General features: G+C 70.4%; 58 protein-coding genes and 1 tRNA gene (1 of these 59 cut by a window edge). 8 read left to right on the top strand and 51 right to left on the bottom strand.

The genetic code is table 11. The features are described from left to right. The 20 genes from OM98_RS00005 to rplN form a co-directional block, all read right to left on the bottom strand. Window positions 1–1742 (bottom strand): N-acetylmuramoyl-L-alanine amidase (locus OM98_RS00005; protein WP_010532501.1); only part of this gene is annotated, 1742 nt, incomplete at its 3' end. Window positions 1743–1919: 177 nt separating this feature from the next. After that, window positions 1920–2402, bottom strand: coding sequence for a 50S ribosomal protein L17 (gene rplQ / locus OM98_RS00010; protein ID WP_010532502.1), 483 nt, complete (start codon window positions 2400–2402; stop codon window positions 1920–1922). A gap of 26 nt (window positions 2403–2428) precedes the next feature. After that, a complete protein-coding gene (locus tag OM98_RS00015; RefSeq protein WP_010532503.1) occupies window positions 2429–3424 on the bottom strand; it encodes a DNA-directed RNA polymerase subunit alpha in 996 nt (331 codons plus the stop codon). A gap of 148 nt (window positions 3425–3572) precedes the next feature. After that, the gene (gene rpsK, locus OM98_RS00020) at window positions 3573–3977 is read right to left on the bottom strand and encodes a 30S ribosomal protein S11 (RefSeq protein ID WP_010532504.1); all 405 of its coding nucleotides are present in this window, start codon (window positions 3975–3977) and stop codon (window positions 3573–3575) included. A gap of 106 nt (window positions 3978–4083) precedes the next feature. Continuing rightward, window positions 4084–4458 carry a 30S ribosomal protein S13 gene (rpsM, locus tag OM98_RS00025; protein ID WP_010532505.1) on the bottom strand — a complete coding sequence of 125 codons (375 nt, stop codon included), beginning with the start codon at window positions 4456–4458 and terminating at the stop codon, window positions 4084–4086. A 229-nt stretch (window positions 4459–4687) separates the two neighbouring features. After that, a complete protein-coding gene (gene rpmJ / locus OM98_RS00030; RefSeq protein ID WP_010532506.1) occupies window positions 4688–4801 on the bottom strand; it encodes a 50S ribosomal protein L36 in 114 nt (37 codons plus the stop codon). 39 nt (window positions 4802–4840) lie between these two features. Next, complete coding sequence (gene infA, locus OM98_RS00035; protein ID WP_010532507.1) at window positions 4841–5062, bottom strand: translation initiation factor IF-1; 222 nt, start codon at window positions 5060–5062, stop codon at window positions 4841–4843. Between the two features lie 330 nt (window positions 5063–5392). Then, window positions 5393–6226 (bottom strand): type I methionyl aminopeptidase, encoded by an 834-nt coding sequence (gene map / locus OM98_RS00040; RefSeq protein ID WP_010532508.1) that lies wholly within the window; start codon window positions 6224–6226, stop codon window positions 5393–5395. Then, the gene (locus OM98_RS00045) at window positions 6223–6816 is read right to left on the bottom strand and encodes an adenylate kinase (protein ID WP_010532509.1); all 594 of its coding nucleotides are present in this window, start codon (window positions 6814–6816) and stop codon (window positions 6223–6225) included. The genes map and OM98_RS00045 overlap by 4 nt, the downstream gene beginning before the upstream one ends. Beyond that, window positions 6813–8117 carry a preprotein translocase subunit SecY gene (gene secY, locus OM98_RS00050; protein ID WP_010532510.1) on the bottom strand — a complete coding sequence of 435 codons (1305 nt, stop codon included), beginning with the start codon at window positions 8115–8117 and terminating at the stop codon, window positions 6813–6815. Before secY ends, OM98_RS00045 begins: the two co-directional genes overlap by 4 nt. A gap of 154 nt (window positions 8118–8271) precedes the next feature. Further along, the gene (rplO, locus tag OM98_RS00055; RefSeq protein ID WP_010532511.1) at window positions 8272–8730 is read right to left on the bottom strand and encodes a 50S ribosomal protein L15; all 459 of its coding nucleotides are present in this window, start codon (window positions 8728–8730) and stop codon (window positions 8272–8274) included. 6 nt (window positions 8731–8736) lie between these two features. Next, window positions 8737–8919, bottom strand: a complete 183-nt coding sequence (gene rpmD, locus OM98_RS00060) for a 50S ribosomal protein L30 (protein WP_029362593.1) — start codon at window positions 8917–8919, stop codon at window positions 8737–8739. Continuing rightward, window positions 8916–9599, bottom strand: a complete 684-nt coding sequence (gene rpsE / locus OM98_RS00065) for a 30S ribosomal protein S5 (protein ID WP_010532513.1) — start codon at window positions 9597–9599, stop codon at window positions 8916–8918. The genes rpmD and rpsE overlap by 4 nt, the downstream gene beginning before the upstream one ends. A gap of 37 nt (window positions 9600–9636) precedes the next feature. Continuing rightward, the gene (gene rplR / locus OM98_RS00070) at window positions 9637–10023 is read right to left on the bottom strand and encodes a 50S ribosomal protein L18 (protein ID WP_010532514.1); all 387 of its coding nucleotides are present in this window, start codon (window positions 10021–10023) and stop codon (window positions 9637–9639) included. Between the two features lie 2 nt (window positions 10024–10025). Next, on the bottom strand, window positions 10026–10568 hold the full coding sequence (gene rplF / locus OM98_RS00075) for a 50S ribosomal protein L6 (protein WP_010532515.1): 543 nt from the start codon (window positions 10566–10568) through the stop codon (window positions 10026–10028). A gap of 22 nt (window positions 10569–10590) precedes the next feature. Further along, window positions 10591–10989: a 30S ribosomal protein S8 gene (gene rpsH, locus OM98_RS00080; protein WP_010532516.1), complete on the bottom strand. Its 399-nt coding sequence runs from the start codon at window positions 10987–10989 to the stop codon at window positions 10591–10593. Between the two features lie 72 nt (window positions 10990–11061). Then, on the bottom strand, window positions 11062–11247 hold the full coding sequence (locus tag OM98_RS00085; RefSeq protein ID WP_010532517.1) for a type Z 30S ribosomal protein S14: 186 nt from the start codon (window positions 11245–11247) through the stop codon (window positions 11062–11064). 1 nt (window position 11248) lies between these two features. Further along, the gene (gene rplE / locus OM98_RS00090; protein WP_010532518.1) at window positions 11249–11821 is read right to left on the bottom strand and encodes a 50S ribosomal protein L5; all 573 of its coding nucleotides are present in this window, start codon (window positions 11819–11821) and stop codon (window positions 11249–11251) included. Between the two features lies 1 nt (window position 11822). Then, window positions 11823–12209: a 50S ribosomal protein L24 gene (gene rplX, locus OM98_RS00095; RefSeq protein ID WP_010532519.1), complete on the bottom strand. Its 387-nt coding sequence runs from the start codon at window positions 12207–12209 to the stop codon at window positions 11823–11825. 1 nt (window position 12210) lies between these two features. Further along, the gene (rplN, locus tag OM98_RS00100; protein ID WP_010532520.1) at window positions 12211–12579 is read right to left on the bottom strand and encodes a 50S ribosomal protein L14; all 369 of its coding nucleotides are present in this window, start codon (window positions 12577–12579) and stop codon (window positions 12211–12213) included. A 536-nt stretch (window positions 12580–13115) separates the two neighbouring features. Between rplN and OM98_RS00105 the strand changes: the two genes are divergently transcribed. After that, window positions 13116–14747: an inorganic phosphate transporter gene (locus tag OM98_RS00105; protein WP_010532521.1), complete on the top strand. Its 1632-nt coding sequence runs from the start codon at window positions 13116–13118 to the stop codon at window positions 14745–14747. Window positions 14748–14829: 82 nt separating this feature from the next. Beyond that, on the top strand, window positions 14830–15234 hold the full coding sequence (locus tag OM98_RS00110; RefSeq protein ID WP_010532522.1) for a hypothetical protein: 405 nt from the start codon (window positions 14830–14832) through the stop codon (window positions 15232–15234). 110 nt (window positions 15235–15344) lie between these two features. On the opposite strand, the gene rpsQ is transcribed toward OM98_RS00110, so the two are convergent. Genes rpsQ through rpsJ form a run of 11 tightly spaced genes read right to left on the bottom strand, consistent with a single transcriptional unit; the run spans window position 15345 to window position 20802 of the window. Next, complete coding sequence (gene rpsQ, locus OM98_RS00115; protein ID WP_010532523.1) at window positions 15345–15662, bottom strand: 30S ribosomal protein S17; 318 nt, start codon at window positions 15660–15662, stop codon at window positions 15345–15347. A gap of 20 nt (window positions 15663–15682) precedes the next feature. Continuing rightward, on the bottom strand, window positions 15683–15916 hold the full coding sequence (rpmC, locus tag OM98_RS00120; RefSeq protein WP_010532524.1) for a 50S ribosomal protein L29: 234 nt from the start codon (window positions 15914–15916) through the stop codon (window positions 15683–15685). Next, window positions 15916–16335: a 50S ribosomal protein L16 gene (gene rplP / locus OM98_RS00125; protein WP_010532525.1), complete on the bottom strand. Its 420-nt coding sequence runs from the start codon at window positions 16333–16335 to the stop codon at window positions 15916–15918. Before rplP ends, rpmC begins: the two co-directional genes overlap by 1 nt. Before the next feature lie 5 nt (window positions 16336–16340). Further along, on the bottom strand, window positions 16341–17189 hold the full coding sequence (gene rpsC, locus OM98_RS00130) for a 30S ribosomal protein S3 (protein WP_010532526.1): 849 nt from the start codon (window positions 17187–17189) through the stop codon (window positions 16341–16343). 10 nt (window positions 17190–17199) lie between these two features. Further along, window positions 17200–17553 (bottom strand): 50S ribosomal protein L22, encoded by a 354-nt coding sequence (gene rplV / locus OM98_RS00135; protein ID WP_010532527.1) that lies wholly within the window; start codon window positions 17551–17553, stop codon window positions 17200–17202. A 50-nt stretch (window positions 17554–17603) separates the two neighbouring features. Next, the gene (gene rpsS, locus OM98_RS00140) at window positions 17604–17885 is read right to left on the bottom strand and encodes a 30S ribosomal protein S19 (RefSeq protein WP_010532528.1); all 282 of its coding nucleotides are present in this window, start codon (window positions 17883–17885) and stop codon (window positions 17604–17606) included. Window positions 17886–17900: 15 nt separating this feature from the next. Continuing rightward, entirely contained in the window at window positions 17901–18737 is an 837-nt protein-coding gene (rplB, locus tag OM98_RS00145) for a 50S ribosomal protein L2 (protein WP_010532529.1), read from the bottom strand. 46 nt (window positions 18738–18783) lie between these two features. Beyond that, entirely contained in the window at window positions 18784–19086 is a 303-nt protein-coding gene (gene rplW / locus OM98_RS00150; RefSeq protein ID WP_010532530.1) for a 50S ribosomal protein L23, read from the bottom strand. Further along, on the bottom strand, window positions 19083–19796 hold the full coding sequence (gene rplD / locus OM98_RS00155) for a 50S ribosomal protein L4 (protein ID WP_010532531.1): 714 nt from the start codon (window positions 19794–19796) through the stop codon (window positions 19083–19085). Before rplD ends, rplW begins: the two co-directional genes overlap by 4 nt. A gap of 5 nt (window positions 19797–19801) precedes the next feature. After that, window positions 19802–20482: a 50S ribosomal protein L3 gene (gene rplC, locus OM98_RS00160; RefSeq protein ID WP_010532532.1), complete on the bottom strand. Its 681-nt coding sequence runs from the start codon at window positions 20480–20482 to the stop codon at window positions 19802–19804. Between the two features lie 11 nt (window positions 20483–20493). Then, a complete protein-coding gene (gene rpsJ, locus OM98_RS00165) occupies window positions 20494–20802 on the bottom strand; it encodes a 30S ribosomal protein S10 (protein ID WP_010532533.1) in 309 nt (102 codons plus the stop codon). A gap of 450 nt (window positions 20803–21252) precedes the next feature. On the opposite strand from rpsJ, the gene OM98_RS15725 reads away from it, so the two are divergent. After that, window positions 21253–22104 carry a YflT domain-containing protein gene (locus OM98_RS15725; RefSeq protein WP_010532534.1) on the top strand — a complete coding sequence of 284 codons (852 nt, stop codon included), beginning with the start codon at window positions 21253–21255 and terminating at the stop codon, window positions 22102–22104. Between the two features lie 309 nt (window positions 22105–22413). Here the strand turns inward: OM98_RS15725 and tuf are convergent, their stop codons facing one another. From tuf to rplJ, 9 genes are all read right to left on the bottom strand, one after another. Beyond that, window positions 22414–23601: an elongation factor Tu gene (gene tuf / locus OM98_RS00175; RefSeq protein ID WP_010532535.1), complete on the bottom strand. Its 1188-nt coding sequence runs from the start codon at window positions 23599–23601 to the stop codon at window positions 22414–22416. Window positions 23602–23730: 129 nt separating this feature from the next. Further along, entirely contained in the window at window positions 23731–25878 is a 2148-nt protein-coding gene (fusA, locus tag OM98_RS00180) for an elongation factor G (protein WP_010532536.1), read from the bottom strand. An 86-nt stretch (window positions 25879–25964) separates the two neighbouring features. Further along, window positions 25965–26435 carry a 30S ribosomal protein S7 gene (rpsG, locus tag OM98_RS00185; RefSeq protein ID WP_010532537.1) on the bottom strand — a complete coding sequence of 157 codons (471 nt, stop codon included), beginning with the start codon at window positions 26433–26435 and terminating at the stop codon, window positions 25965–25967. Further along, a complete protein-coding gene (rpsL, locus tag OM98_RS00190; protein ID WP_010532538.1) occupies window positions 26435–26809 on the bottom strand; it encodes a 30S ribosomal protein S12 in 375 nt (124 codons plus the stop codon). The genes rpsG and rpsL overlap by 1 nt, the downstream gene beginning before the upstream one ends. A 599-nt stretch (window positions 26810–27408) precedes the next feature. Continuing rightward, window positions 27409–28698 (bottom strand): resuscitation-promoting factor, encoded by a 1290-nt coding sequence (locus tag OM98_RS16310; protein WP_010532539.1) that lies wholly within the window; start codon window positions 28696–28698, stop codon window positions 27409–27411. Between the two features lie 413 nt (window positions 28699–29111). Then, window positions 29112–32996 (bottom strand): DNA-directed RNA polymerase subunit beta', encoded by a 3885-nt coding sequence (locus OM98_RS00200; protein ID WP_010532540.1) that lies wholly within the window; start codon window positions 32994–32996, stop codon window positions 29112–29114. A gap of 104 nt (window positions 32997–33100) precedes the next feature. Then, on the bottom strand, window positions 33101–36586 hold the full coding sequence (gene rpoB / locus OM98_RS00205) for a DNA-directed RNA polymerase subunit beta (RefSeq protein ID WP_010532541.1): 3486 nt from the start codon (window positions 36584–36586) through the stop codon (window positions 33101–33103). A 494-nt stretch (window positions 36587–37080) separates the two neighbouring features. Next, complete coding sequence (gene rplL / locus OM98_RS00210) at window positions 37081–37467, bottom strand: 50S ribosomal protein L7/L12 (RefSeq protein ID WP_010532542.1); 387 nt, start codon at window positions 37465–37467, stop codon at window positions 37081–37083. Between the two features lie 153 nt (window positions 37468–37620). Continuing rightward, window positions 37621–38136, bottom strand: a complete 516-nt coding sequence (gene rplJ, locus OM98_RS00215; RefSeq protein ID WP_010532543.1) for a 50S ribosomal protein L10 — start codon at window positions 38134–38136, stop codon at window positions 37621–37623. Window positions 38137–38856: 720 nt separating this feature from the next. Here rplJ and adhE point away from each other — a divergent pair. Further along, complete coding sequence (gene adhE / locus OM98_RS00220; RefSeq protein ID WP_010532544.1) at window positions 38857–41535, top strand: bifunctional acetaldehyde-CoA/alcohol dehydrogenase; 2679 nt, start codon at window positions 38857–38859, stop codon at window positions 41533–41535. An 80-nt stretch (window positions 41536–41615) separates the two neighbouring features. Here the strand turns inward: adhE and rplA are convergent, their stop codons facing one another. The 5 genes from rplA to OM98_RS00245 all read right to left on the bottom strand — a co-directional run bounded on the left by rplA (window position 41616) and on the right by OM98_RS00245 (window position 44423). Continuing rightward, window positions 41616–42332 carry a 50S ribosomal protein L1 gene (gene rplA, locus OM98_RS00225; RefSeq protein ID WP_010532545.1) on the bottom strand — a complete coding sequence of 239 codons (717 nt, stop codon included), beginning with the start codon at window positions 42330–42332 and terminating at the stop codon, window positions 41616–41618. 4 nt (window positions 42333–42336) lie between these two features. Then, a complete protein-coding gene (gene rplK / locus OM98_RS00230) occupies window positions 42337–42768 on the bottom strand; it encodes a 50S ribosomal protein L11 (RefSeq protein WP_010532546.1) in 432 nt (143 codons plus the stop codon). A 279-nt stretch (window positions 42769–43047) separates the two neighbouring features. Then, window positions 43048–43923, bottom strand: coding sequence for a transcription termination/antitermination protein NusG (gene nusG / locus OM98_RS00235; protein ID WP_010532547.1), 876 nt, complete (start codon window positions 43921–43923; stop codon window positions 43048–43050). 100 nt (window positions 43924–44023) lie between these two features. After that, window positions 44024–44287: a preprotein translocase subunit SecE gene (secE, locus tag OM98_RS00240; protein WP_010532548.1), complete on the bottom strand. Its 264-nt coding sequence runs from the start codon at window positions 44285–44287 to the stop codon at window positions 44024–44026. A gap of 63 nt (window positions 44288–44350) precedes the next feature. After that, a tRNA-Trp gene (locus tag OM98_RS00245) sits at window positions 44351–44423 on the bottom strand. 189 nt (window positions 44424–44612) lie between these two features. On the opposite strand from OM98_RS00245, the gene OM98_RS00250 reads away from it, so the two are divergent. After that, window positions 44613–45860 (top strand): pyridoxal phosphate-dependent aminotransferase, encoded by a 1248-nt coding sequence (locus OM98_RS00250; protein ID WP_010532549.1) that lies wholly within the window; start codon window positions 44613–44615, stop codon window positions 45858–45860. After that, window positions 45857–46891 carry an adenosine deaminase gene (locus tag OM98_RS00255; RefSeq protein WP_010532550.1) on the top strand — a complete coding sequence of 345 codons (1035 nt, stop codon included), beginning with the start codon at window positions 45857–45859 and terminating at the stop codon, window positions 46889–46891. Before OM98_RS00250 ends, OM98_RS00255 begins: the two co-directional genes overlap by 4 nt. 29 nt (window positions 46892–46920) lie before the next feature. On the opposite strand, the gene galK is transcribed toward OM98_RS00255, so the two are convergent. From galK to OM98_RS00275, 3 genes are all read right to left on the bottom strand, one after another. Further along, window positions 46921–48132, bottom strand: coding sequence for a galactokinase (galK, locus tag OM98_RS00260; RefSeq protein WP_010532551.1), 1212 nt, complete (start codon window positions 48130–48132; stop codon window positions 46921–46923). A gap of 91 nt (window positions 48133–48223) precedes the next feature. Further along, window positions 48224–49309 (bottom strand): lactonase family protein, encoded by a 1086-nt coding sequence (locus OM98_RS00270; RefSeq protein WP_010532552.1) that lies wholly within the window; start codon window positions 49307–49309, stop codon window positions 48224–48226. A gap of 9 nt (window positions 49310–49318) precedes the next feature. Continuing rightward, window positions 49319–50773 carry a threonine/serine exporter family protein gene (locus tag OM98_RS00275; protein WP_010532553.1) on the bottom strand — a complete coding sequence of 485 codons (1455 nt, stop codon included), beginning with the start codon at window positions 50771–50773 and terminating at the stop codon, window positions 49319–49321. Window positions 50774–50800: 27 nt separating this feature from the next. Here OM98_RS00275 and OM98_RS00280 point away from each other — a divergent pair, with 27 nt between their 5' ends. Beyond that, window positions 50801–51427 (top strand): carbonic anhydrase, encoded by a 627-nt coding sequence (locus OM98_RS00280; protein ID WP_010532554.1) that lies wholly within the window; start codon window positions 50801–50803, stop codon window positions 51425–51427. Between the two features lie 34 nt (window positions 51428–51461). Here the strand turns inward: OM98_RS00280 and OM98_RS00285 are convergent, their stop codons facing one another. Continuing rightward, entirely contained in the window at window positions 51462–51785 is a 324-nt protein-coding gene (locus tag OM98_RS00285; RefSeq protein WP_010532555.1) for a DUF3017 domain-containing protein, read from the bottom strand. Between the two features lie 73 nt (window positions 51786–51858). Here OM98_RS00285 and OM98_RS00290 point away from each other — a divergent pair, with 73 nt between their 5' ends. Further along, the gene (locus OM98_RS00290) at window positions 51859–53385 is read left to right on the top strand and encodes an aspartate ammonia-lyase (RefSeq protein ID WP_010532556.1); all 1527 of its coding nucleotides are present in this window, start codon (window positions 51859–51861) and stop codon (window positions 53383–53385) included. A gap of 60 nt (window positions 53386–53445) precedes the next feature. Here OM98_RS00290 and ppk2 read toward each other — a convergent pair whose 3' ends face one another. Then, a complete protein-coding gene (gene ppk2 / locus OM98_RS00295; protein ID WP_010532557.1) occupies window positions 53446–54351 on the bottom strand; it encodes a polyphosphate kinase 2 in 906 nt (301 codons plus the stop codon). Between the two features lie 139 nt (window positions 54352–54490). Beyond that, on the bottom strand, window positions 54491–55705 hold the 3' portion of the coding sequence (purH, locus tag OM98_RS00300; RefSeq protein ID WP_010532558.1) for a bifunctional phosphoribosylaminoimidazolecarboxamide formyltransferase/IMP cyclohydrolase. Its footprint extends 441 nt past the window's final position; 1215 of the gene's 1656 nt are visible here — the last part of the coding sequence; its start codon lies beyond the right edge, outside the window; it ends in the stop codon at window positions 54491–54493.

A 55705-nucleotide genomic window follows, 5' to 3' on the forward strand; every position in this document is an offset into this window, starting at 1 on the left:
CGCCGCTCATCACTGATCGGCATCCCATACACCGAATCGATGCCCCCGGCGTCCTCCCACGCCTCACCGATACGACCATGCGCACCGAACGTCCCCACCCCGTGCTTATGGAAGATCGACCCCGACACGTAATCCTGCCGAATCGCCGTCCCGTTCAGCACCCGCGACTCATCGGTGTCGGGGAACCCGTAGACGGAGTCGATCCCCCCGGCCCGGGTCCACTTGCGCCCGATGCTGCCGAGGGTGACGTGCGCGTCGGTGGCCTGAGACCAGGTGATCGTGCCCTGGGCGAAGTCCTGCTGCAGGCCGCCCTGCACCTCGCGCTGTTCGCTGGTCGGCTGCCCCAGCCCGGCGAAGCCGCCCTTCTCGAGCCACTTGTCCTCGATGACCCCCGAGACGTCGTAGTCGACGAAGGGGTCGCCGTTGCGGTCGAGAACGACGACGGAGTCCCCGTCCACCAGGATCGCGCAGCCCGTCGAGAAATCGGTGCGTTCGACCCCGTCCACGACGCGGGCGATCCGGGAGACGGTGCCGAGCGTGGACCGACCCCCGACCGCAAGGTACGCGTCGTAGGCGGAGGTGCGGTAGTCATCGTCCAACCGTTGCTGCACGAGGTCCCGGAGGCCGCTGATCTGGGAGTACGCCGCGCCACCGGGGCACGCGGTGGAGACGCTGGCTGCATCCCGGTGCCCGAAGACGCGACGTTGGCTCTTGGAGTCGATGGTGACGCGGTCGTCCACGTCGAAGACGTAGGCCCCGCCGAGCTTCCACGCCATGATGTAGGCGACCGCGTTGAGGGCCTTGGACGAGGCGGACGAGGAGGAGTGGTTGCCGATCATGCAGACCCCGACGGTGCCGGTGTTCGATCCCGTCGCGTGCGCACCGATGACGTGGCGCTCGAGGCCGCCCGCACGGCCCTCGTAGATCGTGCCGAAGCGGTCGACCAGCGCGTTGTAGCCCAGGTCCGCCCAGCCGTTGGTCTGAGTGTGGTACGCCAGGTAGCCGCGGAGCAGTCCGGGCACCTCCGCCGCGGTGTAGCTGTTGTACCCGCCGGAATGATGGAGCACGGCCGCCTTCAGTCCGGAGGCGTAGCGGGGGGAGCCGGAGGTGAGCGACTCGTTCGCTCCCCAGGTGTCCCGCATGACGACCAGTGGGGCCCCGACTCCCGGCCGCTCGCCGTCGCGGTAGGTCATGCGGGCACGCGGGTTGGTCTGCGCCGCCAGCTCCTCGTCGGCCGCGGTCTGGGTCGTCACGATCAGGTGCGCGGTGATCTCCTCGCCCAGCTCGCTGCCGCCGAGCTCGGCACGGATCTGCACCAGGGAGCAGGCGCCGCCCAGCCAGATGGCCTGGGCACTGGTCGCCTCCTGGGTCTCGGACTCCTCCTCCGCCTCGAGGCTCACGAGGTCCTCCATCGCGAACCACTCGGTGAAGGAGCCGTCCGCGGCGAGCCGGCCCCGGACCTCGAGCACGTCGGGGTGGTCGCCCTTCCAGGTGGCACCGACCATGGTGACGCCCTCCTCGGCGACCTCGCGCACGGTGGTGCCGTCGACGGTCGTCGTGGCCGCGTCGGCGAGGTCCACGTCGATGATGCGCGTCTCGTCCTCCGGGTCGGCCCAGGCGGGGGCGGTCCCGGCGACCACGGCGGTGGCGGGGACGGAGGCTGCGGTGGCGGCGAACAGGCCGCGACGGCTCAGTCCGCGGCGGGCGGGGGACTCGGGGGCGGAGGGGCGGATCTCGGACATGGGGAAGCTCCGGGGTCGGGGACGGTCGGGCGCCGGGACGGCACCCACCGGGCACGCTAACGCACCCGCCCCGCCCGGCCGTGGAGGCTGCGAGCTGCGGATATGCCAGAAGGGCGGGATATCGGGGCGAACCCGACATCCCGCCCTCCGGGGCGGTCGCGCACTGTGGCGCGGCGCTCAGTTCTCCGAGGCGGTGTCCTCCGCGGGGGTCTCCGCGGCAGCGGTCTCCGCGGGGGCATCGGCCTTGGCGGCGTTCTTGGCGGCGCCCTCGGCCTCCTTCACCACGGCCTGCTTGGGGGAGTACTCCTCCTGCACCAGCTCGATGACGGCCATCGGGGCGTTGTCGCCCTTGCGGGGGCCGATCTTGGTGATGCGGGTGTAGCCGCCCGGGCGCTCGGCGAAGATCGGGGCGATCTCCTCGAACAGCGAGTACACGACGCCCTTGTCACGGATGGTGCGCAACACGCGACGACGGGAGGCGAGATCGCCCTTCTTGGCCTGGGTGACGAGACGCTCGGCGTAGGGCCGCAGGCGCTTGGCCTTGGTCTCGGTGGTGGTGATCGCCCGGTGGCGGAACAGCTCGGTGGCGAGGTTGGCGAGGATCATCCGCTCGTGCGCGGGGGACCCTCCGAGGCGCGCGCCCTTGGTGGGAGCAGGCATGGTCGTTCTCCTTGGTCAGATGAAGGTCAGTACTGGTCGCCGAAGTCGTCGGAGTAGGAGTCCAGGGCCGAGGGATCGAACCCGGCCGGGGAGTCCTTCAGCGACAGGCCGAGCTCGGCCAGCTTCGCCTTGACCTCGTCGATGGACTTCTGCCCGAAGTTGCGGATGTCCAGCAGGTCCGCCTCGCTGCGCGCGGTGAGCTCGCCGACGGTATGGACGCCCTCGCGCATCAGGCAGTTGTACGAGCGCACGGTGAGGTTCAGGTCGTTGATCGGCAGCGCCAGATCAGCGGCCATCGCCTGGTCCGTCGGGGAGGGGCCGATGTCGATGCCCTCGGCCTCCTGGTTCAGCTCGTGGGCCAGGCCGAACAGCTCGACCAGGGTCTTGCCGGCGGAGGCCACCGCGTCGCGCGGGGAGATGGCCGGCTTGGTCTCGACGTCGACGATCAGCTTGTCGAAGTCGGTGCGCTGCTCGACACGGGTCGCCTCGACCTTGTAGGTGACCTTCAGGACGGGCGAGTAGATCGAGTCCACGGGGACGCGGCCGATCTCGCCGTCCAGGGCCTTGTTCTGGGCGGCGGAGACGTAGCCGCGGCCACGCTCGACGATCAGCTCGATCTCCAGGCGGCCCTTGTCGTTCAGGGTCGCGATGTGGAGCTCGGGGTTGTGGATCTCCACGCCGGCCGGCGGGGTGATGTCCCCGGCGGTGACCGCGCCCTCGTCGTCCTTGCGCAGGTACATGACGACGGGCTCGTCGTTCTCCGAGGAGACGACCAGGTTCTTGACGTTCAGGATGATCTCGGTGACGTCCTCCTTGATCCCGGGGACGGTGCTGAACTCGTGCAGCACGCCGTCGATGCGGATCGAGGTGACCGCGGCACCGGGGATGGAGGAGAGCAGGGTACGGCGCAGCGAGTTGCCGAGCGTGTAGCCGAAGCCCGGCTCGAGCGGCTCGATGACGAACCGGGAGCGATTGTCCGACACGACCTCTTCGGTCAGCGTGGGGCGCTGTGCAATGAGCACTGTGGGTCCTTTCCGCGAGCGTCCGCCATATGACGCTCAGAAGGGGGTGATGAGTCCGGGAGGGGTGGAGCGGTGGTCCCGGGGCACGCCGGGGCGCGCCGGGAACCGGGGTCGGCCCGCCGGTGAGGACACCGGGGACCGACGCGGATCAGACGTGGCGGCGCTTGGTGGGGCGGGTGCCGTTGTGCGCCTGCGGGGTGACGTCCTGGATGGAGCCGACCTCCAGCCCGGTCGCGGAGAGGGAGCGGATCGCGGTCTCGCGGCCCGAGCCCGGGCCCTTGACGAAGACGTCGACCTTCTTCATGCCGTGCTCCTGGGCGCGGCGCGCGGCGGCCTCGGCGGCCATCTGCGCGGCGAAGGGGGTGGACTTGCGCGAGCCCTTGAAGCCGACCTGGCCGGCGGAGGCCCAGGAGATCACGGCGCCGGTGGGGTCCGTGATCGACACGATCGTGTTGTTGAACGTGCTCTTGATGTGGGCGTGGCCGTTGACGACGTTCTTCTTGTCCTTGCGGCGCGGCTTGCGCGCGGCTCCCTGGCGGGTCTTGGTTGCCATGCGGCAGAACTCCTCTGGTGGGTATGGGGTGCGCCGGATCCCTCAGCGGCGCGAGTTCGGGGGTCCCGGGGCGCCAGCCCCGGACCGGTCCACGGAGAACCGTGGGTCAGCGAGCCTTCTTCTTGCCCGCGACGGTGCGCTTGGGGCCCTTGCGGGTGCGCGCGTTGGTCTTGGTGCGCTGACCGTGCACGGGGAGACCACGACGGTGCCGCAGGCCCTCGTAGCTGCCGATCTCCACCTTGCGGCGGATGTCGGCCGAGATCTCGCGGCGCAGATCGCCCTCGATCCGGTAGTTCTCCTCGATGTGGTCGCGCAGCTGGACGAGCTCGTCGTCGCTGAGCTCGCGGACCCGCTTCTCGCCCGGGACGCCGGTCGCGGCCAGGGTCTCCTGGGCGCGGGTGCGGCCGATGCCGAAGATGTACGTCAGGGCGACCTCGAGGCGCTTCTCGCGCGGAAGGTCGACTCCCACCAGACGTGCCATGTGCAGTTACTCCTCATTCGTGCGGAGGCCTGATCCGACACCTCGCCGCCGGGCTGCTCCCGGGACGCCGCAGCCTCCGATCTGCGGGTGACCGGTCGCCCGCGGGCTCCCGGTGGTGTCGTCTCTTCACTTGTGGTGCCCGCCTGGGGCGGGCGGGTGCCCCGGCTACTCCCGGGGCGGCCACCGCTTCGGTGGCGTGGTCACGGCGGACCGGGGATGAGCTCCTCGCTCAGCCCTGGCGCTGCTTGTGACGCGGGTTCGAGCAGATGACCATGACGCGCGAGTGGCGACGGATCACCTTGCAGTTGTCACAGATCGGCTTGACGCTCGGCTTGACCTTCATGACTTCCTTCGTTGGGGGCTTCCGGGGATGCCGGGACGATCACTTGTAGCGGTACACGATGCGACCCCGGTCGAGGTCGTAGGGGCTCAGCTCGACGACCACCCGGTCCTCGGGGAGGATGCGGATGTAGTGCTGGCGCATCTTCCCGGAGATGTGCGCGAGCACCTTGTGCCCGTTGTCGAGCTCGACGCGGAAGCGCGCATTCGCGAGCGCCTCCGTGACCGTGCCCTCGACCTCGATCACGCCGTCCTTCTTGGCCATGCCTCCCCAATCTCCCGACGCCGGCGTCCGGCGCACGGGTTCCGCATTCATCTCCGCGCTGACGGTTCGCACCGGGCCCCACGGGATGGCGGGGCCGGACGGTGCGAGAGCGGTCCGGTGCGCGGGCGACCGGGGCCACCGGGATCAGGGGATCTCGGGGCCGGAACGGCCGGTGGTGTCGGGCTCCGGAACGGGTCCGGGGCCGTGTCCGCGCGCGGAACACACCCGATCGACCAGCCTACACGCCCCCTGCGGGACCCGCGAGGGGCCGGGCGATGATGCCGGTCACGTCACTCCCCTGCTCACGCGCCGACGTCGGCGCGGAGTGGCTCAGGCGATCGGATCGGGCGCGGGGGCGAGGCCGGCGGCGCGCAGCCGCTCCGCTCCCCCGTCAGCGGCGGTGAGCACGAGCAGACCCTGCGGGGTGACGGCGACGGAGTGCTCCTCGTGGGCGGCGCGGCCGCCGCCGGTGGCGCGGATCGTCCAGTCGTCGTCCTCGAGCACCCAGTCCCCGGGACCCTGGATCAGCATCGGCTCGATCGCCAGGCACATGCCGGGGCGCACGGCGGGCCCCTTGGTGCGGGTGCGGTAGTTCATCACGTCCGGCGGCTGGTGCATGGCGGTGCCGATGCCGTGGCCGCCGAAGTCCTCGAGGTGGGAGAGCTCCTCCCCCGCCAGCTCGGCGACGCGGTCCTCGACGGCGGCGCCGATCTCCCCGACCCGGCGGGCGGTGCCGAGCGCGACGATGCCGGCCCACAGTGCCTCCCGGGTGACCTCGACCAGGCGTTCGTCGGCGGCGGAGCGGGGCGCGCCCACGATGTGCGTGCGGGCCGCGTCGGAGTGCCAGCCCTCGACGATGCAGCCGCCGTCGATGGAGACCACGTCGCCCGCCTCGAACGGGACGTCGCCCGGGATGCCGTGGACCACGACCTCGTTGACGCTGATGCAGAGGGTCGCCGGGAAGCCGTGATAGCCCTTGAAGTTCGGGGTGGCGCCCTCGTCGCGGATCATCGTCTCGGCGAGGGCGTCGAGCTGGGCGGGGGTGATGCCGGGGCGCAGCTCGGCGGCGAGCATGTCGTGCACCCGGGACAGCAGCAGCCCGCTGCGGCGCATCAGCGCGATCTGCTCGGGGGACTTCAGCTCCACCCGCTCGCGTCCGATCACGGGGCGAGCGCCTCCCGCAGCGCGGCGGTGACGTCCTCGATCGAGGCCATGCCGTCCACCCGGCGCAGGATGCCGCGGGACTCGTACACCTCGACCAGCGGCGCGGTCTGCTCGGCGTAGACGTTCTGCCGGTGACGGATGGTCTCCGCGGTGTCGTCGCTGCGGCCGGACTCGCGGCCGCGGGCCAGCAGGCGCTCCACGACGGTGTCGGTGTCGGCCTCCAGCAGCAGCACCCGGTCCAGGGGGGTGCCGAGCTCGGCGAGCATCCCGTCGAGCGCCTCGACCTGGTCGAGGGTGCGGGGGTACCCGTCCAGCAGAAAGCCCTCCGCGGCGTCGGGCTCGGCCAGGCGCGAGCGCACCATGTCGTTGGTGACGGAGTCGGGCACGTACTCGCCGGCGTCCATGTAGGACTTCGCGAGCACGCCCAGCTCGGTCTCCTGGGAGACGTTGTCCCGGAAGATGTCGCCGGTGGAGATCGCGGGGATCGCCAGCTCCTCGGCGATGCGGGCTGCCTGGGTGCCCTTGCCGGCGCCGGGGGGACCGACGATCAGCAGGCGACGGGCGGGGGCGGTCGGGGTCGTGCTGCTCATCGGAGGATCCCTTCGTAGTGGTGCTGCTGCAGCTTCGCGTCGATCTGCTTCACGGTGTCCAGGCCCACGCCGATGATGATCAGCAGGGAGGCGCCGCCCAGCGGGAAGTTCTGCGAGGCCCCGAGGTACACCAGCGCGAACAGGGGGATCAGGGAGATGATCGCCAGGTAGATCGCGCCCGGGGTCTGGATGCGGTTGATGACGTACTGGAGGTAGCGCTCGGTCGGCTTGCCTGCGCGCACGTTGGGCACGAAGCCCCCGTACTTCTTCATGTTGTCGGCGATCTCCTCCGCGTTGAAGGTGATCGAGACGTAGAAGAAGGCGAAGAAGATGATCAGGGCGACGTACACCAGGGCGTAGATCCAGGAGAAGCTCGCGCCCATCACCAGGTGGGTGTTGATCCAGTCGACCCACGGCTCGCCGGGCTCGCCGAAGGAGGCGGCCATGGTGGGCAGCGCCAGGATCGAGGAGGCGAAGATGACCGGGATGACGCCGGCCTGGTTCACCTTGATCGGGATGTAGGTGGAGGTGCCGCCGTACATGCGGCGGCCGACCATGCGCTTGGCGTACTGCACGGGAATCCGCCGCTGGGACTGCTCCACGAAGACCACGCCGAGCATCACCAGCAGGGCGATGAGGATGACCAGGGAGAAGGTGAGCCAGCCCTGCAGCTCGAAGATCTGGCCGAGGGCCACGGGGAACGACGCCGCGATCGAGGTGAAGATCAGCAGGGACATGCCGTTGCCGATGCCGCGCTCGGTGATCATCTCGCCCATCCACATGATCAGCACGGTGCCGACCGTCATGGTGAGGACCATCAGGACCAGGGCCGGGATCGACTGGTCCGGGATCAGCTCGAGGGTGCAGCCGGGGAAGAAGTTGCCCGAGCGCACCAGGGTGATGATCGTGGTGGACTGCAGGATCGCCAGGCCGATGGTGAGGTACCGGGTGTACTGCGTGAGCTTGGCGGTGCCCGACTGGCCCTCCTTGTGCAGGGCCTCGAAGCGCGGGATCACCACCCGCAACAGCTGGATGATGATGGAGGCGGTGATGTAGGGCATCACGCCGAGGGAGAAGATCGACAGCTGCAGCAGCGCCCCGCCCGAGAACAGCGAGACCATGCCGAGCACGCTGCTGCTGCCGGCGGCCTGGCTCTGGTCGGAGCAGGTCATCACGTTGGTGTAGTCGAAGCCGGGCGTCGGGATGAACACCCCGAGCCGGTACACGGCGAGCAGGCCCAGCGTGAAGAGGATCTTGTTCCTCAACTCCGGGGTGCGCAGCGCGCGCACGAACGAGTTCACGGATCTTCCTCCTGATGGTCCGGGTCCGCGCCCGCGACGGGGCGGTCCCTGCGGGCACCGCCGGGGGTCACGCCCTCGCACCGGCCCCGATGGCACAGCGACGGGGCACCGCGGCACAGGCTATTCTGCGCCGCGATGCCCCGTCAAAAGAGACTCACGCGGTGGTGACGGACCCACCCGCCGCGGTGATCTTGGACTCCGCCGAGGCGGAGAACTTCTGGGCGGTGACGTCGAGCTTGACGCTCACGTCGCCGGTGCCCAGCACCTTCACGGGCTGGTTCTTGCGCACGGCGCCCTTGGCGACGAGGTCCTCGACCGTCACGGTGCCGCCCTCGGGGAACAGCTCCTGCAGGGTCGACAGGTTCACGACCTGGAACTCGACGCGGAAGGGGTTGGTGAAGCCGCGCAGCTTCGGCAGCCGCATGTGCAGCGGCATCTGCCCGCCCTCGAAGCCGGCAGGCACCTGGTAACGGGCCTTGGTGCCCTTGGTGCCGCGACCGGCGGTCTTGCCCTTGCTGGCCTCACCACGGCCGACGCGGGTGCGCGCGGTCTTGGAACCGGGCGCGGGCCGCAGGTCGTGGAGCTTCAGCGGGTTCTTCTCAGTGTCTACCATGGGGAATCAGTCCACCTCTTCGACCGTCACCAGGTGGGTGACGGCGCGGATCATGCCGCGGATCTCGGGGCGGTCCTCCTTCACCACCGAGTGACCGATGCGCTTGAGGCCGAGGCCGCGCAGGGTCGCCCGCTGGGACTGGTTCCCGCCGATGTCGGAACGGATCTGGGTCACCTTGAGCTGCATCAGGAACCCACCTTCTCCGCACGAGCCGCCGCGCGGCCCTCGGCCTGCGCTCGCAGCAGGGCCGCCGGGGCGACCTGCTCGACGGAGAGACCACGGCGGGCGGCCACGGCCTCGGGCTCCTCGAGCTGCTGCAGGGCGTCGACGGTGGCGCGCACGATGTTGATCTGGTTGCTCGAGCCGAGCGACTTCGACAGCACGTCGTGGACGCCCGCGCACTCCAGCACGGCGCGGACGGGACCGCCCGCGATCACGCCGGTACCGGGGGCGGCGGGACGCAGCAGGACGGTGCCCGCGGCGTCGTGGCCCTGGACCGGGTGCACGACGGTGCCCTGGACGCGGGGGACGCGGAAGAAGTTCTTCTTCGCCTCCTCGACACCCTTGGAGATCGCGGAGGGGACCTCCTTGGCCTTGCCGTAGCCCACGCCGACGGTGCCGTCGCCGTCACCCACGACCACGAGGGCCGTGAAGGAGAAACGACGACCGCCCTTGACGACCTTCGACACGCGGTTGATGCTCACCACGCGCTCGAGGAAGGTCGACTTCTCGGCGTCCTGGCCGCGGCCGCGGCCCTCGCCGCGGCGGCCGCCGCGGTCGTTGCCACCGCGACGGTCGTTGCCGCCGCTGGTGGTGTCGTCCCGCCGGCCGGAGGCCGCGGGACCGTTGCTTCGCTGCTGTGCAGCCATGTTCAGATCCTCTTCTCGTCCTGGTTCCGGGGGGCGATCACAGCGCCAGGCCGCCCTCGCGGGCGCCGTCGGCGACGGCGGCCACGCGGCCGTGGTACTGGTTGCCGCCGCGGTCGAACACGACGGCCTCGACGCCGGCCGCCTTGGCGCGCTCGGCGACCAGGGTGCCGACGGTGCGGGCCTTGTCCGACTTCGTGGCGGAGGCGGCGCGCAGGTCGGCCTCCATGGTGGAGGCGGAGGCCACGGTGCGGCCCAGGGAGTCGTCGACGACCTGGACGAACACGTGACGCTGGGAGCGGGTGACCACCAGGCGGGGGCGCTCGGCGGTCCCGATGACGCGGCGACGCACGCGGAGGTGACGACGCCCGCGGGAGCGCAGCTTGCTGCCGCGGTTGCCCTTGGTGTGCTTGAGTGCGTACCCCATGATCACTTACCAGCCTTTCCGGCCTTGCGCAGCACGGTCTCGCCCGCGTAGCGCACGCCCTTGCCCTTGTAGGGCTCGGGCGGACGGATACCACGGATCTTCGCGGCGACCTGTCCCACCTGCTGCTTGTCGATGCCGTTGACGGAGAACTTGGTCTGGTTCTCGACGGCGAAGGTGATCCCCTGGGGGGCCTTCACGACGACCGGGTGGGAGAAGCCGAGCGCGAACTCGAGGTCGGTGCCCTTCGCGGTCACACGGTAGCCCGTGCCCACGATCTCCAGCTTCTTCTCGTAGCCCTCGGTGACGCCGAGGACGATGTTGTTGACGAGCGTGCGGGTCAGGCCGTGCAGCGCACGGTTGTCCTGCTCGTCGTCGGGGCGGCGGACGAGCAGGGAGCCGTCCTCCTGCCGCTCGATGGTCAGCGGGGCCGGGACCCGGTGCGAGAGCTCGCCCTTGGGGCCGGTCACGGTGACGGTGTCGCCGTCGATGGTGACGTTCTGGACGGCTGCCGGCACGGGGACCGGACGGAATCCGATGCGGGACATATCTAGAGTGCTCCTCTCCCGCTCACCAGATGTAGGCGAGGACTTCCCCACCCACACCCTTCTGGGCAGCCTGCTTGTCGGTCAGGAGGCCGGAGGACGTGGACAGGATCGCCACGCCCAGGCCACCGAGGACCCGCGGCAGGTTGGTGGACTTGGCGTACACGCGCAGGCCCGGCTTCGAGATGCGGCGCACGCCGGAGATGGCGCGCTCCCGGCTGTCGGAGTACTTCAGCTCGAGGACGAGGCTCTTGCCCACCTCGGCCTCCGCCTCGCTCCAGCCCAGGATGTAGCCCTCGGCCGTCAGGATGTCGGCGATACGCGCCTTCAGCTTCGAGTACGGCATGGTCACGGTCTCGTGGTACGCCCCGGAGGCGTTCCGGATCCGCGTGAGCATGTCCGCGATCGGGTCGGTCATGGTCATGTCTGTCGCTTCTTCCTCACCTGGTTTCCCTCGGCCGCATGATGGCGGTCAGGGGACCTGTGGCGATAGTCCTTACCAGCTGCTCTTGGTCACGCCGGGGAGCTCACCGCGGTGAGCCATCTCCCGCAGGCACACGCGGCACAGCCCGAACTTCCGGTACACGGAGTGGGGGCGGCCGCAGCGCTGGCAGCGGGTGTACGCGCGCACCGAGAACTTCGGCTTGCGCTCCGACTTCTTGATCAGGGCGGTCTTGGCCATGTCAGTTCTCCTTGAAGGGGAAGCCGAGCAGCTTGAGCAGCGCGCGTCCCTCGTCGTCGGTCTTCGCGGTGGTCACGACCGTGATGTCCATGCCGCGCACGCGGTCGATGCGGTCCTGGTCGATCTCGTGGAACATGACCTGCTCCGTGAGACCGAAGGTGTAGTTGCCGTTGCCGTCGAAGTGCTTCGGCGACAGCCCGCGGAAGTCGCGGATGCGCGGTAGCGCGGTGGACAGCAGGCGGTCCAGGAACTCCCACATGCGGTCGCCGCGCAGGGTGACGTGCGCGCCGATCGGCATGCCCTCACGCAGCTTGAACTGCGCGATGGACTTGCGGGCCTTGGTGACCTGCGGCTTCTGGCCGGTGATGGCGGCGAGATCGCGGATCGCGCCGTCGATGACCTTCGAGTCGCGGGCGGCGTCGCCGACGCCCATGTTCACGACGATCTTGGTCAGACCCGGCACCAGCATGACGTTCTCGTAGCCGAACTGCTCGGTGAGCTGGCCCTTGATCGTCTCGCGGTAGGTGGTCTTGAGGCGCGGGGTGGGCGCCTCGGCGGTGGTGGTCTCGGTCATCTCAGATGTCCTTCCCGGAACGCTTGCCGTACCGCACGCGCACCTGCTTGGTGCGGCCGTCCTCGAGCTCGACGGTCTCGACGCGGTAGCCGACCTTGGTCGGCTTGTTGTCCTCGGGGTCGACCAGCGCCACGTTGGAGACGTGGATGGACGCCTCGCGCTGCTCGATGCCGCCCGCGCCACCGGCCTGGGTCGGCTTGAGGTGGTGGGTGCGGCGGTTGACGCCCTCGACGAGGACGCGCTCGGTGTCCGGGAAGACCTCGAGCACTCGACCCTGCTTGCCCTTGTCGCCGGCCTCGAGACCGCGCTTGGCGGCCTTGTCGGCATCGCTCGAGCGGCCGGTGATGACCTGGACCAGGTCACCCTTCTTGATGTTCATCTTTGCCATGTCACAGCACCTCCGGTGCCAGCGAGATGATCTTCATGAACCGCTTGTCGCGCAGCTCGCGGCCGACCGGCCCGAAGATGCGGGTACCGCGCGGCTCGCCGTCGTTCTTGAGGATCACCGCCGCGTTCTCGTCGAAGCGGATGTAGGACCCGTCGGCGCGGCGGCGCTCCTTGGTGGCGCGCACGACGACGGCCTTGACGACGTCGCCCTTCTTCACGTTGCCACCGGGGATGGCGTCCTTGACGGTCGCCACGATGGTGTCGCCGATGCTGGCGTAACGGCGACCGGAGCCACCGAGAACACGGATGCAGAGAATCTCCTTGGCACCCGTGTTGTCGGCGACCTTGAGTCGCGACTCCTGCTGAATCACTCCGTACTCCTGTCGTCTCGCCGGTTCTCACCCGCCTCGCGGGACCGAGCCTGGCGGAACGGATGGTGGACCGTTGCCCGACGGAGCACCGCGGGGGTCCTCGTCGGAACGGACGGCGGCGGGCATCAAAAAACCCTCCGTCGGACTCGGGCACATGCTCTTGGGCCGGGGCCGGGCGAGCGGTGCGAGGTCTCCGTCGGGGGATGGACGCTGCCGTCCGCGCCTCCCTCGTGATCCCGCGGACGGGCGCACCAGGAAGTGCAACCCTGCAAGCATACGGGCTCCGCGCCCGTGGGCGGAAGGGCGGCCGGGGACGGACGGCTGTGTCCTTGCTCATGCGAGGGCGTCCACGGGCCCGACGTGATGCAGGCGGCACGGGGTCGGGAGGCATCGGGCGCCCGGACACCGTATCGTCATCGCTCGGACGTCCCCCGTCCACCATCCCCACCGCCCGCGTCACGCGCGCTCCCGCGCCCGCGTGCCCCCACCCGCGAGCACGGGCCCTCCGGCCCGGCAGGCAGGAGACGGCAGAGCCGATGTCCACCCCCACGGCCCCTCCCCCGATCACCGAGGACGGCAGCGCCCGCGGCGGCCTGCTCGGTCCCGACCGCTGGTGGAACCTGTCCTTCGGCCTCGTCGGGGCGCTGACCCTGGTGCTGTTCACCGCCTGGACGCTGGACTACGCGCTGGCGGACGCCCCGCGGATCATCCTGCTGCTGGCGATCCTGTTCGGCCTGTTCATGGCCTTCAACATCGGCGGCAACGACGTCGCCAACTCCTTCGGCACCAGCGTCGGCGCCGGCACCCTGTCGATGAAGCAGGCGCTGCTGGTGGCCGCCGTCTTCGAGGTGACCGGGGCCGTCCTGGCCGGCGGGGAGGTCACCGACACCGTCCGCAGCGGCATCGTGGACCTGGAGACCATCGCCGGGGACCCGATGGACTTCGTGGTGATCATGATGTCCGCCCTGCTGGGCGCCGCGGTGTGGCTGCTCATCGCCACCCGCATGGGCTGGCCGGTCTCCACCACCCACGCGATCATCGGCGGCATCGTCGGCGCCGCCGTCACCATCGGCATCGTCTCCGGGGTGGGCGGCCTGGAGATGGTGCAGTGGAGCGAGATCGGCCAGATCGTCGTCTCCTGGTTCCTCTCCCCCGCCCTCGGCGGCCTGGTCGCCTACCTGCTCTACGGCGCGATCCGGCACCACATCCTGGTCTACAACGAGAAGGTCGACGAGCGCCTGGCCGCCCTGCGGGAGGCCCGCGAGCAGCACCTCGCCCATCGCCACCGCACCGCCCACGAGCGCCTCGACGAGATCCAGCAGTCGGCCGATACCGGCTCCCCCACCCCTGTCCACGACGCGGACCCGGTCGCCGCCGAGCTCGCCGCGGCCCGGGCGGGGGACGCCGCGGAGCCGGACCCGACCCTGGAGAGCCTCGAGCAGCAGGCCCGCGAGGTCCACGCGCACCGCGCCCTGATCGTCTTCGTGCCGCTGTTCGCCGCCGTCGGCGCCGTGGTGATCACCGCGATGCTGCTGTTCAAGGGTCTGAAGAACCTCCACCTGCAGATCGGCATCGAGGGCAACCTGCTGATCATGGCGATGGTCGGCGTCGCCGTCTGGATGGCCGTGTTCATCGCCGCCCGCGCCCTGCGCGACCAGGAGCTCTCCCGCTCCACCTTCCTGCTGTTCAGCTGGATGCAGGTGTTCACCGCCTCCGCCTTCGCCTTCTCCCACGGCTCCAACGACATCGCCAACGCGATCGGCCCCTTCGCCGCCGTGCTCGACGTCCTCCGCAGCGGCTCGGTGCGCGAGGAGTCCGCCGTCCCCACCGCGGCCCTGCTGGCCTTCGGCATCGCGCTGATCGTGGGCCTGTGGTTCGTGGGCAAGCGCGTCATCGCCACGGTCGGCACCGGGCTCACCCGGATGCACCCGGCCTCCGGCTTCGCCGCCGAGCTGGCCGCCGCGAGCGTCGTGATGGGGGCGTCCCTGCTGGGCCTGCCCGTGTCCTCCACCCACATCCTCATCGGCGCGGTGCTCGGCATCGGCCTGGTGAACCGCTCGGCCAACTGGAAGCTGATGCGGCCGATCGCCCTGGCCTGGGTGACCACCATCCCCGCGGCGGCCGGCCTCGGTGCCGTCTGCGCCCTGGCGCTCCGCGCCCTGTTCTGAGCCTGCACCGCCCGGGGCGCGGTCCTCGCCGATCCCCGCCCGTGCACCGGGCACGACCGCCCGGGGCTCCTAGACTGGCCGCATGATCGACATCGCCGTCGCCCGCCGCCTCCAGCTCGCCGGTCTGCTCTGGGACCCCGCCGAGGGGGACTGGTTCGTCATCGACAACGAGCAGCTGCGCGAGCAGCCCTTCATGCTGTCCTCGATGGTGATCGAGCTCGGCCACAGCCGCGTCGGGGAGCGCATCTTCCGCTTCAACGGCACCACCGAGTGGGCCCTGGACTCCGTGGAGCAGTCCGAGGCGCTGTGGATCCCCCGGGAGGACCAGCTCCGGGACGCCCTCGGCGACGCCTTCGCCGCCCTGCGCCGCACCGAGGCGGGCGGCTACCTGGTGGAGCTGCGCACCTCGGAGGGGACGCGCGAGGTGCCGGCGCCCCGGGCCGAGGACGCCCTGGCCGGGGCGCTGCTCGTCCTCCTGGCGCCCTGAGCGGCCGCGCTCCCCCGGGTACGGGAACGGCCCGGCCACCCCGTGAGGGGTGACCGGGCCGGTGCCGGGTCCGGTCGGCGCCCTCCCCTGTCGGGGCGGGCGCCGAGGGATCACTTGGCGCGCTCGAGGACCTCGACCAGGCGCCACCGCTTGGTGGCGGAGGTCGGGCGGGTCTCCATGATGAGGACACGGTCGCCGATGCCGGCGGTGTTCTCCTCGTCGTGGGCCTTGAACTTGTTGGTCTTCTTCATGACCTTGCCGTACAGGGCGTGCTTCACGCGCTCCTCGACCTCGACCACGATGGTCTTGTCCATCTTGTCGGAGGTGACGAAGCCGCGCAGGGTCTTGCGGTAGGGGCGCTCGCCGGAGGACGCGTGCGCGCTCTCCTTCTCGAGCTCCTCGACCTCGGGGGTGGTGTTCTCAGTCATCACTGTTCCTCGCTTCGCGGTCACTCGGCCGAGCCGGGAGCCTGACGGATGCCCAGCTCGCGCTCGCGCAGGATCGTGTAGATCCGTGCGATGTCCTTCTTGACGGACCGCAGGCGGCCGGAGCTCTCGAGCTGGCCGGTCGCGGACTGGAAACGCAGCTTGAACAGCTCGTCCTTGGCCTTCGCCAGCTCCTCGGACAGCTTGGTGTCGTCCAGCTTGTCGAGTTCATCGGCGGTGAGCTTGGTCGCTGCCATCAGATGTCACCACCCTCTCGGCTCAGAATGCGGCACTTCATGGGGAGCTTGTGCATCGCCAGGCGGAGCGCCTCGCGAGCCACCTCCTCGGGGACGCCGGCGACCTCGAACATGACGCGGCCCGGCTTGATGTTCGCGACCCACCACTCCACGGAGCCCTTGCCGGAGCCCATGCGGACCTCGGCAGGCTTCTTGGTGAGCGGTCGGTCGGGGTAGATGTTGATGTACACCTTGCCGCCACGCTTCATGTAGCGGGTCATGGCGATACGCGCCGCCTCGATCTGACGGTTGGTGACGTAGGCCGGCGCGAGCGCCTGGATGCCGAAGTCACCGAAGGCCAGCTCGGTGCCGCCCTTGGCCATGCCGCTGCGGGTCGGGTGGTGCTGCTTGCGGTGCTTGGTCCGACGAGGGATCAGCATGTCGCTCAGGCCTCCGTTCCGGGCTGCTGCTGCGCGGGGGCCGACGCCTGCTCGGCGGGGGCGGAGGACTGCTGGGCAGCCTCGCCGCCCTCGCCGCGACGGGCGTTGGCGTTGCGCTCGTTGCGACGACCGCGGGGACGCTCGGCACGCGGGCCGCGTCCGCCGGAGCGCGGACCCTGACCCTGCGAGGCGGCCTGCTGGGCCGCGAGCTCCTTGGCGGTGACGTCGCCCTTGTAGATCCAGACCTTCACGCCGATGCGGCCGAAGGCGGTGCGGGCCTCGTAGAAGCCGTAGTCGATGTTCGCGCGGAGGGTGTGCAGCGGCACGCGCCCCTCGCGGTAGAACTCGCTGCGGCTCATCTCGGCGCCGCCGAGGCGGCCGGAGACGGCCACTCGGATGCCCTTCGCGCCGGCACGCTGCGCGGACTGGATGCCCTTGCGCATGGCACGACGGAAGGAGACGCGGGCGGCGAGCTGCTCGGCGATGCCCTGGGCGACCAGCTGCGCATCGTTCTCGGGGTTCTTGACCTCGAGGATGTTCAGCTGGATCTGCTTGCCGGTGAGCTTCTCCAGCTCGCCGCGCAGACGCTCGGCCTCCGCGCCGCGACGCCCGATGACGATGCCCGGGCGGGCGGTGTGGAGGTCCACGCGGACGCGGTCACGGGTGCGCTCGATCTCGACCTTGGAGATGCCGGCGCGCTCGAGCCCCTCGGACATGAGCTTGCGGATCGCGACGTCTTCCTTCACGTAGTCGCGGTACCGCTGGCCCTCCTTGGTGGAATCGGCGAACCACCGGCTGCTGTGCTCCGTGGTGATCCCGAGGCGGAACCCGTTCGGATTGACCTTCTGGCCCATTCGGGACTCCTTACTTGTTCACGGGAGCGACCACCACGGTGACGTGGCTGGTGCGCTTCTTGATCTGGAAGGCACGACCCTGAGCGCGCGGCTGGAACCGCTTCATGGTCGGGCCCTCATCGACATAGGCGGCCGAGACGACGAGCTCGCGCTCGTCGAAGCGCTCCCCCGCCTGATCGGCCTTCACGCGAGCGTTGGCGATCGCGGACTGCACGAGCTTGAGGACGGGCTCGCTGGCGGCCTGCGGGGCGAACCGCAGGGTGTCCAGGGCCTCGGCCGTGCTCTTGCCACGAATCAGGTCGACAACGCGGCGAGCCTTCATGGGCGACATGCGGAGGTACCGCACCTGCGCCTTGGCTTCCATCGTTTCCTGCTTTCTCTCGAATTCGAGAAGTGCTGCCGTGCTGACCGGGGTCAGCGGCGGCGGCCCTTCTTGTCGTCCTTCTCGTGGCCCTTGAAAGTCCGCGTGGGGGCGAACTCGCCGAGCTTGTGGCCGACCATCGACTCGGTGACGAACACCGTGACGTGCTTGCGACCGTCGTGCACTGCGAAGGTGTGACCCAGGAAGTCCGGAGTGATGACACTGCGGCGCGACCAGGTCTTGATGAGGTTCTTGGTGCCCTTCTCGTTCTGCGCGTCCACCTTCTTCTGCAGGTGGTCGTCGACGAACGGGCCCTTGGCGATACTGCGAGGCATGTTTCTGGCTCCCTATCAGCGCTTCTTGCCGGTCCGACGACGGCGCACGATGAGCTTGTCGCTCTCCTTGCCCGGCTTGCGGGTGCGGCCCTCGGGCTGACCCCAGGGCGAGACCGGATGGCGACCACCGGAGGTGCGGCCCTCGCCGCCACCGTGGGGGTGGTCCACCGGGTTCATGACCACGCCGCGGACGTGGGGGCGCTTGCCCTTCCACCGCATGCGGCCGGCCTTGCCCCAGTTGATGTTGGACTGCTCGGCGTTGCCCACCTCGCCGATGGTCGCGCGGCAGCGCGCATCGACGTTGCGGATCTCGCCGGAGGGCATGCGCAGCTGCGCGAAGCGGCCCTCCTTGGCGACGAGCTGCACGGAGGCACCGGCGCTGCGGGCGATCTTGGCGCCGCCGCCCGGCTTGAGCTCGATCGCGTGGATCACGGTGCCGAGCGGGATGTTGCGCAGCGGCAGGTTGTTGCCGGGCTTGATGTCGGCGCCGGCGCCGTTCTCGATCCAGTCGCCCTGACGCAGCTTGGCGGGGGCGAGGATGTAGCGCTTCTCGCCGTCCGCGTAGTGCAGCAGCGCGATGCGCGCGGTGCGGTTCGGGTCGTACTCGATGTGCGCGACCTTCGCGTTCACGCCGTCCTTGTCGTGACGACGGAAGTCGATGACGCGGTACGCCCGCTTGTGCCCGCCACCGCGGTGACGGGAGGTGATCCGACCGTTGCTGTTGCGGCCGCCGCTCTTGGAGAGCGGACGGACCAGCGACTTCTCGGGCGAATCGCGGGTGATCTCGACGAAGTCCGCACCGCTCGAGCCGCGGCGGCCCGGCGTGGTCGGCTTGCTCTTACGAATTCCCATGATGGGTTTCCCTCAGACTCTCTTCGATTCCTCGGTGACCGGCCGCTCAGGCGACCGATCCTCCGAAGATGTCGATGGCTCCGTCGGTCAGGGTGACGATGGCGCGCTTGGTGTCCTTGCGCTTGCCCATGCCGAATCGCGTGCGACGCGACTTGCCCTGCCGGTTGATGGTGTTCACCGAGGCCACCTTGACGTCGAAGATCTTCTCGACGGCGATCTTGATCTCGGTCTTGTTGGCGTCGGCAGCCACCAGGAAGGTGTACTTGCCCTCGTCCATGAGCCCGTAGCTCTTCTCGGAGACCACCGGCGCGACGAGGACGTCGCGGGGATCCTTGTTCAGCGCGGTCACTTCGACTTCTCCTCGTCTGCCACGGCGGCCGCGGCGCCGGAGCGCTGGGCGGCGAAGCCGGAGGTGGGCAGGGACAGGGTCGCCGACGCCACGAAGTCCTCGAGCGCACCGGCGGTGAACACGACGTCGTCGCTGAGCATGACGTCGTAGGTGTTCAGCTGGTCCGCGTACAGGACGTGGGCGGCGGGCAGGTTGCGCGAGCTGAGCGCACCGGCGTCGTCGTCGCGACGGACGACCACCAGCAGGTGGCGACGGTCGGAGACGTTCGACAGCGTGGTGCGCGCGGCCTTGGTGGACGGGGCCTCACCCTCGAGCAGGGCGGAGACCACGTGCACGCGGCCGTTGCGGGCGCGATCGGAGAGGGCACCGCGCAGGGCGGCGGCCTTCATCTTCTTGGGGGTGCGCTGGGCGTAGTCGCGCGGCACGGGGCCGTGGACGGTGCCACCGCCGGCGAACTGCGGCGCGCGCAGCGAGCCCTGGCGGGCACGACCGGTGCCCTTCTGCTTGTACGGCTTCTTGCCGCCGCCACGGACCTCGCCCCGGGTCTTGGCCTTGTGGGTGCCCTGTCGGGCAGCCGCCTGCTGGGCCACGACCACCTGATGGATCAGGGGGATGTTGGTCTGGACGTCGAAGATCGACGCGGGGAGCTCGACGGTCCCGGACTTCTTGCCGGCCGGGTCGAGCACGTCGACGGTCAGGTTCTCTGCCATCGGGCTCAGGCCTCCTTCACGGGGCTCTTGGCGGCCGAGCGGACCAGCACGAGGCCGCCCTTGGGGCCGGGGACGGCACCCTTGACGAGCACGAGGCCCTTCTCGACGTCGACCGCGTGGACGGTCAGGTTCTGGACACTGGTGCGGGCGTTGCCCATGCGGCCGGCCATGCGCAGGCCCTTGAACACACGCCCGGGGGTGGAGGCGCCACCGATCGAGCCCGGCTTGCGGTGGTTGCGGTGCGCACCGTGGGAGGCGCCGACGCCGGCGAAGCCGTGGCGCTTCATGACACCGGCGGTGCCCTTGCCCTTGGAGGTGCCGACCACGTCGACCTTCTGGCCCGCGGCGAAGATCGAGGCGTCGATCTCCTGGCCGAGGGTGTACTCGCCGGCGTTGGAGGTGCGCAGCTCCGCGAGGTGACGGCGCGGGGTCACGCCGGCCTTCTCGAAGTGGCCCTTCAGCGGCTTGGACACCTTGCGGGGATCGATCTGCCCGTAGGCGATCTGGACCGCGTCGTACCCGTCGGTCTCGGCGGACCGCACCTGGGTGACGACGTTGGCGCCGGTCTGCACGACGGTCACGGGGATGAACTTGCCGTTCTCGTCCCAGACCTGGGTCATGCCGAGCTTGGTGCCGAGCACGCCGGACACGGCGTGGGCACGCTGTCCCGTCAGTTCGTTGCTCATGTCGACCTGCCTCAGAGCTTGATCTCGATGTTGACGTCCGCGGGCAGGTCGAGGCGCATCAGCGAGTCCACGGCCTTGGGCGTGGGATCGACGATGTCGATCAGTCGCTTGTGCGTGCGCATCTCGAAGTGCTCACGGGAGTCCTTGTACTTGTGGGGAGAACGGATCACGCAGAACACGTTCTTCTCCGTCGGCAGCGGCACCGGGCCCACGACCGTCGCACCCGCGGTGGTGACCGTGTCGACGATCTTGCGCGCCGAGCTGTCGATCACCTCGTGGTCGTACGACTTGAGCCGGATGCGGATCTTCTGTCCCGCCATGGCGTCCTGTCTCTCTCTCGTCTGTCATGAATGCCGTTCCTCCCGACACCCGAGGACGGGCGTGTCGGCCTCCGCGGGGCGCACGGGCGCCCAGCATCGGACCGCCGAGGATCGGCAGCGTCCGCGTCTGATCCCTCCTGCGATGCGCTCTCGACGCGGTCTCGCGTCGTTCGCATCCTGGGGACGGACCTCCTCCGGTGATCATTCGCCGCGGCGCCCGAGGGCGACACGGAGAACGGAACCGGGCATGGCGGCCCGCGCGGACAACTCGACTAGTCTGCCAGAGCCGCGCGAGGCCCCACAAGGCGGCCGGCGGTGCACCGGCTCACATCACAGGCCCCCGCCACCGGTCACGAGGCGGCGAACCGGGCATCCCGATCCCTGCCGACGTCCCACGGACGCCCACCCGACGTCCAGGAGACATGGTGGTGAGGGGATTACCGTGGCGCCATGAGCCAATCACCGCAGGCGGCCTCGCCGCTGACCGCACGACTGTACAAGCTCGAGTACCCCCGGTCGCTGGGGGTCTACAGCACCTACGCGGAGGTGCAGGCCGTGGTGGACACCCTGGCCGACAACCACTTCCCGGTGCAGAACGCGATGATCGTGGGCACCGATCTGAAGCTGATGGAGCGCGTGACCGGGCGCAAGACCTGGGGGCGGGTGATCGGCCAGGGGGTGCTCTCGGGCGTGTGGATGGGGCTGTTCGTGGGCCTGATCCTGCTGCTGATCAATCCCTCCAGCCCGCTGGTGATCCTCTCCAGCGTGCTGCTGGGCATCGTGTTCTTCACCGTGTGGGCGGTGATCGGATACGCGGCCACCGGTGGCAAGCGCGACTTCACCTCGATGGTGGCGACCATCCCGATGCAGTACGAGCTGATGGTGGAGCACTCCCACGCCGAGGCCGCCCGGGAGATCCTGGCCCGCACCGGCGCCGGGGGCCCCGTGTCCGGCGGCGGCCCGGGCGTGCGCACCCCCACCGGCCCGCAGGCCGCGGTGCCGACCACGGGCGCGCACGCCGCGCAGCCCTACGGCCCCGCCTCGCCCGCGACGGGCTCGACCTCTCCCGCCCCGGGCTCCGCGCCGCGACCCAGCTACGGGCGGCCCGCCACCGCCGACGCCCCGGCCGGGCCCTCCGCACCGGCCGCTCACCGGCCCAGCTACGGGCGCCCCGCGGCCGCGGAGGAGCAGGCGGCGCCGCAGCAGGCGGGCCGGGTCCCCGCGCAGGATGCGGCGGAGCGCGCCGACCGGCCCCCGCAGGCCCCTGGGTCCACGACCACGGAGGACGACGCCTCCCGCTGACCGCTCCCCCGGCTCCACCGCGCCCCCGTCCCGCCCCTCGGCGGAGCGGGGGCGCGGTGCGTCCGGGACGCGCGGTGGCACACGGGCCAAGGCGGTGGCGTGAGGGGCAAGGGCGCTGGCGCGAGGGGCCTCGGCGGCGCCACGAGCGGGGGCGAGCGCCGGGGCGGGGCCGAAGCGCCGGCAACCCCGGGAGCCCGCCCGTTCCCGGGCATGCAGAAGGGCCCCGGACCGTTACCGGTCCGGGGCCCTTCTGGTGCTCAGCACCCGCCGAGGCGGGGCGTCACGGCTGCGGGGTCGCCCCCGCGGCGATCACTTGGTGATCTTGGTGACGCGGCCGGAGCCCACGGTGCGGCCACCCTCACGGATGGCGAAGCCGAGGCCCTCCTCCATGGCGATGGGCTGGATGAGCTCCACCGTCATCTCGGTGTTGTCGCCGGGCATGACCATCTCGGTGCCCTCGGGCAGCTCGATGACGCCGGTGACGTCGGTGGTGCGGAAGTAGAACTGCGGACGGTAGTTCGAGTAGAACGGGTTGTGACGGCCGCCCTCGTCCTTGGACAGGATGTAGACCTGCGCCTCGAAGTTGGTGTGCGGGGTGATCGAACCCGGCTTCACGACGACCTGACCGCGCTCGACGTCGTCACGCTTGGTGCCGCGCAGCAGCAGACCGCAGTTCTCGCCGGCCCAGGCCTCGTCCATCTGCTTGTGGAACATCTCGATGCCGGTGACCGTGGTCTTCTGGGGCGCACGGATGCCGACGATCTCGATCTCGGAGTTGATGGCGAGCTTGCCGCGCTCCACCTTGCCGGTCACGACGGTGCCGCGGCCGGTGATGGTGAAGACGTCCTCGACGGGCATCAGGAAGGGCTTGTCCATGTCGCGGACCGGGTCCGGGATGGACTCGTCCACGGCCTCCATGAGCTCCTGCACGGACTTGACCCACTTCTCGTCGCCCTCGAGGGCCTTGAGCGCGGAGACCTGCACGACCGGGGCGTCCTCGTCGAAGTCCTGCGAGCCGAGCAGCTCACGGACCTCCATCTCGACGAGCTCGAGGATCTCCTCGTCGTCGACCATGTCGGACTTGTTGAGAGCCACCAGCAGGTAGGGCACGCCGACCTGCTTGGCGAGCAGCACGTGCTCGCGGGTCTGCGCCATCGGGCCGTCGGTCGCCGCGACCACGAGGATCGCGCCGTCCATCTGGGCCGCGCCGGTGATCATGTTCTTGATGTAGTCGGCGTGACCCGGGGCGTCGACGTGCGCGTAGTGGCGCTTGTCGGTCTGGTACTCGATGTGCGAGATGTTGATCGTGATCCCGCGCTGCTTCTCCTCGGGCGCGTTGTCGATCTGGTCGAAGTCGCGCTTCTCGTTGAGCTCGGGGAAGCGGTCGTACAGGACCTTCGAGATGGCAGCCGTCAGGGTCGTCTTGCCGTGGTCGACGTGACCGATGGTGCCGATGTTGACGTGCGGCTTGGTCCGCTCGAACTTGGCCTTCGCCATGGTGGTGTCCTCCTAGGACGTTGAATCTCTGGGTACTTCAGTGGATCGGGATCGGATCCCACCCGAGGGGGCGGCTCCGACGGAAGCGGGGGGAGCCGGAGCAGAGGCTACCTGCTCCCCCCGAACTTCTCACTCGCCCCGGGTCTTCGCGATGATCTCGTCCGAGATGGACTTGGGGACCTCCGCGTAGCTGTCGAACTGCATGGTGTACATCGCACGACCCTGGGTGCGGGACCGCAGGTCGCCGACGTAACCGAACATCTCGGACAGCGGGACGAGAGCACGGACGATCTTGACCCCGCTCGCGTCCTCCATCGACTGGACCTGCCCGCGTCGCGAGTTCAGGTCGCCGATGACATCTCCCATGTACTCCTCCGGCGTCCGCACCTCGACGGCCATGACCGGCTCGAGGAGCACGGGCTGCGCCTTGTGCAGGGCCTCCTTGGTCGCCATGGAACCGGCGATCTTGAAGGCCATCTCGGAGGAGTCCACGTCGTGGTAGGCGCCGTCGATGAGCGAGGCGCGCACGTTCACGACCGGGTAGCCGGCGAGGATGCCGGACTGCAGGGCGTCCTGGATGCCCGCATCGATGCTGGGGATGTACTCCCGCGGGATGCGGCCACCGGTCACCTTGTTCTCGAACTCGTAGAACACGCCGTCCTCGGCATCGGTCAGCGGGCTGAAGGTGATCTGCACCTTGCCGAACTGGCCGGAGCCACCGGTCTGCTTCTTGTGGGTGTAGTCGAACTTCTCGACGACCCGCTTGATGGTCTCGCGGTACGCGACCTGAGGCTTGCCGATGTTCGCCTCGACCTTGAACTCGCGGCGCATGCGGTCCACGAGGATGTCGAGGTGCAGCTCGCCCATGCCCTTGATGACGGTCTGGCCGGTCTCCTCGTCCAGCTCCACCTGGAAGGTCGGGTCCTCCTTGGCGAGCTTCTGGATCGCGACCGAGAGCTTCTCCTGGTCACCCTTGGTCTTGGGCTCGATGGCCACGTTGATCACGGGCTCGGGGAAGCTCATGGACTCCAGGGCGATCGGGTTGGCCGGATCGGCCAGGGTGTCGCCGGTGTTGGTGTCCTTGAGACCGATGAACGCGTAGATGTGGCCCGCGAAGGCCTCCTCCACCGGGTTCTCCTGGTTGGAGTGCATCTGGAACAGCTTGCCGATGCGCTCCTTCTTGCCGGTGGTGGCGTTCAGGACCTGCTGGCCCGAGGCGACCTGGCCCGAGTACACGCGCACGTAGGTGAGCGTGCCGAAGAACGGGTGGGTGGCCACCTTGAAGGCGAGCGCCGAGAAGGGCTCGTCCCAGTCGGGGCGACGGGTCAGCTCCTTCTCCTCGTCCTTGACGTCGTGACCCACCATCGGGGGCACGTCCAGGGGTGAGGGGAGGTAGTCGATGACCGCGTCGAGCATGGGCTGGACGCCCTTGTTCTTGAACGCGGAGCCCGCGAAGACCGGGTAGGCCTCGGAGTTCACGGTCAGGTGGCGGATGCCGGCCTTGAGCTGCTCGACGGTGAGGTCGCCCTCCTCGAGGTAGGCCTCCATGAGCTCCTCGGAGCTCTCGGCGACGTCCTCGACCAGCTTGGCGCGGTACTCGTCCACCGTGTCCTGCAGGTCGGCGGGGATCGGGATCTCGGCCTGGTACTGGCCCAGCGCCGCGTCACCCTTTTTCTTGCCGAGCTTGGGGGCGTCCTCCGGGAAGACGTCGGGCCACTCGTAGGCCTTCATCTCCACCAGGTCCACGACGCCGTTGAAGTCGCTCTCGGCGCCGATCGGCACCTGCATGACCAGCGGCTTCGCCTTCAGGCGGTCGACGATGGTGCGCACGGTGAAGAAGAAGTCCGCGCCGAGCTTGTCCATCTTGTTGACGAAGCAGATGCGCGGCACGTCGTACTTGTCGGCCTGGCGCCACACGGTCTCCGACTGGGGCTCGACGCCCTCCTTGCCGTCGAAGACGGCGACGGCGCCGTCGAGCACGCGCAGGGAGCGCTCCACCTCGACGGTGAAGTCGACGTGCCCGGGGGTGTCGATGATGTTGATCTGGTTGTCGTTCCAGTAGCAGGTCGTCGCGGCCGACGTGATCGTGATGCCGCGCTCCTTCTCCTGCTCCATCCAGTCCATCGTCCCGGCGCCGTCGTGCGTCTCACCGATCTTGTAGTTGACGCCGGTGTAGTACAGGATGCGCTCGGTCGTGGTGGTCTTGCCGGCATCGATGTGGGCCATGATGCCGATGTTGCGGACCTTCGTGAGGTCGCTGAGCACTGCGAGTGCCACGGGCTTGTGCCTTTCGAGAGATCAGGTGATGGTCGGTGGGCCGGGGGTGGGTCGGGGGCCCGCCGGATGGCGGACCCCCGGTCCACTCACCAGCGGTAGTGCGCGAAGGCCCGGTTGGACTCGGCCATCTTGTGGGTGTCCTCGCGACGCTTCACCGCGGCGCCGAGGCCGTTGGACGCGTCGAGGATCTCGTTCATCAGGCGCTCGGTCATGGTGTGCTCGCGACGAGCACGCGAGTAGCTCGTCAGCCAGCGCAGGGCCAGGGTCGTGGAACGGCCCGGCTTGACCTCGATCGGCACCTGGTAGGTCGCACCGCCGACGCGGCGGGAGCGGACCTCGAGGGAGGGACGGATGTTGTCGAGAGCCTTCTTCAGGGTCGCGACGGGGTCCTGCCCGTTCTTCTCGCGGCAGCCCTCGAGAGCGCCGTAGACGATGCGCTCGGCGACGGTCTTCTTGCCGTCGAGCAGGATCTTGTTGATGAGCTGGGTGACCAGGGGGGACCCGTAGACCGGGTCGACCACGAGCTGGCGCTTGGGAGCTGCTCCCTTGCGAGGCATTACTTCTTCTCCTTCTTCGCGCCGTAGCGGGACCGGGCCTGCTGACGGCCCTTCACGCCCTGGGTGTCGAGGGAGCCGCGCACGATCTTGTAGCGCACGCCCGGCAGGTCCTTCACACGGCCGCCGCGGACGAGCACGATCGAGTGCTCCTGCAGGTTGTGGCCGACACCGGGGATGTACGCGGTGACCTCGATGCCGCTCGAGAGGCGCACACGCGCGATCTTCCGGAGCGCCGAGTTCGGCTTCTTGGGGGTCTGGGTGTAGACGCGCGTGCAGACGCCGCGGCGCTGGGGCGAACCCTTGAGCGCCGGCGTCTTCGAGGCGGAGGACTTGTCCTTCCGCCCCTTGCGCACCAGCTGCTGAATCGTGGGCACAGATTCTCTTCCTGTTCGGCCGCCGGGTCTGTTGGACCAGGCGGATCACCTTCGTCGACCGCTACCGCGGCCGGCGACCCGATGCGCCGTCCCCATGCCCGGGGAGCTGGCGGATCGACCCGCCCGTCCGGTGATGGCACCGGTCGGGCGTCCGAGGACCGTGATCGGTGCCCGGGGGCGAGGCGCCGAGGCATGGCACTCTCATCCGGAATCGGGCACGCCGCGAGGATCCGCTCCTCACGGGGGACTCCCAGCGTCTCGCCCGCCGTCCCGGGCTCCTCAACGGATGCGAGGCGCCCGGTATTCCCGGCCGCCTCGGGGGCGGGAGACGGGAGACGGGGACGAGACCAGTCCCAAGTCACGACCAGAGGGCACTCCGGACGCACCTGCCAGTCTAGTGACGCCCCGTGACACGGTCAAAGGATGCGGGGAGGTCCGACGCAGATCACACGCTCCCCCGCGCCGGGGCGTGTCCTGCTCCGGACAGCGGGTCGGCACGGGCTCCGTGTCACCCCCAGCACGCGCGGAGCGCGCCGCGGACCGGGGTCCGCGACGCGCTCGCGTCGGTGGTTCTGCGGCGGGGCCTCCCCCGCGCCGGCTCAGCGGATGCCGAGCTTGGAGGTGCAGGACGGCCAGGCGCCCCAGCCCTGGTTGGCCTGCACCTTCTCGGCGATCGCGATCTGCTGCTCGCGGGTCGCCAGGTGGGCCGAGGAGGCGTACTGGTCGCCGCCGTAGGCCAGCCAGGTGCCCTTGTTGAACTGCAGGCCGCCGTAGTAGCCGTTTCCGGTGTTGATGGACCAGTTGCCTCCGGACTCGCACTGGGCGAGACGGTCCCAGGTGGAGCCGTTGGAGACGGCCGGGGCCTCCTCGGAGCTCGAGGACTCCTCCTCGGTGCTCTCCTCCTCGGTGCTCTCCTCCTCGGTGCTCTCCTCCTCGGCGGAATCCTCGGTGGACTCGCGCTCTTCGCTGCGGGAGGAGGACTCGTCCTCGCGCTCGGAGGTGCTCTCCTCGGAGCTGCTGCTCCCGGAGGAGGACTCGGAGGAGGTGTCCTCGGCCGGCTTCTCCTTGGTGCCCTCGGCCACGACCTTGTCGGTGCGCTCGGTGACGGTCTCTTCGGAGACGAGCTCGCTCTCGGTGATCTCGCCGTCGACCAGGGTGTCCTTGTAGACCTTTTCGACCTCGCCCTTGACGCCCTCGGTGCGGACCTCGGTCTCGCCCTCGTACAGGGAGTCGTCCTCCACGGTCGTGGTCTCGAAGTCGACGTCCTCGGTCTCGGTGCGCTCCTCCTCGCGGATGCGCTCGACGGTGATGGTGGCGCCGTCCTCGAGGATCGAGTCGCGGTCGACGGAGGCGGTGTCGGTGTCCTCGATGTTCTTGAGGACCTTGGTCATGGCCTCGTCGACGGTCAGGGCGGTCACCTGGAAGGTGCCCTTGCCGTACTGCCCCTTGAAGGTGACGGACTTGCTGGTGACGATCTCCACGGAGGCGTCCTCGGCGGAGAGCTCCGCGTCGGGCTCGGGGGTGATCCGCGCGTCCTCGGCCTCGAAGTCGACCTCGTCCAGCACGTCCTGCACGGTGGTGCCGGTGGTGAGCAGCTCCTGCTCCTCGCCGTCGATGGTGACGGTGACGGGGCGGCGCTCGACGACGTGGATCTCCATGCCGTCGGTGACCTCGTCGCCGAGGTCCGGGATCACCAGGTCGGTGTCCTTGACCTCGATGCCCTGGGCGTCCAGCAGCTCCTGCACGGTCGTGCTGAAGGTGCGCACGGAGCTCTGCTCGCCGTACACGGTCACCTCGGCCTCGTTGGAGACGGCGTAGGCGGCGCTGCCGCCGCCGATGCTCAGCACGGCGACGGTCGCGGCACCGACGATCCACGGGGTCTTCTTCACTGCATCCACCTCTTCCACCGTCGGCGGGCGGCCGACGCATTGGTTCCCTGACACGCATGCGCCCCGGATCGGGGCGGGGCGGCGGCGCGAGCGCATCCCCGGGGGTTCCGGGGCGCAGCGGAGGAAGATCGCGCCGTTCGTGCCGCCGGGATCCATCGTTCCGGGCGCGACACCTTTGGGGAAGGGTGACCAGAAGGCTTTGGGGGGATTCCCAGCGATCCTTGACGAAGGCATGACACTCGGGGTCGCCCCCGTCACTCCCCCATCACCTGCGCGGCTCCCCCGGGTGGGCCCCGCCACAGGTCAGGACACGGAAACGGGGCGGCCCCACCGTGAGGTGGGACCGCCCCGTGCCGGGAGCGAGGACTCAGCGGATCAGCGGATGGGCCGCCGGGGCCGCGGGCCCGGTCGCGTCAGCGGAAGTCCGTCCGGAACGGGTCCGCGTAGTCGATGTCGTCCAGGTTCACCGAGCCGGTCTGGCCGAAGCCGGAGAAGTCCAGCTCGTCGTAGCCGGGCACCTGGTACATCTGCGCCTTGGCCTCGTCTGTCGGCTCGACCGCGATCCGGCGGAACCGGGACAGCCCGGTGCCGGCGGGGATCAGCTTGCCGATGATCACGTTCTCCTTGAGGCCGACCAGCGAATCGCTCTTGCGGTTCAGGGCCGCCTCGGTGAGCACCCGGGTGGTCTCCTGGAAGGAGGCCGCGGAGAGCCAGGAGTCGGTGGCCAGCGAGGCCTTGGTGATGCCCATGAGCTCCGGTCGGCCGGAGGCCGGCTGGGTGCCCTCGGACAGCGCCTTGCGGTTCTCGCGCTCGAAGGTGACGCGCTCGGTGAAGTCACCGGGCAGGAGATCGGTGTCCCCGGACTCGATGATCGTCACCCGGCGCAGCATCTGCCGCACGATGACCTCGATGTGCTTGGCGTGGATGTCCACACCCTGGGAGATGTAGACCTTCTGCACCTCGTCCACCAGGTGCTGCTGCACGGCGCGGGGGCCGAGGATGCGCAGCACCTGCTTCGGGTCGACCGAGCCCTGGGAGAGCTGCTGGCCCACCTCGACGTGCTCGCCGTCCGCCACCAGCATGGTCACGCGCTTGGAGACGGTGTAGGTGACGGGGTCGGTGCCGTCGTCCGGGGTGATGGTGATCCGACGCTGCTTGTCGTTCTCCTCCACCTCGACGCGGCCGGCGGACTCGGTGATCGGCGCGAAGCCGGCCGGGGTGCGGGCCTCGAAGAGCTCCTGCACACGCGGCAGACCGTGCGTGATGTCGCCGTCGGCGCTGGCCACACCACCGGTGTGGAAGGTCCGCATGGTCAGCTGGGTGCCGGGCTCGCCGATGGACTGGGCGGCGATGATGCCGACGGCCTCACCGATGTCCACCAGCTGACCGGTGGCCAGCGAGCGGCCGTAGCACATCGCGCAGGTGCCCACGGCGGAGTCGCAGGTCAGCACGGAGCGGATCTTGACCTCGCGCACCCCGGCGGCGATCAGCGCCTCGATCTGCACGTCGCCCACCTCGGAGCCGGCCGGCATCGCCTCCTCGCCGTCCGCGCCGATGGCGGCGGTGGCGAGGGTGCGGCCGTAGACCGTGGTCTCGATGTTGTCGGCCGGCACCAGGGCGCCGGCGTCCTCCACCGCGATCGGCAGGGTCAGGCCCTTGGAGGTGCCGCAGTCGGCCTCGCGGACGATGACGTCCTGCGAGACGTCGACCAGACGACGGGTGAGGTACCCCGACTGGGCGGTCTTCAGCGCCGTGTCCGCCAGGCCCTTGCGGGAGCCGTGCGAGGCGATGAAGTACTCCAGGACCGAGAGCCCCTCCTTGTAGTTGGAGAGGATCGGGCGCGGGATGATCTCGCCCTTGGGGTTGTTCACCAGGCCGCGCATGCCGGCGATCTGGCGGATCTGCATCCAGTTGCCGCGGGCGCCCGAGTCGACCATCCGGAAGATGGTGTTGGTGCGCTCGAAGTTCTCGCGCATCGCGTTGTCGACCTCGTTGGTCGCCTCGGACCAGATGTCGATCAGCTCGACGTTGCGCTCGGCCTCGGAGACCAGACCCAGGTCGCGGTTCTCCTGCACCTGGGCGGCCTTCGCCTCGTACTTCGCGATGATCTCCGCCTTGTTCGGCGGGGCCACCACGTCGGACAGCGCGAAGGACACGCCGGAGCGCGTGGACCAGGAGAAGCCGTAGGACTTCAGCGCGTCCAGCGAGGCGGAGACCTCGACCTTCGGGTACTGCTCGGCGAGCTGGTTCACGATCGAGCCCAGACGCTTCTTGCCGACCTGACCCTCCACGTAGGGGAAGTCCTCGGGCAGGGTCTCGTTGAAGTAGACCGTGCCCAGGGTGGTGGTGAGGGTGATCGGGTCGCCCTCGCTCCAGCCCTCGGGGGCCTCCCAGCCCGCCGGCGGCACCAGGTCCGTGAAGCGGATGGTGACGGGGGCGTTCAGGTGCAGCTCCCCGGCGTCGTGGGCCATGATCGCCTCGGCCACGGAGGCGAAGGCACGGCCGGCGCCGGCGGCGTCCTCGCGCTCGGTGGTCAGGTGGTACAGACCGATGATCATGTCCTGCGCGGGCATGGTCACCGGACGACCGTCCGAGGGCTTGAGGATGTTGTTGCTGGAGAGCATCAGGATGCGCGCCTCGGCCTGGGCCTCGGCGGACAGCGGCAGGTGCACGGCCATCTGGTCGCCGTCGAAGTCCGCGTTGAAGGCGGCGCAGACGAGGGGGTGCAGATGGATGGCCTTGCCCTCGACGAGCTGCGGCTCGAAGGCCTGGATGCCCAGGCGGTGCAGGGTGGGCGCACGGTTCAGCAGCACCGGGTGCTCGGTGATGACCTCCTCGAGCACGTCCCAGACCTCGGGGCGGGCGCGCTCGACCATGCGCTTGGCGGCCTTGACGTTCTGGGCGTGGCTGAGCTCGACCAGGCGCTTCATCACGAAGGGCTTGAACAGCTCGAGCGCCATGCCCTTGGGCAGGCCGCACTGGTGCAGGCGCAGCTGGGGACCGTTCACGATGACGGAGCGGCCCGAGTAGTCCACGCGCTTGCCCAGCAGGTTCTGGCGGAACCGGCCCTGCTTGCCCTTGAGCATGTCCGAGAGCGACTTCAGCGGGCGGTTGCCCGGCCCGGTGACCGGACGGCCGCGGCGGCCGTTGTCGAACAGGGAGTCCACGGACTCCTGCAGCATGCGCTTCTCGTTGTTCACGATGATCTCGGGGGCGCCGAGGTCCAGCAGCCGCTTGAGGCGGTTGTTGCGGTTGATCACGCGGCGGTACAGGTCGTTGAGGTCGGAGGTCGCGAAGCGGCCGCCGTCCAGCTGCACCATCGGACGCAGGTCCGGGGGGATCACCGGGACGCAGTCCAGCACCATGCCCTCGGGCGAGTTGGTGGTGGAGCGGAAGGCGGAGACCACCTTGAGACGCTTGAGGGCGCGGGCCTTCTTCTGGCCCTTGCCGGTGGCGATGATCTCGCGGAGGGTCTCGGCCTCGGCGTCCAGGTCGAAGTCCTGCAGGCGCTTCTGGATCGCCTCGGCGCCCATCCCGCCCTCGAAGTACATGCCGTAGCGCAGCTTCATGTTGCGGTAGAGCTGCTCGTCTCCCTCGAGGTCGGCGACCTTGAGGCCCTTGAAGCGCTCCCACACGCGGGTGACGCGCTCGATCTCGGCGTCGACCTTCTTGCGGATCTGCGCCTGCTCGCGCTCGGCGGAGTCGCGGACCTTGCGCTTCGCGTCGGCCTTGGCGCCCTCCTCCTCGAGCTGGGCGAGGTCGCGCTCGGCGGCCACGGCGCGGTCGTTGATCGCCGCGTCGCGGTCCTTCTCGAGCTCCTTGACCTCCAGGTCGAAGCGAGCCTGCAGGTCGGGCAGGTCCTCGTGGCGGGCCTGCTCGTCCACGGCGGTGATCATGTAGGCGGCGAAGTAGATGACCTTCTCGAGGTCCTTCGGCGCCAGGTCCAGGAGGTAGCCGAGACGGCTCGGCACGCCCTTGAAGTACCAGATATGGGTGACGGGGGCCGCGAGCTCCACGTGGCCCATGCGCTCACGGCGCACGGAGGACTTGGTGACCTCCACGCCGCAGCGCTCGCAGACGATGCCCTTGAAGCGCACGCGCTTGTACTTGCCGCAGTAGCACTCCCAGTCCCGGGTGGGACCGAAGATGCGCTCGCAGAACAGGCCGTCCATCTCGGGCTTCAGGGTGCGGTAGTTGATGGTCTCCGGCTTCTTGACCTCGCCGTGGGACCAGGCGCGGATGTCATCGGCGGTCGCGAGGCCGATCCGCAGCTCGTCGAAGGTGTTGACGTCGAGCACAGGTGTCCTTCTCTCGAATCAGTCGTTCGTGGTCTGAGTGATCAGGGGCTGGGGGCGGGGGTCCCGGGGGCCGCGCGCTGCGCGCGGCCCCCGGTCCCTGGACCTCAGACCTCTTCGATGGAGCCGACGCCCTCGTGGGGCCGGCGGGACAGGTCGATGCCGAGCTCCTCCGCGGCGCGGAAGACCTCCTCGTCGCTCTCGCGGACCTCCTGGGCGGTGCCGTCGCTCGAGAGGACCTCGACGTTCAGGCACAGCGACTGCATCTCCTTGAGCAGCACGCGGAAGGACTCCGGGATGCCGGGCTCGGGGATGTTCTCGCCCTTGACGATGGCCTCGTAGACCTTCACGCGGCCGGAGATGTCGTCCGACTTGATGGTCAGCAGCTCCTGCAGGGCGTAGGCGGCGCCGTAGGCCTCGAGGGCCCACACCTCCATCTCGCCGAAGCGCTGGCCGCCGAACTGGGCCTTACCGCCCAGCGGCTGCTGCGTGATCATCGAGTAGGGGCCCGTGGAGCGCGCGTGCAGCTTGTCGTCCACCAGGTGGTGCAGCTTCAGGATGTACATGTAGCCGACGGAGATGGACTCGGGGAAGGGCTCCCCGGAGCGCCCGTCGAACAGGCGCGCCTTGCCGTTCTCCTTGACCATCCGCTCGCCGTCCCGGTTGGGGCGGTGGTTGGCGATCAGGCCGGTGACCTCCTCGGCCGAGAGGCCGTCGAAGACCGGGACGGCGACCGGGGTGCCGGGCTCGCCGTGGAGGGCGGCCTCGGGCAGCTCGGCGGCGTGCTCGTCCTTCGCGTCGAGGTCCCAGCCGGACTTGGCGACCCACCCGAGGTGCGTCTCCATCACCTGGCCGATGTTCATGCGGCCGGGCACACCCATCGGGTTCAGGATGATGTCCACGGGGGTGCCGTCCTCGAGGAACGGCATGTCCTCCACGGGCAGGATCTTGGCGATGACGCCCTTGTTGCCGTGGCGGCCGGCCAGCTTGTCGCCGTCGGTGATCTTGCGCTTCTGGGCCACGTACACGCGGACCATCTCGTTCACGCCGGTGGGGAGGATGTCGCCGTCCTCCTCGTCGTTGAACACCTGCACGCCGATGACGGTGCCGGACTCGCCGTGGGGCACGCGCAGCGAGGTGTCGCGCACCTCGCGGGCCTTCTCGCCGAAGATGGCGCGCAGCAGGCGCTCCTCCGGGGTCAGCTCGGTCTCGCCCTTCGGGGTCACCTTGCCGACCAGGATGTCGCCCGGCTCGACCTCGGCGCCGATGCGGATGATGCCGCGCTCGTCGAGGTCCGCCAGCACGTCGTCGCCGACGTTGGGGATGTCGCGGGTGATCTCCTCGCGGCCCAGCTTGGTGTCGCGGGCGTCGACCTCGTGCTCCTCGATGTGGATCGAGGTGAGGACGTCGTCCTGGACCAGGCGCGAGGACAGGATGATGCCGTCCTCGTAGTTGTGGCCCTCCCAGGACATGAACGCGACCAGCAGGTTCTTGCCCATGGAGAGCTCGCCCTGGTCGGTGGAGGGGCCGTCGGCCAGGATCGAGCCGGCCTCGACCCGCTCGCCCTGGTTCCACAGCACGCGCTGGTTGTAGCAGTTGCCGGCGTTGGAGCGCTGGAACTTGCCGATCGGGTAGGTCTGACGGGTGCCGTCGTCGGCCATCACCACGATGAGGTCCGCGGAGAGCTCCTCGATGACGCCGCCCTTGGAGGCCACGACCACGTCGCCCGCGTCGACCGCCGCGCGACGCTCCATGCCGGTGCCGACCAGCGGCATCTCGGCGCGGAGCAGCGGCACGGCCTGACGCTGCATGTTCGAGCCCATCAGGGCGCGGTTGGCGTCGTCGTGCTCCAGGAAGGGGATCATCGCGGTGGCGACGGAGACCATCTGGCGGGCGGAGACGTCCATGTAGTCGACGTCGCCCGGCTCGACCAGCTCGGGCTCGCCGCCGGTGGTCCGGGAGAGCACCGCGTCGGCCTCGAAGGTGCCGTCCTCGGAGATCTTCGCGTTCGCCTGGGCGATGATGTGCCGGTCCTCGTCGTCCGCCGTGAGGTAGACGATCTCGTCGGTCACGCGGCCCTCGACGACCTTGCGGTACGGGGTCTCGATGAAGCCGAAGGGGTTGATCCGGGCGAAGGTCGCCAGCGAGCCGATCAGACCGATGTTCGGACCCTCGGGGGTCTCGATCGGGCACATGCGGCCGTAGTGGCTGGGGTGGACGTCACGGACCTCCATGCCCGCGCGGTCGCGGGAGAGGCCGCCGGGGCCCAGCGCCGAGAGGCGGCGCTTGTGGGTCAGGCCCGAGAGCGGGTTGTTCTGGTCCATGAACTGCGAGAGCTGGGAGGTCCCGAAGAACTCCTTGATCGCCGCCGTCACGGGACGGATGTTGATCAGGGTCAGCGGGGTGATCGCCTCGACGTCCTGGGTGGTCATGCGCTCGCGGACGACGCGTTCCATGCGGGACAGGCCGGTGCGGACCTGGTTCTGGATCAGCTCGCCCACCGCGCGGATGCGACGGTTGCCGAAGTGGTCGATGTCGTCGGTCTCGACGCGCACGGGCTTGTCGTCGACGCTGGTGTACTCGGTCAGGCCCTCGTGCAGGGCGACGATGTACTTGATCGCGGAGACGATGTCCTGCAGCCGCAGGGTCGACTCGGAGAGGCTGCCGTCCAGGCCGAGCTTCTTGTCGATCTTGTAGCGGCCGACCTTGGCCAGGTCGTAGCGCTTGGCGTTGAAGTAGAGGTTGTTGAGCATCGCCTCGCCGGCATCGCGGCTGGGCGGCTCGCCCGGGCGCTGCTTGCGGTAGATGTCCATCAGGGCCTCGTCCTGCGAGGAGATGCGGTCCTTCTCCAGGGTGGAGCGCATGGACTCGAACTCGCCGAACTCCTCGAGGATGTCGCTGTGGGACATGCCGAGGGCCTGCAGCAGGGTGGTCACCGACTGCTTGCGCTTGCGGTCGATACGGACGCCGACCTGGTCGCGCTTGTCGACCTCGAACTCGAGCCAGGCACCGCGGGAGGGGATGACCTTCGCGGAGAAGACGTGCTTGTCGCTGGTCTTGTCGATGCTCTCCTCGAAGTACACGCCGGGGGCGCGCACGAGCTGGGAGACGACCACGCGCTCGGTGCCGTTGATGATGAAGGTGCCCTTGTCGGTCATGAGCGGGAACTCGCCCATGAAGACCGTCTGGGTCTTGATCTCACCGGTCTCGTTGTTCATGAACTCCGCGATGACGTACAGCGGAGCGGCGTAGGTGAGGTCCTTCTCCTTGCACTCGTCGACCGTGTACTTCGGGTCGTCGAAGGTGTGGTCCCGGAAGGACAGGGACATGTTGCCCGCGAAGTCCTCGATCGGGGAGATCTCCTCGAGGATGTCGGCGAGACCGGAGGTCTGCGGGACGTCCTCCACGCCGGCGGCGGCGGCCGCGGCCGCACGCTCCTGCCAGCGCTCGTTGCCCAGCAGCCAGTCGAACGACGTGGTCTGCAGGCTCAGCAGGTCGGGGACCTCGATCGGGTCACCCAGCTTGGCGAAGGTGACGCGCGGCGAGGCGGTGCGCGAGGCGATGTCGGTGGTGAGGGTGCTCGAGGCAGCCAAGAGGTGGGTCCTTCCACGGGCCGATGACGGATTCCCAGGCGCGGCGAGACCCAGAGGGTGGATCAGGGGGTGGTGCTCAAGGACCTGCGGGCGTCGCACAGCGCAAGGAACGAGCATACACAAATACGCGGATGGACACAAGGGTCCGCGAGGACCTGGTCCATCCGCGTCGACCGCCATATGTCTGGCGCGGAAGGCGACGGTCCCCGCCTCTCTGACTCAAGGGGATCCGCACGGCCACCGGGCTGCTGCCCGGGCGGGGATCCCGACGACGGGGACGACGTCGTACCCGAAGAGTGTGACCCCTCCCCGCCCGGCGAGTCAAGCAGGACGGCCCCGGCGCGTCGGGCCCGGGGGCAGGACGCTGCCGGAACCCGGCCGGCGGCGCCGGATGCGGGCCGGACATGCGGACGGGCCGCCCCGCGCGATGCGGGACGACCCGTTCGAGCCGTGTCACGGGCTCGGCAGCGATGCGGGCGCTCGGCGCCCGGGGATCACTTGACGGAGACGGTGGCGCCGGCGCCCTCGAGCTTCTCCTTGGCGGCGTCGGCGTCCTCCTTCTTGACACCCTCGAGGACGGGCTTGGGGGCGCCGTCGACGAGCTCCTTGGCCTCCTTGAGGCCGAGCGAGGTGAGGGCGCGCACCTCCTTGATGACGCCGATCTTCGCGGAGCCGGCGGACTCGAGGATGACGTCGAACTCGGTCTTCTCCTCCTCGGCGGGGGCGTCCCCACCGGCGGCGCCGCCGGCGGCGGCGACGGCCACGGGGGCCGCGGCGGTGACGTCGAAGACCTCCTCGAACTGCTTCACGAACTCGGAGAGCTCGATGAGGGACATCTCCTTGAAGACGTCGATGAGCTCGTCGTTGCTGAGCTTCGCCATGGTGGCGTTCCTTCCTGTCGTGGGGACCGTGTCGGTTCGGCCCCGTCGTCTGGGGTGGCGCATGCGCGCCGGGTCCTGCGGTTCCATCGCCCCGGTGGGGCTCCGGTGGTCAGCGCTGGGGCTGGGGTGATGCTCGGAGGTCTGAGCCGGGGCTCAGGCCTCCTGCTTGGCCCGCAGCGCGTCCACGGTGCGCGCGGTCTTGGACAGCGGCGCCTGGAACACGGCGGCGGCCTTGGACAGGTTCGCCTTGAAGGCGCCTGCGGCCTTGGACAGCAGCACCTCACGGGACTCGAGGTCCGCGAGCGCCTGGACGTCCTTCTCCGAGAGCGCCTGGCCCTCGAAGTAGCCGGACTTGAGCACGAGCTGCTGGTTGCTCTTGGCGAAGTCACGCAGGGCCTTGGCGGGGGCCACGGGCTCGCCCTTGATGAAGGCGATCGCGGTGGGACCGCTGAGCTTGCCCTCGAAGGCGTCGATGCCGGCCTCGCGGGCGGCGATCTCGGTGAGCGTGTTCTTCACCACGGCGTAGGTCGTCTCGGGACCCAGTGCACGGCGCAGCTCCTTGAGCTGCGACACGCTGAGCCCGCGGTACTCGGTGATGACGGCGGCGTCGGAATCACGGAACAGCTCCGTGATCTCGGCGACGGCGTCCACCTTCTCGGGGTTCGCCATGGCCCTCCTTCCAGAGGTCTCTCGCCGACGGCTGAGGGAGCCCCGGACGCGGAAAAGGCCTCGACACGCAGGTGTCGAGGCCTCGGGACGCTCCGGGCGCACGGCGGGCCGGGGCCTGCTCGGGCGCGATCGGGCGATCGTCGCGTCATCACCTGCGCGGGCCGTCCCGTACGGGAGTCCTTCGGTCGTCCTCGGGGTCGAGGGCGACGACCGGCGGTCTTCGGTATCTCAAGGCTAGCCCAGCCCCGAGGGTTCTCGCCACGGCGCGGACGGCGTCGTGCGTCACACGCCGACCGGGGACGACGTCCCGTGGCCCGGTCGCATGTGATACTCCTCACCGTAGCGGCGCAAGGTGAGGGGACCTCCGTCCCCCGGCGCGCCACGGGCTCCACCTCACCGGCCCGGGGCGACGACTCCACCCACCATTCATCGAACCATCGAATCCGCAGGTCCGCGAGGGGCAGGAGGTCCCGCGGCCATGACGGACCAGGACCGACGAGCGCCACCCGGCGACCGCGGGGCCCGCGGGTGCCCGGTCGGGCACCTCCGTGCGGCACCTCTGCTCCGGGCGCTGACCAGCGACGGGGCTCACACCGGGGACCAAGGTCGGGGCTCCGGCGGCGCTCCGGACCGGGCCCCTGACGGCCCGCTCCCCCGCTGCCTACGGTCGAGGGGACGGGATCGCAACGGCCCCGTGGACCACCTGCACAAGGAGCGGGAATGACCACCTCAGAGACCACCCGGAGCACCACGGAGGACACCGTCGGCGCGATGATCGACGAGCTCGCCCAGGCGGGCCGTCACGCGCTGGCCGCCTACGACGCCTACGACCAGGAGCAGATCGACCGCATCGTCCACGCGATGGCGATCGCGGGCCTGGACCAGCACATGCCGCTGGCCTCCCTCGCGGTCGAGGAGACCGGCCGCGGCCTGTTCGAGGACAAGTGCGTGAAGAACATGTTCGCCACCGAGTACGTCTGGAACTCCATCCGGCACGACCGCACCGTCGGCGTCATCGCCGAGGACACCCAGCGCGGCATCACCGAGGTCGCCGATCCCGTGGGCGTGGTCGCGGGCGTCACCCCGGTCACCAACCCCACCTCGACCGTCATGTTCAAGGCGATCATCGCGGTGAAGACCCGCAACCCGATCATCTTCGCCTTCCACCCCGGCGCGCAGCGCTGCTCGGCCGAAGCCGCCCGCGTGGTGCGGGACGCCGCCATCGCCGAGGGCGCCCCCGAGAACTGCATCCAGTGGATCGAGGAGCCCTCCCTCGAGGCGACCTCGGCGCTGCTGAACCACCCCACCATCGCCCTCACCCTCGCCACCGGCGGCGCCGGCATGGTGCGCGCCGCGTACTCGACCGGCAAGCCCGCCCTCGGCGTCGGCCCCGGCAACGTGCCCGTGTACGTGGACCGCAGCGCCCCGATCGCCCGCACCGTGAACGACCTGGTGCTCTCCAAGACCTTCGACAACGGCCTGATCTGCGCCTCCGAGCAGGCGGTGTTCGTGGACCGTCCCGTCTGGGACGCGGTGCTGGAGGAGTTCCGGGCCGACGGCGCCTACCTGGTCACCGGCGACGAGCTGACGCGGCTGCGGACCGTGATGGTGGACGGGACCGGCCACATCTCCCCCGCCATGGTGGGGCTCAGCGCCCGACGCATCGCCGCCGAGGCCGACATCGAGGTGCCCGAGGGCACCTCCCTGCTGCTGGTGCGGATCGACGAGGTCGGCCCCGAGGACCCCTTCTCCCGCGAGAAGCTGTGCCCGGTGCTCGCCATCAGCCCGGTCGACGGCGCCGAGGACGGCTTCACCCGCTCCGCCGCGCTGCTCGAGTTCGGTGGGCTCGGCCACACCGCCGTCATCCACACCGCCGACGCCGCCCAGGAGCGCGCCTTCGGCCTGGCCATGAAGGCCTGCCGGGTGATCGTCAACTCCCCCAGCGCCCTCGGCGGCATCGGCGACGTCTACAACGGGCTGATCCCCTCGATGACCCTGGGCTGCGGCAGCTACGGCCACAACTCGATCTCCCACAACGTCAGCGCGGGGGACCTCATCAACGTCAAGCGGATCGCGGAGAGGCGCACCAACATGCAGTGGTTCAAGGTCCCGCCGAAGACCTACTTCGAGCGCTACTCCACCCAGTACCTGCAGGACATGCCGGACCTGGAGCGCGTCTTCATCGTCTCCGACCCCGGCATGGTCACCCACGGCTACGTGGACGTGGTGATCGACCACCTCCGCCGCCGGGGCGACGGCGTCGCCTGGACCGTGTTCTCCGACGTGGAGCCCAACCCCTCCTCGACCACCGTCTTCGCCGGCGCGCAGCGGATGGCGGAGTTCAAGCCCGACACGATCATCGCCCTCGGCGGTGGCTCGGCGATGGACGCCGCGAAGGGCATGTGGCTGTTCTACGAGCAGCCCGAGTCCAGCTACTTCGGCATGAAGCAGAAGTTCATGGACATCCGCAAGCGCACCTACCGCTTCCCGACCCTGGGCGAGAAGGCCACCTTCGTGGCGATCCCGACCACCGCCGGCACCGGCTCGGAGTGCACCCCCTTCGCGGTGATCACCGACGCCGAGACCCACGTGAAGTACCCGCTGGCGGACTACGCGCTGACGCCCGATGTGGCGATCGTGGACGCGCAGTTCGTGGACACGGTGCCTCCGCGCACCGCGGCCGACTCGGGTCTGGACGCGCTCACCCACGCGATCGAGTCCTACGTCTCGGTGATGGCCAGCGACTACTCCCGCGGGCTGTCGCTGCGGGCGGCCCAGCTGCTGCTGCAGAACCTGCGGGCCGCGGTGCTCGACGGTGACCTGGTGGCCAAGGAGCGGGTGCACAACGCCTCGGCCCTGGCCGGGATGGCCTTCGCCAACGCCTTCCTCGGGATCGTGCACTCGCTCTCGCACAAGTGCGGGGCCGAGTTCGGCCTGGCCCACGGCCGGACCAACGCGATCTTCCTGCCGCACGTGATCCGCTACAACGCCTCGGCGCCCTCCAAGCGAGCGATCTTCCCCAAGTACGAGTCCTTCCGGGCCGATCGCGACCTCGCCGAGCTGGCGCAGGCGCTGGGGCTGCCCGCGGCCACCACCGAGCAGGGCGTCGCCTCCCTGATCGCGGCGGTCACCGAGCTCGCCGAGGACCTCGGCATCGACATGAGCTTCGAGGCCAACGGCGTCAGCCGGGAGCAGCTCGAGGAGAGCGTGGACCGCCTGGCCTACCGGGCCTTCGAGGACCAGTGCACCACCGCGAACCCGCGCCAGCCGCTGGTGAGTGAACTGCGGGACCTCATCGAGGACGCCTGGGCCGGGGAGCTGGGCTACAGCGCCCGCCGTCGCGCCGAGGGCGCGACCGCCGTCGAGGCCGAGGACGCCGTGGAGGCGCCCACCGCCTGACCTCCCGCCCGCACGACGACGGCGCCCCGCCCACCGGATCGGTGGACGGGGCGCCGTGGGCGCTGATCAGATCAGACTGCTCAGGAGTCGGAGTCCTCGGTGAGGTTCCGGGTGCGGTTCACGTCGACCGGGATGCCGGGGCCCATGGTGGTGGACACCGTGATCTTGGTGATGTACCGACCCTTGGAGGCGGAGGGCTTGAGACGCAGGATCTCCTCGAGCGCCGCCACGTAGTTCTCGGCCAGCTGCGCATCGGTGAAGGAGGCCTTGCCGATGATGTAGTGCAGGTTGGCCGCACGGTCGGTGCGGAACTCGATCTTGCCGCCCTTGATGTCGGACACGGCCTTGGCGGTGTCCATGGTGACGGTGCCGGTCTTCGGGTTCGGCATGAGGCCGCGGGGGCCCAGCACGCGGCCCAGACGACCGACCTTGCCCATCAGGTTGGGGGTGGCCACGGCCGCGTCGAAGTCGGTCCAGCCACCGGCGACCTTCTCGATCAGCTCGTCGTCGCCGACCTCGTCGGCGCCCGCCTCGAGGGCGGCCTCGGCCTGCGCGCCGGAGGCGAAGACGATCACGCGGGCCGTCTTGCCGGTGCCGTTCGGCAGGTTGACGGTGCCGCGCACCATCTGGTCCGCCTTGCGGGGGTCCACGCCGAGACGCATCGCGACCTCGACGGAGGCGTCGAAGTTCTTCGAGGCGGTCTGCTGGGCCAGACGCACGGCGTCCAGCGGCGAGTACAGGCGGCCTTCCTCGATCTTGGCGGCGCTGTCCTTGTAAGCCTTGCTACGGAATGCCATGTCGTCAGTCCTCCACCGTGATGCCCATGGAACGAGCGGTGCCCGCGACGATCTTCGCCGCGGCGTCCATGTCGTTCGCGTTCAGATCAGGCATCTTGGTCTCCGCGATCTCGCGGACCTGAGCCTGGGAGATCGTGCCCACCTTGACGGTGTGCGGGGTGGCGGAGCCCTTCTGCAGGCCCGCCGCCTTCTTGATCAGCTCGGCGGCCGGGGGGGTCTTGGTGATGAAGGTGAACGAGCGGTCCTCGTACACCGTGATCTCGACCGGGATGATGTTGCCGCGCTGGTCGGCGGTCGCATCGTTGTAGGCCTTGACGAACTCCATCATGTTCACGCCGGCAGCGCCGAGCGCGGGACCCACGGGCGGCGCAGGGGTTGCCTGGCCGGCCTGGATCTGGAGCTTGATGATGCTCGCGATCTTCTTCTTGGGAGCCATTGCTCTTCCTTACTGTGTCGTGGTCCGGGCGGAGCTCATCAAGCGCTCCTCCCACACGGCCGCTCCCGGAGGGGAACGACCGGGTCCACCCGGCCGGGGCCGGACGGACCGACGGCCACCTCGCGCACGGAGCGCTCGGCGGCCGGGTGCGACGCTACCTGCACGTCGCGTCGACGTCGACGGGGAAGGGCCCCGAACGGGCACGGATCACAGGATCGCGCACCGCCGGGGCCGCTCCCCCACCGGCGCGGGGCCGGCGACGTCGGGGATCGGGGTCGATCAGATCTTGGCGACCTGGTCGAAGGCCAGCTCGACGGGGGTCTCGCGGCCGAAGATGGAGACCAGCACCTGCAGCTTCTGGTGCTCGCTGTCGATCTCCGAGATGGAGGCCGGCATCGTCTCGAAGGGGCCGTCCATGACGGTGACGGACTCGCCGATCTCGAAGGCGGGCACGGCCTTCGGGGCCGCGGCCTTGGAGGAGGCGGAGCCACCGGAGGAGCGCTTCTTCTCGGGCAGGCCCACGGAGGGGGCGAGCAGGGAGAAGATCTCGTCTAAGGACAGCGGGGTGGGGTCCGTCGCGTTGCCCACGAAGCCGGTGACGCCGGGGGTGTCGCGCACGACGCGCCAGGACTCGTCGGTGAGGTCCATCCGCACCAGCACGTAACCGGGGATGCGCACGCGACGGACGACCTTCTTCTGGCCGTTCTTGATCTCGGTGGCGTCCTCCATCGGCACCTCGACCTGGAAGATGTACTCCTCCATGTCCTGGGTCTCGATGCGGGTGGTGAGCTGGGTGCGTACCCGGTTCTCGTGGCCGGAGTAGGAGTGGATCACGTACCACTCGCCCGGGGAGACGCGCAGCTGGCGGCGCAGCACCTCGACGGGGTCCTCCTCCTCGGCCTCCTCGGCGGGGGCCTCGGACGGGGCATCAGAGGGCTCGTCGGCGGCGTCAGCCGAGTCCGCGTCGGCGGTGTCCTCGGACTCCTCCGCGAGGGGCTCCGCGGCGATCTCGCCGGTGGCCTCGTCGACCTGCGGCTCGGCGGCCTCCTCGGCGGGGGCGTCGGCATCCTGCGACTCCGCGGCGACGGAGGAGAACGACAGCGAGTCGTCGACGTCGTCGTAGGAGTCCTCGGGGGTGGAGGTCTGCTCGTTCACCGGCGTGAACCTGCCTTCCTGGCGGCTGGGGCGGATCGACGGGCAACGTCGGATCCCGGATCGAAGAGGTGGTCGGGTGGGCTGGGGCTCGCGCCCGGCGTCACTCCGGCTCGGCGAAGGTGAGGGTCGAGAGCCAGGAGAAGGCGGCGTCGAGGCCGAAGATGATCAGGATCATCACCGCCACGAAGGCGAGCACGGTGATCGTGTAGACGATCAACTCGCGACGGGTGGGGACGACGACCTTGCGCAGCTCGGCGATGACCTGGCGGACGAACAGCGCGATCGCGGCCAGCGGATTCCGGGGCCCGGCATCCCGGCCCTCGCCCCGCGCGGGCGCGGTCCGGGCGTTCTGGCTGGAGTTCACGTGTGCCCTGTCCGATCTGCTGATGGTCGTCGGCCCCCGGTCGGGCGGACCCGTCCGGACGGGCAGGGTAGACAGGACTCGAACCTGCAACCTGCGGTTTTGGAGACCGCTGCGCTACCAATTGCGCCACTACCCTCCGCGGGGGAGGTGCCCCGCGGATCCGTCGTCGCACGCCCCGGGTCGGGGCGTCCGGCATCGGACCAGCGACCAGCATACAAGTCCCGCGGGGGCGGGGCGAATCGGTCCGGGGCACGTCACACGGCGCGGGCCGGATTCCCGGGCCGTTCCCTGGCACCTCCCGTCCTGCTCTGCCACGATGGGCCTCGTGAGCACCGACGACGCCCCCATTCCCGCCCGTCACGCCGCCCCCGCCGCCGCGCGGGAGCGGATCTCCCGCCGGATCGGGGCCATCGCCCCCTCCGCGACCCTCGCCGTGGACTCGACCGCGAAGGCCCTCAAGGCGGCGGGGCGCCCCGTCATCGGCTTCGGCGCCGGGGAGCCGGACTTCCCCACCCCGCAGCACGTCGTCGACGCCGCCGCCGAGGCCGTCCGCGACCCCCGCAACCACCGCTACACCGCCGCGGCCGGCCTGCCCGAGCTGCGCGAGGCCGTGGCCGCGACCGTCGCCTCCTCCACCGGTCTGGAGATCGAGCCCGCCCAGGTGCTCATCACCAACGGCGGCAAGCAGGCCGTCTACCAGACCTTCGCGACCCTGCTGGACCCGGGCGACGAGGTCATCCTCCCCGCTCCCTACTGGACCACCTACCCCGAGGCGATCCGCCTGGCCGGCGCCACCGAGGTGGAGGTGCTGGCCGGGGCCGAGCAGGACTACCTGCCCACGATGGAGCAGCTCGAGGCGGCCCGCACCGAGCGCACCCGCGCGGTCCTGCTGTGCTCCCCCTCCAATCCCACCGGCGCCGTGATGAGCCCGGAGCAGATCCGGGAGCTGGGGCGCTGGGCCCTCGAGCACGGCATCTGGGTGATCACCGACGAGATCTACCAGCACCTCACCTACGACGGCGTGGAGTTCACCTCCGTGCTGGCCGCGGTGCCGGAGCTGGCCGAGACCACCGTGATCCTGGGCGGCGTCGCCAAGACCTTCGCGATGACCGGCTGGCGGGTGGGCTGGATGGTCGGCCCCCGCGACGTCATCACCGCCGCCTCGAACCTGCAGAGCCACCTCACCTCCAACGTGAACAACGTGGCCCAGCGCGCCGCGGTCGCCGCGCTCACCGGCCCCACGGAGCCGATCGAGGAGATGCGCCTGGCCTTCGACCGGCGCCGCCGCACCATCGTCGAGAAGCTCTCGCAGGTGCCCGGCTTCACGGTGCCCACCCCCACCGGCGCCTTCTACGCCTTCCCCGACGTGACCGGGGCACTGGGCCGCAGCATCCGCGGCACCGAGGTCACCACGAGCGCCGAGCTGGCCACCGCGATCCTGGAGCACGCCGAGGTGGCCGCCGTGCCCGGCGAGGCCTTCGGCGCCCCCGGTCACCTGCGCTTCTCCTACGCCCTGGCCGATGAGGACCTCGCCGAGGGCATCGACCGCGTGATCGCCCTGCTCTCCGAGTGAGCCCGGGTCCTGAGGGCTGCCGCGACCTGGCGGCTCTCCCCAAGGCGCACCTGCACCTGCACTTCACCGGGTCGATGCGCCCGGCCACCCTGCAGGAACTGGCCGCCGAGCGCGGCCTGCGCCTGCCCCGCTCGCTCACCGACCAGGTGGCGCTGCAGGTCGAGCCCACCCGCCGCGGCTGGTTCCGCTTCCAGCGGGAGTACGACACGGCCCGCGCCGTGGTCGACTCGGAGGCGGCGATGCGGCGGCTGTTGCGGGAGGCCGTCGAGGACGACGCCGCCGAGGGCTCCGGACGGCTCGAGCTGCAGGTGGACCCCACCAGCTACGCGCCCCACGTGGGCGGGCTGACCCCCGCGCTGGAGATCGTGCTGGACGAGGCCGAGGCCGCCGAGCGCGCCACCGGGGTGAGCCTCGGGATCGTGGTGGCCGCCTCCCGCACCCGGCACCCGCTGGACGCCCGCACCCTGGCCCGGCTGGCCGCTCGGAACGCGGGACGGGTGGTGGGCTTCGGCCTCTCCAACGACGAGCGCCGCGGCGCCACCGCCGAGTTCGCCCCCGCCTTCGCGATCGCCCGCGACGCGGGCCTGGCCTCCCTCCCCCACGGCGGGGAGCTGCTGGGTCCCGCCCACGTCCGCGACGTGGTGGATCACCTGCGTCCGGATCGGCTGGGCCACGGGGTGCGGGCCGCCGAGGACCCGGAGCTGCTGCGGCGGGTGGTGGACCTCGGCATCGGACTGGAGGTCTGCCCGGCCTCCAACGCCTCCCTGGGGGTGGTCGCCGAGCCGGAGGACGTGCCGCTGCGCCGCCTGGTGGACGCCGGGGCACGGGTGGCGCTCGGCGCCGACGACCCGCTGCTGTTCGGCTCCCGGCTGCTCGCGCAGTACGGGATAGCCCGGCGGATCGGCTTCACCGACATCGAGCTGGCCGCGCTGGCGGCCGACTCGGTCCGGGTCTCCCGCGCCGAGGACGCCACCAAGGACCGCCTGCTGGCCGGGGTCGACGCCTGGCTGGCCGCTCCCCCACCCGCCTGAGCCCCGTCCGGGTCAGGGGTCCGGCTGACTCAGCGGTCCTGGCCGGCCCCCGCCGAGGGCAGCGCGAGGAAGCTCGCGGGGGCCTCCCGGCCCGCCGCGGCGAAGGCCTCCGCGATGGCGGCGGCGACCGCCTCGGCGCGGTCGGCCTCGACCAGGGCGATGGTGGACCCGCCGAAGCCTCCACCGGTCATGCGGGCCCCGTGGGCGCCCGCGGCGCGGGCCGTGTCCACCGCGAGGTCCAGCGCGGGCACGGTGACCTCGAAGTCGTCGCGGAGGGAGTCGTGGGAGGCGTCCAGCAGGGCGCCGAGCTCCGCGACGTGCTCGCGCACGGTGCCGGTGGCGAGCAGCGCCTCGGTGTCCCTGACCCGCTGGATCTCGGTGACGACGTGGTGGGCGCGGCGCCGCACGGTCGGATCCTCGATCGCGGCGAGGGACTGCTCGAGGCCCGCCGGGTCGATCTCGCGCAGGGTGGCGACGCCCAGGGCCTCGGCGGCCCGCTCGGTGTCGGCACGGCGGGCGGCGTACTCGCCGTCCACGTGGGAGTGCTCGGCGCGGGTGTCGGTGATCAGCAGCGCCAGGCCCTGCCCGGCGAGGTCCCACGGCACCGGCCGGGTGGAGAAGTCGCGGCAGTCCAGGGCCAGGGCGTGCCCGGCCTCGGAGAGCACGGAGGCGGCCTGGTCGAGCCCACCGGTGGAGGCGCCCGCGAACGCGGTCTCCGCGGTGATCGCGGCCCGGACTCGCTGCAGCGGGGAGGTGCCGAGGCTCAGCAGCGACTCGATGGCCTCGGCGGCCGCGCACTCCAGGGCGGCGGAGCTGGACAGACCCGCCCCGAGGGGCACCTGCCCGTCGATCAGCACGTCCATCCCCTGCGGGGCGGCCCCGGAGATGTGGGGGCGCAGCGCCCACAGCACCCCGGCCACGTAGGCGGGCCAGCCCTCGACGGCGCCGGGCTTCAGCTCACGGGCGTCGACGTCGAGCTCGACGGAATCCTGGGCCGAGCGCAGCCGGATCCGGTCGGTGGGGGTGCGGGCGGCGGCCGCGAAGCAGCGGTGGGAGATCGCCATCGGCAGGCAGAGCCCGTCCTGGTAGTCCACGTGCTCGCCGATCAGGTTGACCCGTCCCGGCGCGGACCAGACCCCGTCGGGGCGGTAGCCGAAGGAGGCGGTGAACAGCTCCTCGGCGCGGGCGGCGGCCTGCTCCCGCTCGGGGGCGGCGGAGAGCACGGGGGGCTCGAGGGTCATGGGGTTCCTCCGGTTGCGGGACGGCTCTCGGGCCGGGCGGCCGACCCCGGTAGCCTACCGAGCCGCCCGCGGCGGGGCGCGGGCGGGGCTCTCAGGCCGGGCGGATCGCCACGAAGGTCACCGAGGGCGCCGGGATCGGCTCGGCCGCCGGCGCCAGCTCCTCGCCGCGGCGGCGCAGCAGGTCGATGCGGTCGTCCTCCTGCGCGGCGACCAGCACCAGGTCCCCGTGCTGGGTGAAGTGGCGCGGATGAGCCCCCACCGGCACCTCGGTGACCAGCTCGGGACGCATCCCGGCCAGGGAGAACAGGGCGAGGGTGTCGGGGCCGCGGTTGGCGACCAGCAGCGCCTCCTCGTCGGCGGTGAGCTCGAGATGGGAGACCGCGTCCTCGACGTCGGTGCGGGTGGCCGGCACCACCGAGCTGACGCTCCAGGCGTATTCGGGGCCGCGCATCATCTGCAGCCCGCCGACGGGCTGGGGCACCTGGCGGCGCACCGCGGCGGCGACGGCGCCGGAGCGCTCGCAGGACACGAAGAGCTGGGAGGACTCGTGGTCGGCGGTGAGATGACGGGGGCCGCTGCCGCGCGGCAGGGAGATCTGGGACTCCAGGGCGATCTGCCCGGCGTGGTCCTGGCGGTAGAGGAAGATCCGGTCCAGGCCCAGATCCGGAACCGCGATGAGTTCGCTGCCGTCCAGCGGACGCACCTGGTGGGGATGCGGCTCGGCGCCCTCGGCGACCTCGTGGTGGTCGTCGAGGTCGATCGCCTCGGTGGGCATCCCCTCCCCGTCCAGGGCCACCGTCTCCACGCTGCCGGAGCCGTAGTGGGCGATGAGCAGCGTGCCGGGGCGGCGCCCCGGGGACAGGTGGCAGCCACCCGAGCCGGTCAGGGCGAGCTCGGCGCGCAGCTCCAGCGCCGGGGCGTCCTCGGCGCCGGTCACCGCGAGGGCGAGCAGGCGGCTCGGGGAGGTCTCCAGCACCGCGTAGAGCAGGGCGCCGTCCTCGCTCCAGCACAGGGCGGAAGGGTCCTCGGCGCGGACGGTGGCCAGCCTGCGGATCCCGGGGCGATCCCCGGAGGCGTCCAATGCCCAGAGCCCGATGCCCTCGCCCCTCCCCCGACCCTCGCTCGTGTAGCTGCCCGTGGCGAACAGGACGGAGGGTCTCTCGGCGGCGGGACGCATGGCGGTCTCCTAGTGCTCGGAGGTGGTCTCGCGCTGCCCGGTGGTGGTGTCGAGATCCTCGAACATCGAGGGGGACAGCGCCGTCATCTCACTGGTCATGGTAGACGGCTCGACCACCGGGATGCCGCTGCGGGTGCGCAGGCGGCTCGTGCCCAGGCTGCTGCGGCGACGCCGCAGGGTGGTGAAAGGCATCGAGATCATCGGGGTGTAGGCGATGGAGGTGCGGCGGGAGCGGGTGACGATGCGGGCGGCGACGATCTGGCCCAGCACGGCCCCGGCGGCGATGCCGACCGCGATCTCCCCGGCGCTGAACAGTTCTGCGGAGCCCTCGGTCATGTCGTCGCCGAGCTCGAGCAGGCCCCGGTAGATGCGGCTGCCGGGCACCAGCGGGATGACGCCGGACATCACCAGCACCATGGAGGGCACCCGCAGCCGGTCCCCGAGGGCCAGCGCGGTGGCGCCGACCAGGAAGGCCACGAATCCCACGGCGTAGGTGCGGTCCACCACCTCGGTGAGCAGCTGCGCGGTCACCGAGGCCAGGGCCGCGATGGCGGCGGTCCAGACCAGCTGCTTGAGCGGCACCTGGGTGCCGACGCCGTAGCCGAGGCCCATCAGGGCGCCGGAGACGACCAGGGTCAGCACCGTGCTCAGCGAGATCGGCAGCGCCGCGGTCACCGAGACCTCCGCCCCGACGATCTCCACCAGCAGCAGACCGGCCCTCACGCCTGCGACGATGCCGACGGTGAGCATGAGGGTCTCCAGGATCCGGCCCGCGGCGGTGATGTACCAGCCGGTGACGGCGTCCTGCATGGCTCCGATCGAGGTGAGCCCCGCCAGCAGCACGATGATGCAGGCCACGACCACGATCGAGGAGTTCTGGGTGGGGTCGATGAAGGTCACGATCATCGCGGCCACCACCCCGACGAAGCCGCCGAAGGCCTGGCTGTAGAACTTCGGGATCCGCTGGCGCACCATCACCGCCTCGGCGAAGATGCCGACGCCGGCGGCGAGGGTGGCGGCGATGACCACCAGCGGCGAGGCGCCGAGACTGAAGGCCGCGCCGGTGCCCAGCAGAGCGAAGCCGGCCACCACCAGGCCGAGCCGGTAGGGCGGCTTGGACTGCGGGATCGCGGCGGCCTCCCGGCGGGCCTCCTCGAGGGACAGCTCACCGGCGATGTAGCCGTGGGTGATGTCCTCGAAGGCGGCCAGGCGGGTGAAATCCTGCACCCGCTCGTTGGCGGCGCGGACCCGGGTGAAGGGCGCGGACTCCTCGTCGGCCAGGTAGGAGATGGTGACCTCGTCGAAGGTCACCTGCACCGAGACGTTGCGCAGGCCCGAGGAGCTGGTGATCCGCAGCACGGTCGCGGTGACCTCGGAGGCGGCGGCGCCGTTGGTGAGGAGGCCTTCGCCCACGCTCATGGCGAGGTCGAAGACGGCATGCAGGCGTGCGGTATCGGTGGGCACGGGCCTGATCGTGCCACACTGGCGACCGTGCAGACCACCGAGCAGAACGCCCCCGAGACCCCCTCCCCGCGTGCCGTGCTGGACGCCCTCCTGGAGGGCAACGCCCGCCTCGCCGGGAACGCCCCGACCGGCCCCCGTCGGGACCCCGCCCGACGGGCCGCGCTGACCTCCGGGCAGGCACCGCGGGCGGCCGTGCTGGGCTGCGCGGACTCCCGGGTGCCGGTCGAGCTGCTGCTGGACCAGGGCTTCGGCGACGTCTTCGTGATCCGCAACGCCGGGCAGATCCTGGACCGCACCGTGCAGGCCTCCCTGGAGTACGCGATCACCCAGCTGGGGGTGTCCGTGGTGCTGGTGCTGGGGCACGAGTCCTGCGGGGCCGTGGGCGCCGCCGTGGCGGACCTCACGGGCGCCGATCCCCTGCCCGGGGCGATGCCCGCCCTGGTGGAGGGCGTGCGCGGCCACCTGGATCCGGAGCATCCGGCCGAGGGGGCCGTCGAGCGCCACGTCGGCGCGACCGTCGCGGCGCTGCTGCGGGACTCCGAGCTCGCCCGCGCCGCCGTCGAGACGGGGGACCTGCTGGTGGCCGGCGGCGTCTACGGGCTCGAGGAGGCGCGGGTGCGCCTGCTGGAGGATCCGGGGATCACCGGCGCCTGAGGCGGGGAACCGGCGGCGGCGTCGGCGTCGGCACTCAGAGGTTCGGAGAGCCGGAGAGCACGCCGATCGCGAGGGCCATCACCAGCATCACGGCGGTGTCCGTGACCCGCGAGCGCACCGCCAGGGCACCCACCGCGCGGGTGGGAAGCAGCAGCCGGACCGCGGCGAGCACGAGCAGCAGGGCCGCGATCAGCAGTCCGGCGAGCACGGCGTGCCCCGCGATCCCGATGACCACGCAGACCGCCAGCAGCGGCAGCGCGATCGTCAGCACCGCCTGCCGCCGGAAGGCGGCACGCAGGGTGAAGGGCGACGCGGCGGGGCTCCGCGGCGGGGTCGTGGGCTCGGGCACGGAGGCCATCCTACGGTCCGCCCCCGGATAGGCTGATCGGGTCGGCGACGAGGCCGACCCGGACCCCAGGAGGACCCTGCCGATGTCGCTGACGACCCAGCACGGCGCGCACCCCGCTCCCCGCCCCGAGCACGACCTGCTCGGCGACCGCGACGTCCCCGGAGACGCCTACTACGGCATCCAGACGCTGCGGGCGCTGGAGAACTTCTCCATCACCGGCGTGCCGCTGGCCCACTTCCCCCGCCTCATCGAGGCCCTCGCCCAGGTCAAGCGGGCCGCCGCGCGCGCCAACCGGCGCCTCGGGGTGCTCGACGCGGAACGCGCGGACGCCATCGATCAGGCCTGCGCCGAGATCATCGACGGCGCCCTGCACGAGCACTTCGTGGTCGACATGATCCAGGGCGGCGCGGGCACCAGCACCAACATGAACGCCAACGAGGTGATCGCGAACCGGGCGCTGGAGATCCTGGGCCACGAGCGCGGCCAGTACGAGCACCTGCATCCCAACAACCACGTGAACCTCGGCCAGTCCACCAATGACGTGTACCCGACGGCGGTGCGACTGGCGATCCTGCTGTCCTTCCCCGCGCTCGCCGAGGCGATGGACCAGCTCATCACCACCCTGCGCACCAAGGGCGAGGAGTTCTCCGAGGTGCTGAAGATGGGCCGCACCCAGATGCAGGACGCGGTGCCGATGACGGTGGGCCAGGAGTTCCACGCCTGGGCGACCACCATCGAGGAGGACGTGGAGCGGCTGACCCGCACCTCCCGGCTGTTCCGCGAGATCAACCTGGGCGCCACCGCGATCGGCACCGGCATCACCTCGGACCCGCGCTACGCGCAGATGGCGACGGCGGAGCTCGCCGAGCTCAGCGGGATCGAGTTCTCGGTGGCGGCGGACCTGGTGGAGGCCACCAGCGACACCGGCGCCTTCGTCACCTTCTCCGGGGTGCTCAAGCGGATCGCCGTGAAGATCTCGAAGATCTGCAACGACCTGCGCCTGCTCTCCTCCGGCCCCCGGGCGGGACTGGCCGAGATCACCCTGCCGGCCGTGCAGCCGGGCAGCTCGATCATGCCGGGCAAGGTGAACCCGGTGATCCCGGAGGTGGTCAACCAGGTCGCCTTCGAGGTGATCGGCAACGACCTCACGGTCACCTTCGCCGCCGAGGGCGGGCAGCTGCAGCTGAACGCCTTCGAGCCGGTGATCTGCTTCAACATCCTCGAGTCCACCCGCATCATGACCCGCGCGATGCGGACCCTCTCCGAGCGCTGCATCGCCGGGATCACGGTGAACACGCAGACCCTGGAGGACTACCTGCACCGCTCCATCGGTGTGGTGACGGCGCTGGTGCCGGTGCTCGGCTACGCCGCGGCCACCGAGATCGCCCAGCAGGCCCTGGCCACCGGGCGTCCGGTGCGGGAGCTGGTGCTGGAGAGCGGCCTGCTGGACGAGCAGCGCCTGGAGCAGCTGCTCTCCCCCGCCTCGATGACGCATCCGGTGCGGCCCACGGCCACCGGCACCCTGCCCTCCCTGGCCGCGGCGCAGGACCCGGTGATGGAGTCCGGGGAGATCACCCGGCTGCCGGCCGAAGGTGACGGAGGGCGCTGAACGCACCGCGGGGCCGGCCGTGACGACCGGACCCCGCGGTGAGCGGTCAACGCAGGAGCCTCACTCGTCGGCCTCCTCCTGCTTGCCGCGCATGACCAGCTTCGGGTCGGGGACGCCGACGACCTCATGGTCCTTGTCCTCGTACTCGAACTGGCTGAGGAAGTACCGCATCGCGTTCAGCCGCGCGCGCTTCTTGTCGTTGGAGCGGATGATCGTCCACGGCGCGTACTTCTTGTCGGTGCGGCGGAACATCTCCTCCTTCGCCTGGGTGTAGGCCTCCCAGCGGTCCAGGGACTCGAGGTCCATCGGGGAGAGCTTCCAGCGGCGCACCGGGTCGAGCTGGCGGATCGCGAAGCGGGTGCGCTGCTCCTTCTGGGAGACGGAGAACCAGAACTTCGTGAGGTGGATGCCGGAGTCCACCAGCATCCGCTCGAAGTGCGGCACCTGGGTCATGAAGGTCTCGTACTCGGAGTCCGAGGCGAAGCCCATCACCCGCTCCACGCCGGCGCGGTTGTACCAGGAACGGTCGAACAGCACCATCTCGCCCTCGGTGGGCAGGTGCTGGATGTAGCGCTGGAAGTACCACTGGCCGCGCTCGCGGTCGCTGGGCTTGTTCAGGGCCACCGTGCGGGCGGTACGGGGGTTCAGGTGCTCGGTGAAGCGCTTGATGGTGCCGCCCTTGCCGGCGGCGTCGCGGCCCTCGAAGATCACCACGGCCTTCTGGTCGTTGTCCTCGAGCCAGTACTGGAACTTCAGCAGCTCCACCTGCAGGCGGTACTTCTCCAGCTCGTACTCGTCGCGGTCCATCCGCGTCTCGTAGGGGTACCCCTCCTGCCAGGTGTAGACGGGGTTGCCCTGGGGGTCGATGAGGTCGGGGTCGGGCGAGTGCCCGTCGCGGACCGTGTATCCCTCGTCCCGCAGGTGCTCGATGTACTCGCGCAGGTTCTGGTTGTCAGGGATCTTCACGGGGCGCTCCTCCATCGGTCGCTGGGTATGCACCCAGGGTAGGCCTCCGGGATGACCTGGAGGTGAACCACCCGTCCCGCGGACCGTGACGCGGGACGGGTGGAGGGGCCGGGGCCGCAGGTCGCGGGCCCGGCGGCGCTCAGTGCGCGAAGTGGCGGGTGCCGGTGAGGTACAGGGTGACGCCGGCGGCGCGGCAGGCCTCGACGACCTCCTCGTCGCGGATCGAGCCGCCGGGCTGGACGATCGCGGAGACCCCGGCGTCGATGAGGATCTGAGCCCCGTCGGCGAAGGGGAAGAAGGCGTCGGAGGCGGCGACGGCGCCGCGGGCGCGCTCGGGGGCGTCCTCCCCCTCGGCGTGCTCGCCGAGGGTGTTGGCGCGGGCCACGGCGAGGCGGCAGGAGTCCAGGCGGTTCACCTGGCCCATCCCGATACCGACGGCCGCCGAGTCCTTGGCCAGCAGGATCGCGTTGGACTTGACGGCGCGCACGGCCCGCCAGGCGAAGGCGAGGTCGGCGAGGGTGGCGGCGTCGGCGGCCTCGCCCGCGGCGAGGGTCCAGGCGGCCGGGTCGTCCCCGGCGGCGTCGATCGCGTCGGCGTCCTGCACCAGGGTGCCGCCCCAGATGGGCCGCACCTCGAGGCCGCCGCGGGGCCGCTCGGGCACCTGCAGGATGCGCAGGTTCTTCTTGCCGCGCAGCAGCTCGAGAGCGTCCTGCTCGTAGCCCGGTGCCAGGATCACCTCGGTGAAGACCGGCTTCACCTGCTGGGCCATCGCGAGGGTGACGGGACGGTTGGCGGCGATCACGCCGCCGTAGGCGGAGACCGGGTCGGTGCCGTGGGCGCGGGCGTGAGCGGAGGCGATGTCCTCGCCCTCGGTCGCGACGGCGATGCCGCAGGGGTTGTTGTGCTTCATCACCACCACGCAGGGGGCGTCGTGATCGACAGCGGCGCGGGCGGCGGCGTCGGCGTCGACGTAGTTGTTGTAGCTCATGGGCTTGCCGCCCAGCAGCTCGGCGCCGGCCAGACCCGGCGCCTCGGGGTCGGTGACGGCGAGGCGGGCCCGCTGGTGGGGGTTCTCGCCGTAGCGCAGGGTGGTGGCGAAGCCGAGCTCGGCGGCCTCGGCCTCGGAGACGTCCAGCAGGTGGGTGGCGGAGACACCCGGACCCTCCGCGCCCTCGGCGGCGTCGGACTCCGCGGCGTCCTCGACCTGCGCGAGCATCCAGTCGGCGATCGCCGCGTCGTAGTCGGCGGTGACCTGGAAGGCGATGGAGGCGAGCTCCTGCCGCTCGGCGAGGGTGAAGCCGCCCTCGGCGGCGGCGCGGGCGGCCTGGGCGTAGCCCTCGGGCTCGACCACCAC

The organism is Brachybacterium squillarum M-6-3 (assembly GCF_000225825.1).
Taxonomy (GTDB): domain Bacteria; phylum Actinomycetota; class Actinomycetes; order Actinomycetales; family Dermabacteraceae; genus Brachybacterium; species Brachybacterium squillarum.

Bases quoted from the DNA above. Each gene is read 5' to 3' on its own strand.
- OM98_RS00290 (WP_010532556.1), top strand. From the start codon at position 51,859: ATGTCGCTGACGACCCAGCACGGCGCGCACCCCGCTCCCCGCCCCGAG.
- rplX (WP_010532519.1), bottom strand. From the start codon at position 12,209: ATGGCAAAGATGAACATCAAGAAGGGTGACCTGGTCCAGGTCATCACC.
- rpsS (WP_010532528.1), bottom strand. From the start codon at position 17,885: ATGCCTCGCAGTATCGCCAAGGGCCCGTTCGTCGACGACCACCTGCAG.
- OM98_RS00270 (WP_010532552.1), bottom strand. From the start codon at position 49,309: ATGCGTCCCGCCGCCGAGAGACCCTCCGTCCTGTTCGCCACGGGCAGC.
- adhE (WP_010532544.1), top strand. From the start codon at position 38,857: ATGACCACCTCAGAGACCACCCGGAGCACCACGGAGGACACCGTCGGC.
- rpsK (WP_010532504.1), bottom strand. From the start codon at position 3,977: ATGGCAACCAAGACCCGCCAGGGAGCCGCGCGCAAGCCGCGCCGCAAG.
- OM98_RS00085 (WP_010532517.1), bottom strand. From the start codon at position 11,247: ATGGCCAAGACCGCCCTGATCAAGAAGTCGGAGCGCAAGCCGAAGTTC.
- OM98_RS00045 (WP_010532509.1), bottom strand. From the start codon at position 6,816: ATGAGCAGCACGACCCCGACCGCCCCCGCCCGTCGCCTGCTGATCGTC.
- rpsJ (WP_010532533.1), bottom strand. From the start codon at position 20,802: ATGGCGGGACAGAAGATCCGCATCCGGCTCAAGTCGTACGACCACGAG.
- rpmC (WP_010532524.1), bottom strand. From the start codon at position 15,916: ATGGCAGCGACCAAGCTCACCGCCGATGAACTCGACAAGCTGGACGAC.
- rpsE (WP_010532513.1), bottom strand. From the start codon at position 9,599: ATGGCTGCACAGCAGCGAAGCAACGGTCCCGCGGCCTCCGGCCGGCGG.
- rpsC (WP_010532526.1), bottom strand. From the start codon at position 17,189: ATGGGCCAGAAGGTCAATCCGAACGGGTTCCGCCTCGGGATCACCACG.
- rplA (WP_010532545.1), bottom strand. From the start codon at position 42,332: ATGGCATTCCGTAGCAAGGCTTACAAGGACAGCGCCGCCAAGATCGAG.
- rplC (WP_010532532.1), bottom strand. From the start codon at position 20,482: ATGAGCAACGAACTGACGGGACAGCGTGCCCACGCCGTGTCCGGCGTG.
- rplR (WP_010532514.1), bottom strand. From the start codon at position 10,023: ATGGGGTACGCACTCAAGCACACCAAGGGCAACCGCGGCAGCAAGCTG.
- rplV (WP_010532527.1), bottom strand. From the start codon at position 17,553: ATGGAAGCCAAGGCGCAGGTGCGGTACCTCCGCATGTCGCCCATGAAG.
- rpsH (WP_010532516.1), bottom strand. From the start codon at position 10,989: ATGACCATGACCGACCCGATCGCGGACATGCTCACGCGGATCCGGAAC.
- tuf (WP_010532535.1), bottom strand. From the start codon at position 23,601: ATGGCGAAGGCCAAGTTCGAGCGGACCAAGCCGCACGTCAACATCGGC.
- rplK (WP_010532546.1), bottom strand. From the start codon at position 42,768: ATGGCTCCCAAGAAGAAGATCGCGAGCATCATCAAGCTCCAGATCCAG.
- rpmJ (WP_010532506.1), bottom strand. From the start codon at position 4,801: ATGAAGGTCAAGCCGAGCGTCAAGCCGATCTGTGACAACTGCAAGGTG.
- OM98_RS00105 (WP_010532521.1), top strand. From the start codon at position 13,116: ATGTCCACCCCCACGGCCCCTCCCCCGATCACCGAGGACGGCAGCGCC.
- rplO (WP_010532511.1), bottom strand. From the start codon at position 8,730: ATGGTAGACACTGAGAAGAACCCGCTGAAGCTCCACGACCTGCGGCCC.
- rplL (WP_010532542.1), bottom strand. From the start codon at position 37,467: ATGGCGAAGCTCAGCAACGACGAGCTCATCGACGTCTTCAAGGAGATG.
- rplB (WP_010532529.1), bottom strand. From the start codon at position 18,737: ATGGGAATTCGTAAGAGCAAGCCGACCACGCCGGGCCGCCGCGGCTCG.
- galK (WP_010532551.1), bottom strand. From the start codon at position 48,132: ATGACCCTCGAGCCCCCCGTGCTCTCCGCCGCCCCCGAGCGGGAGCAG.
- rplE (WP_010532518.1), bottom strand. From the start codon at position 11,821: ATGACCGAGACCACCACCGCCGAGGCGCCCACCCCGCGCCTCAAGACC.
- rpsG (WP_010532537.1), bottom strand. From the start codon at position 26,435: ATGCCTCGCAAGGGAGCAGCTCCCAAGCGCCAGCTCGTGGTCGACCCG.
- rplF (WP_010532515.1), bottom strand. From the start codon at position 10,568: ATGTCCCGCATCGGATTCCGTCCGGTCCCCGTGCCGGCAGCCGTCCAG.
- OM98_RS15725 (WP_010532534.1), top strand. From the start codon at position 21,253: ATGAGCCAATCACCGCAGGCGGCCTCGCCGCTGACCGCACGACTGTAC.
- rpsQ (WP_010532523.1), bottom strand. From the start codon at position 15,662: ATGACTGAGAACACCACCCCCGAGGTCGAGGAGCTCGAGAAGGAGAGC.
- rplP (WP_010532525.1), bottom strand. From the start codon at position 16,335: ATGCTGATCCCTCGTCGGACCAAGCACCGCAAGCAGCACCACCCGACC.
- OM98_RS00285 (WP_010532555.1), bottom strand. From the start codon at position 51,785: ATGGCCTCCGTGCCCGAGCCCACGACCCCGCCGCGGAGCCCCGCCGCG.
- rplQ (WP_010532502.1), bottom strand. From the start codon at position 2,402: ATGCCTGCTCCCACCAAGGGCGCGCGCCTCGGAGGGTCCCCCGCGCAC.
- infA (WP_010532507.1), bottom strand. From the start codon at position 5,062: ATGGCCAAGAAGGACGGCGTGATCGAGGTCGAGGGCACGGTCACGGAG.
- rpsM (WP_010532505.1), bottom strand. From the start codon at position 4,458: ATGGCACGTCTGGTGGGAGTCGACCTTCCGCGCGAGAAGCGCCTCGAG.
- rplD (WP_010532531.1), bottom strand. From the start codon at position 19,796: ATGGCAGAGAACCTGACCGTCGACGTGCTCGACCCGGCCGGCAAGAAG.
- OM98_RS00110 (WP_010532522.1), top strand. From the start codon at position 14,830: ATGATCGACATCGCCGTCGCCCGCCGCCTCCAGCTCGCCGGTCTGCTC.
- rplJ (WP_010532543.1), bottom strand. From the start codon at position 38,136: ATGGCGAACCCCGAGAAGGTGGACGCCGTCGCCGAGATCACGGAGCTG.